The 56,972-nt window shown below is 51.8% G+C and carries 58 protein-coding genes and 2 pseudogenes (2 of these 60 cut by a window edge); 13 read left to right on the top strand and 47 right to left on the bottom strand.

The features are described 5' to 3' along the window. Positions 1-212, bottom strand: partial view of a hypothetical protein gene (locus GTH25_RS18735; RefSeq protein WP_000547566.1) — the 5' portion only. 109 nt of this gene lie to the left of the window's left edge; 212 of the gene's 321 nt are visible here — the first part of the coding sequence; the start codon lies at positions 210-212; its stop codon lies beyond the left edge, outside the window. Positions 213-505: 293 nt separating this feature from the next. On the opposite strand from GTH25_RS18735, the gene GTH25_RS18730 reads away from it, so the two are divergent. Together GTH25_RS18730 and GTH25_RS18725 are read left to right on the top strand one after the other, a co-directional pair. Continuing rightward, a complete protein-coding gene (locus GTH25_RS18730; RefSeq protein ID WP_000796664.1) occupies positions 506-1,147 on the top strand; it encodes a hypothetical protein in 642 nt (213 codons plus the stop codon). 122 nt (positions 1,148-1,269) lie between these two features. Further along, complete coding sequence (locus GTH25_RS18725) at positions 1,270-2,130, top strand: hypothetical protein (protein WP_000709517.1); 861 nt, start codon at positions 1,270-1,272, stop codon at positions 2,128-2,130. A gap of 38 nt (positions 2,131-2,168) precedes the next feature. Here the strand turns inward: GTH25_RS18725 and traN are convergent, their stop codons facing one another. The 24 genes from traN to mobH form a co-directional block, all read right to left on the bottom strand. Next, positions 2,169-4,967 (bottom strand): conjugal transfer mating pair stabilization protein TraN, encoded by a 2,799-nt coding sequence (gene traN, locus GTH25_RS18720; RefSeq protein WP_001256487.1) that lies wholly within the window; start codon positions 4,965-4,967, stop codon positions 2,169-2,171. Between the two features lie 115 nt (positions 4,968-5,082). Continuing rightward, positions 5,083-6,090 (bottom strand): TraU family protein, encoded by a 1,008-nt coding sequence (locus GTH25_RS18715; RefSeq protein WP_000983283.1) that lies wholly within the window; start codon positions 6,088-6,090, stop codon positions 5,083-5,085. Then, positions 6,087-6,758 (bottom strand): EAL domain-containing protein, encoded by a 672-nt coding sequence (locus GTH25_RS18710; RefSeq protein ID WP_001337754.1) that lies wholly within the window; start codon positions 6,756-6,758, stop codon positions 6,087-6,089. Before GTH25_RS18710 ends, GTH25_RS18715 begins: the two co-directional genes overlap by 4 nt. Next, positions 6,755-8,020 (bottom strand): TrbC family F-type conjugative pilus assembly protein, encoded by a 1,266-nt coding sequence (locus GTH25_RS18705; protein ID WP_000621288.1) that lies wholly within the window; start codon positions 8,018-8,020, stop codon positions 6,755-6,757. The genes GTH25_RS18710 and GTH25_RS18705 overlap by 4 nt, the downstream gene beginning before the upstream one ends. Next, positions 7,983-8,513: a S26 family signal peptidase gene (locus tag GTH25_RS18700; protein ID WP_001010738.1), complete on the bottom strand. Its 531-nt coding sequence runs from the start codon at positions 8,511-8,513 to the stop codon at positions 7,983-7,985. The genes GTH25_RS18705 and GTH25_RS18700 overlap by 38 nt, the downstream gene beginning before the upstream one ends. After that, the gene (locus GTH25_RS18695; protein ID WP_000351984.1) at positions 8,510-8,827 is read right to left on the bottom strand and encodes a hypothetical protein; all 318 of its coding nucleotides are present in this window, start codon (positions 8,825-8,827) and stop codon (positions 8,510-8,512) included. Before GTH25_RS18695 ends, GTH25_RS18700 begins: the two co-directional genes overlap by 4 nt. Positions 8,828-8,841: 14 nt before the next feature. Then, on the bottom strand, positions 8,842-11,289 hold the full coding sequence (gene traC, locus GTH25_RS18690; protein ID WP_000637386.1) for a type IV secretion system protein TraC: 2,448 nt from the start codon (positions 11,287-11,289) through the stop codon (positions 8,842-8,844). Then, a complete protein-coding gene (locus GTH25_RS18685; protein ID WP_001259347.1) occupies positions 11,286-11,993 on the bottom strand; it encodes a DsbC family protein in 708 nt (235 codons plus the stop codon). The genes traC and GTH25_RS18685 overlap by 4 nt, the downstream gene beginning before the upstream one ends. Positions 11,994-12,141: 148 nt before the next feature. Beyond that, the gene (locus tag GTH25_RS18680; protein ID WP_000606833.1) at positions 12,142-17,673 is read right to left on the bottom strand and encodes an Ig-like domain-containing protein; all 5,532 of its coding nucleotides are present in this window, start codon (positions 17,671-17,673) and stop codon (positions 12,142-12,144) included. A 200-nt stretch (positions 17,674-17,873) separates the two neighbouring features. Next, positions 17,874-18,191 (bottom strand): TraA family conjugative transfer protein, encoded by a 318-nt coding sequence (gene traA, locus GTH25_RS18675; RefSeq protein ID WP_064754699.1) that lies wholly within the window; start codon positions 18,189-18,191, stop codon positions 17,874-17,876. A gap of 78 nt (positions 18,192-18,269) precedes the next feature. Beyond that, positions 18,270-18,848 (bottom strand): type IV conjugative transfer system lipoprotein TraV, encoded by a 579-nt coding sequence (traV, locus tag GTH25_RS18670; RefSeq protein WP_000793435.1) that lies wholly within the window; start codon positions 18,846-18,848, stop codon positions 18,270-18,272. Continuing rightward, positions 18,845-20,158 (bottom strand): TraB/VirB10 family protein, encoded by a 1,314-nt coding sequence (locus tag GTH25_RS18665; RefSeq protein ID WP_024131605.1) that lies wholly within the window; start codon positions 20,156-20,158, stop codon positions 18,845-18,847. The genes traV and GTH25_RS18665 overlap by 4 nt, the downstream gene beginning before the upstream one ends. Continuing rightward, positions 20,158-21,075, bottom strand: coding sequence for a TraK domain-containing protein (locus tag GTH25_RS18660; RefSeq protein WP_000794249.1), 918 nt, complete (start codon positions 21,073-21,075; stop codon positions 20,158-20,160). The genes GTH25_RS18665 and GTH25_RS18660 overlap by 1 nt, the downstream gene beginning before the upstream one ends. Next, positions 21,059-21,685, bottom strand: a complete 627-nt coding sequence (locus GTH25_RS18655) for a TraE/TraK family type IV conjugative transfer system protein (RefSeq protein ID WP_001049716.1) — start codon at positions 21,683-21,685, stop codon at positions 21,059-21,061. Before GTH25_RS18655 ends, GTH25_RS18660 begins: the two co-directional genes overlap by 17 nt. Then, the gene (gene traL / locus GTH25_RS18650; protein ID WP_000805625.1) at positions 21,682-21,963 is read right to left on the bottom strand and encodes a type IV conjugative transfer system protein TraL; all 282 of its coding nucleotides are present in this window, start codon (positions 21,961-21,963) and stop codon (positions 21,682-21,684) included. Before traL ends, GTH25_RS18655 begins: the two co-directional genes overlap by 4 nt. 144 nt (positions 21,964-22,107) lie before the next feature. Beyond that, positions 22,108-22,473: a hypothetical protein gene (locus GTH25_RS18645; RefSeq protein ID WP_001052531.1), complete on the bottom strand. Its 366-nt coding sequence runs from the start codon at positions 22,471-22,473 to the stop codon at positions 22,108-22,110. Positions 22,474-22,484: 11 nt separating this feature from the next. Further along, positions 22,485-22,628: a hypothetical protein gene (locus GTH25_RS18640; protein WP_001275801.1), complete on the bottom strand. Its 144-nt coding sequence runs from the start codon at positions 22,626-22,628 to the stop codon at positions 22,485-22,487. 180 nt (positions 22,629-22,808) lie between these two features. Beyond that, positions 22,809-23,471, bottom strand: a complete 663-nt coding sequence (locus GTH25_RS18635) for a hypothetical protein (RefSeq protein WP_001231463.1) — start codon at positions 23,469-23,471, stop codon at positions 22,809-22,811. Then, positions 23,471-23,848 (bottom strand): hypothetical protein, encoded by a 378-nt coding sequence (locus GTH25_RS18630; RefSeq protein ID WP_000869261.1) that lies wholly within the window; start codon positions 23,846-23,848, stop codon positions 23,471-23,473. The genes GTH25_RS18635 and GTH25_RS18630 overlap by 1 nt, the downstream gene beginning before the upstream one ends. Before the next feature lie 241 nt (positions 23,849-24,089). Next, positions 24,090-24,266, bottom strand: a complete 177-nt coding sequence (locus GTH25_RS19145) for a hypothetical protein (protein ID WP_169342285.1) — start codon at positions 24,264-24,266, stop codon at positions 24,090-24,092. Positions 24,267-24,313: 47 nt separating this feature from the next. Beyond that, positions 24,314-24,943, bottom strand: a complete 630-nt coding sequence (locus GTH25_RS18620) for an IncC plasmid conjugative DNA transfer DtrJ family protein (protein WP_000743450.1) — start codon at positions 24,941-24,943, stop codon at positions 24,314-24,316. Continuing rightward, entirely contained in the window at positions 24,900-25,445 is a 546-nt protein-coding gene (locus tag GTH25_RS18615) for a hypothetical protein (RefSeq protein WP_000228720.1), read from the bottom strand. The genes GTH25_RS18620 and GTH25_RS18615 overlap by 44 nt, the downstream gene beginning before the upstream one ends. A 49-nt stretch (positions 25,446-25,494) precedes the next feature. After that, positions 25,495-27,360, bottom strand: a complete 1,866-nt coding sequence (gene traD / locus GTH25_RS18610) for a conjugative transfer system coupling protein TraD (RefSeq protein ID WP_000178856.1) — start codon at positions 27,358-27,360, stop codon at positions 25,495-25,497. After that, on the bottom strand, positions 27,357-30,335 hold the full coding sequence (mobH, locus tag GTH25_RS18605; RefSeq protein ID WP_001337757.1) for a MobH family relaxase: 2,979 nt from the start codon (positions 30,333-30,335) through the stop codon (positions 27,357-27,359). Before mobH ends, traD begins: the two co-directional genes overlap by 4 nt. A gap of 167 nt (positions 30,336-30,502) precedes the next feature. Here mobH and GTH25_RS18600 point away from each other — a divergent pair, with 167 nt between their 5' ends. The 4 genes from GTH25_RS18600 to GTH25_RS18585 are packed head-to-tail and all read left to right on the top strand — an operon-like array spanning position 30,503 to position 34,030. Further along, entirely contained in the window at positions 30,503-31,120 is a 618-nt protein-coding gene (locus GTH25_RS18600; protein WP_001249396.1) for a hypothetical protein, read from the top strand. Beyond that, positions 31,102-31,335, top strand: a complete 234-nt coding sequence (locus GTH25_RS18595) for a hypothetical protein (RefSeq protein ID WP_001191892.1) — start codon at positions 31,102-31,104, stop codon at positions 31,333-31,335. Before GTH25_RS18600 ends, GTH25_RS18595 begins: the two co-directional genes overlap by 19 nt. After that, positions 31,335-33,527 (top strand): DNA topoisomerase III, encoded by a 2,193-nt coding sequence (locus GTH25_RS18590; protein ID WP_000366822.1) that lies wholly within the window; start codon positions 31,335-31,337, stop codon positions 33,525-33,527. The genes GTH25_RS18595 and GTH25_RS18590 overlap by 1 nt, the downstream gene beginning before the upstream one ends. A 14-nt stretch (positions 33,528-33,541) precedes the next feature. After that, positions 33,542-34,030: a hypothetical protein gene (locus tag GTH25_RS18585; protein ID WP_000468105.1), complete on the top strand. Its 489-nt coding sequence runs from the start codon at positions 33,542-33,544 to the stop codon at positions 34,028-34,030. A gap of 91 nt (positions 34,031-34,121) precedes the next feature. Here GTH25_RS18585 and GTH25_RS18580 read toward each other — a convergent pair whose 3' ends face one another. From GTH25_RS18580 to GTH25_RS18525, 11 genes are all read right to left on the bottom strand, one after another. Continuing rightward, complete coding sequence (locus GTH25_RS18580) at positions 34,122-34,400, bottom strand: hypothetical protein (protein WP_014386427.1); 279 nt, start codon at positions 34,398-34,400, stop codon at positions 34,122-34,124. A gap of 232 nt (positions 34,401-34,632) precedes the next feature. Further along, positions 34,633-35,250 carry a hypothetical protein gene (locus tag GTH25_RS18575; RefSeq protein WP_000464631.1) on the bottom strand — a complete coding sequence of 206 codons (618 nt, stop codon included), beginning with the start codon at positions 35,248-35,250 and terminating at the stop codon, positions 34,633-34,635. Between the two features lie 93 nt (positions 35,251-35,343). Further along, positions 35,344-35,562 carry a hypothetical protein gene (locus GTH25_RS18570; RefSeq protein WP_000362482.1) on the bottom strand — a complete coding sequence of 73 codons (219 nt, stop codon included), beginning with the start codon at positions 35,560-35,562 and terminating at the stop codon, positions 35,344-35,346. Between the two features lie 205 nt (positions 35,563-35,767). Continuing rightward, positions 35,768-36,424 carry a hypothetical protein gene (locus GTH25_RS18565; protein ID WP_000268551.1) on the bottom strand — a complete coding sequence of 219 codons (657 nt, stop codon included), beginning with the start codon at positions 36,422-36,424 and terminating at the stop codon, positions 35,768-35,770. Further along, a complete protein-coding gene (locus GTH25_RS18560) occupies positions 36,424-37,851 on the bottom strand; it encodes a DNA cytosine methyltransferase (protein WP_000936896.1) in 1,428 nt (475 codons plus the stop codon). Before GTH25_RS18560 ends, GTH25_RS18565 begins: the two co-directional genes overlap by 1 nt. Before the next feature lie 3 nt (positions 37,852-37,854). Next, entirely contained in the window at positions 37,855-38,355 is a 501-nt protein-coding gene (locus GTH25_RS18555; protein WP_000647189.1) for a hypothetical protein, read from the bottom strand. Positions 38,356-38,363: 8 nt separating this feature from the next. Then, on the bottom strand, positions 38,364-38,675 hold the full coding sequence (locus tag GTH25_RS18550) for a hypothetical protein (protein ID WP_002210541.1): 312 nt from the start codon (positions 38,673-38,675) through the stop codon (positions 38,364-38,366). A 5-nt stretch (positions 38,676-38,680) separates the two neighbouring features. Further along, the gene (locus GTH25_RS18545) at positions 38,681-39,187 is read right to left on the bottom strand and encodes a hypothetical protein (RefSeq protein ID WP_000566600.1); all 507 of its coding nucleotides are present in this window, start codon (positions 39,185-39,187) and stop codon (positions 38,681-38,683) included. After that, positions 39,180-39,854 (bottom strand): thymidylate kinase, encoded by a 675-nt coding sequence (locus tag GTH25_RS18540; RefSeq protein WP_000344151.1) that lies wholly within the window; start codon positions 39,852-39,854, stop codon positions 39,180-39,182. Before GTH25_RS18540 ends, GTH25_RS18545 begins: the two co-directional genes overlap by 8 nt. Further along, positions 39,829-40,110, bottom strand: a complete 282-nt coding sequence (locus GTH25_RS19140; RefSeq protein WP_000044824.1) for a hypothetical protein — start codon at positions 40,108-40,110, stop codon at positions 39,829-39,831. The genes GTH25_RS18540 and GTH25_RS19140 overlap by 26 nt, the downstream gene beginning before the upstream one ends. Next, entirely contained in the window at positions 40,103-40,480 is a 378-nt protein-coding gene (locus tag GTH25_RS18525) for a hypothetical protein (RefSeq protein ID WP_001125905.1), read from the bottom strand. The genes GTH25_RS19140 and GTH25_RS18525 overlap by 8 nt, the downstream gene beginning before the upstream one ends. Before the next feature lie 318 nt (positions 40,481-40,798). On the opposite strand from GTH25_RS18525, the gene GTH25_RS18520 reads away from it, so the two are divergent. After that, positions 40,799-40,942, top strand: coding sequence for a hypothetical protein (locus GTH25_RS18520; RefSeq protein WP_000939033.1), 144 nt, complete (start codon positions 40,799-40,801; stop codon positions 40,940-40,942). Between the two features lie 91 nt (positions 40,943-41,033). After that, positions 41,034-41,669: an N-6 DNA methylase gene (locus GTH25_RS18515; RefSeq protein ID WP_000074431.1), complete on the top strand. Its 636-nt coding sequence runs from the start codon at positions 41,034-41,036 to the stop codon at positions 41,667-41,669. Positions 41,670-41,721: 52 nt separating this feature from the next. On the opposite strand, the gene GTH25_RS18510 is transcribed toward GTH25_RS18515, so the two are convergent. From GTH25_RS18510 to GTH25_RS18490, 4 genes are all read right to left on the bottom strand, one after another. Further along, entirely contained in the window at positions 41,722-41,994 is a 273-nt protein-coding gene (locus tag GTH25_RS18510; protein WP_000703827.1) for a helix-turn-helix domain-containing protein, read from the bottom strand. A 48-nt stretch (positions 41,995-42,042) separates the two neighbouring features. After that, positions 42,043-43,224 carry a ParB/RepB/Spo0J family partition protein gene (locus GTH25_RS18505; RefSeq protein ID WP_001207227.1) on the bottom strand — a complete coding sequence of 394 codons (1,182 nt, stop codon included), beginning with the start codon at positions 43,222-43,224 and terminating at the stop codon, positions 42,043-42,045. A gap of 3 nt (positions 43,225-43,227) precedes the next feature. Beyond that, complete coding sequence (locus tag GTH25_RS18500; protein WP_001151304.1) at positions 43,228-44,013, bottom strand: ParA family protein; 786 nt, start codon at positions 44,011-44,013, stop codon at positions 43,228-43,230. Between the two features lie 173 nt (positions 44,014-44,186). Beyond that, complete coding sequence (locus GTH25_RS18490; RefSeq protein ID WP_000338945.1) at positions 44,187-44,498, bottom strand: hypothetical protein; 312 nt, start codon at positions 44,496-44,498, stop codon at positions 44,187-44,189. 306 nt (positions 44,499-44,804) lie between these two features. On the opposite strand from GTH25_RS18490, the gene sul2 reads away from it, so the two are divergent. The 3 genes from sul2 to GTH25_RS18470 are packed head-to-tail and all read left to right on the top strand — an operon-like array spanning position 44,805 to position 47,320. Next, the gene (gene sul2 / locus GTH25_RS18480) at positions 44,805-45,620 is read left to right on the top strand and encodes a sulfonamide-resistant dihydropteroate synthase Sul2 (protein WP_001043260.1); all 816 of its coding nucleotides are present in this window, start codon (positions 44,805-44,807) and stop codon (positions 45,618-45,620) included. 60 nt (positions 45,621-45,680) lie between these two features. Continuing rightward, positions 45,681-46,484 (top strand): aminoglycoside O-phosphotransferase APH(3'')-Ib, encoded by an 804-nt coding sequence (gene aph(3'')-Ib, locus GTH25_RS18475; RefSeq protein ID WP_001082319.1) that lies wholly within the window; start codon positions 45,681-45,683, stop codon positions 46,482-46,484. After that, positions 46,484-47,320: an aminoglycoside O-phosphotransferase APH(6)-Id gene (locus tag GTH25_RS18470; protein ID WP_000480968.1), complete on the top strand. Its 837-nt coding sequence runs from the start codon at positions 46,484-46,486 to the stop codon at positions 47,318-47,320. Before aph(3'')-Ib ends, GTH25_RS18470 begins: the two co-directional genes overlap by 1 nt. A gap of 106 nt (positions 47,321-47,426) precedes the next feature. Here GTH25_RS18470 and GTH25_RS18465 read toward each other — a convergent pair. The 6 genes and pseudogenes from GTH25_RS18465 to GTH25_RS18440 all read right to left on the bottom strand — a co-directional run. Continuing rightward, a pseudogene (locus GTH25_RS18465) lies at positions 47,427-47,831 on the bottom strand (IS91 family transposase); the annotation flags it as partial. 111 nt (positions 47,832-47,942) lie between these two features. After that, the gene (locus tag GTH25_RS18460; RefSeq protein ID WP_001255015.1) at positions 47,943-48,248 is read right to left on the bottom strand and encodes a LysR family transcriptional regulator; all 306 of its coding nucleotides are present in this window, start codon (positions 48,246-48,248) and stop codon (positions 47,943-47,945) included. A 27-nt stretch (positions 48,249-48,275) separates the two neighbouring features. Next, positions 48,276-49,490, bottom strand: coding sequence for a chloramphenicol/florfenicol efflux MFS transporter FloR (gene floR / locus GTH25_RS18455; RefSeq protein ID WP_000214122.1), 1,215 nt, complete (start codon positions 49,488-49,490; stop codon positions 48,276-48,278). A 222-nt stretch (positions 49,491-49,712) separates the two neighbouring features. Beyond that, the gene (locus GTH25_RS18450; RefSeq protein WP_164526956.1) at positions 49,713-50,456 is read right to left on the bottom strand and encodes a DUF3363 domain-containing protein; all 744 of its coding nucleotides are present in this window, start codon (positions 50,454-50,456) and stop codon (positions 49,713-49,715) included. A gap of 30 nt (positions 50,457-50,486) precedes the next feature. Then, on the bottom strand, positions 50,487-51,986 hold the full coding sequence (locus GTH25_RS18445; protein WP_164526953.1) for a transposase: 1,500 nt from the start codon (positions 51,984-51,986) through the stop codon (positions 50,487-50,489). 267 nt (positions 51,987-52,253) lie between these two features. Beyond that, positions 52,254-52,490: pseudogene (locus GTH25_RS18440) on the bottom strand (GrpB family protein); the annotation flags it as partial. Positions 52,491-52,515: 25 nt separating this feature from the next. Between GTH25_RS18440 and GTH25_RS18435 the strand changes: the two are divergent. Both GTH25_RS18435 and GTH25_RS18430 read left to right on the top strand, forming a co-directional pair. Next, the gene (locus GTH25_RS18435; RefSeq protein ID WP_164526955.1) at positions 52,516-53,244 is read left to right on the top strand and encodes a BCCT family transporter; all 729 of its coding nucleotides are present in this window, start codon (positions 52,516-52,518) and stop codon (positions 53,242-53,244) included. Between the two features lie 585 nt (positions 53,245-53,829). Then, on the top strand, positions 53,830-55,452 hold the full coding sequence (locus GTH25_RS18430; protein ID WP_094315248.1) for an ABC-F family ATP-binding cassette domain-containing protein: 1,623 nt from the start codon (positions 53,830-53,832) through the stop codon (positions 55,450-55,452). 597 nt (positions 55,453-56,049) lie between these two features. Here GTH25_RS18430 and GTH25_RS18420 read toward each other — a convergent pair. Continuing rightward, positions 56,050-56,972, bottom strand: the 3' portion of a protein-coding gene (locus tag GTH25_RS18420; protein ID WP_001120888.1) for an IS91-like element ISCR2 family transposase. The gene runs 571 nt beyond the window's last position; only the last 923 of its 1,494 coding nucleotides appear in the window; the start codon falls outside the window, past its right edge; its stop codon occupies positions 56,050-56,052.

Below are 56,972 nucleotides of genomic sequence, written 5' to 3'. Positions count from 1 at the left end.
ACTGCTTTGGCTTGTTCAGCCTTGGCAGCACGTTCTTTGATGACGGCCTGTACAGACCGCATTGCAGGAACTGCGAATTTGTTCCAAAGGAACAAACCGATACGCTGGAACACTTTAGCGAGAACGATGAAGGAAAAAGCAAATGCCTTCGCGCCTACGTACAGTGCGCCCAGAGATGCAAGCAGAACTACAATGAAAGTGATGATGTGCATGGTGTTGCTCCTATGTAAAAAAACAGGGGCAACACCCGAAAACCGGGAGAAGCCCCCGGCTTGGGGTTAAGTAATGCCATACGGCATAAGACTAGATGCTGTTTGTTTTCGGAGACCAGCTATCTCACCTATAGCCGCAGAGCGACTAAGATGATTCAAATATAGCTCACCTTTGCTAAACAGAAAACGCTGTAACTGTCCATTTTGGGCACTTCGAGAGGTCAGGTTACAGATTGACCGCATTTATCCTTTCCAGTGCGTTTATCTGTACCTCAAATTTAGGAGTATCTCTAATGGCAGAAGCACAAGTAGCACTGGACACAAACAACGACCGCAGCAACCACTACTCTCGCCCTGTTTTCAAGCAAGTTCTGAAAGTAAACAGCCTCCAAGCTCAGCGCGTCATGGAACGCAGCTTTGAGCGAGTTTCCAACTCCCTGTTCTCCATCGACGTGATCCTTCGCATCATCGGTGAGCAGGACGAAATCGACCAGGTTGAAACCGTCATCCTGGAACACATTTCCAAGGTCTCCGAAGACCTGGACAAAGCTACCGCCCAGCTCAACAAGCTGATGGAAGACAACGGCATCGACATGATGCCCGGCTACACCAACCCGAATGAATACACCATCGAGATCAACTCTCCTCAGGTTGCTCAGTTTGCACACCTGATCCGCAAACTGGATACCCTGATGGGGATCGTTGACACTCTCTGGCTGAACACCGTACTGACCAGCAAGCAGCGCACCGACGCCACTTACCAATGGCAGCAACGCCTCATCAAGCTGGCCGGTCGAATCATCGGCATCGAGAAACGGGCTCGCATTTCCGCCCACAGCAAAGGCAAAGAAGGTGAAGTGGCCGAAGCCGCTCCGGAATCTGCAACCGGCGACAAGGAAATCGCAGACGAAGCCGAGAAAACAAAAGCAGCATAACCCAGCCCAAACCTTTGCCCCTCGCCCGAGGGGCTTTTTTTTGTCTTTTATGGTTGCATTTTTTGATGCTGTGATATTATCGAAGTAAATCAGATTCAACTCAGGTAAGAACGGAGAACAACATGAAAAAGGCTTTAATCACCACCGTGGCTCTGGCTGTAGCAGCTCTATCTGGCTGTGCATCCACCAGCAGTTACGAACCCACAGCGTACAAAACCAATCACAGTCGCGCTTACAACATCGCGGAGGCCGGTGGCCTGGTAACAGGCATCCAAGACGCTTCTGTTCCGCGTGACAAGCTGGAGCGTCTGACCGACACCAAAACGTTTGGGGCAGCCTACGTGCTGTCTGGCTACATGTCCCCTCAGCTCGGAATGACCGACTGGCAAGGTGGCTTGGTCAACCTTGCGAACTGGGCTATCGGCCCCAAACAGCATGGCGCTCGCAATAGCTTGATCGCTTGGATGCCTGCTAACGAAGCAGTTTCACCGGCAGACGCTCAGGCCAAATTTCTTTCACATGTGAAAGTTTCCATTGAGTCAGCGCTGACTGATTTGGGTGCCAATTTCACGCTTCTGTATGACAAAGATGGTCGCCTAACCTATCAGTTCTACAAGAATGAATGGGGTTGCCCGACGTGGGTGAACGGACAAAGTAAGGTAGCTGACATGTGTTCCGTTAAGGTGAAAATCGTGGAGCCTCGCCTAGGGTCAGCTCCTAATTTTGTCTCTGGCGTTCAAGGTACAGCGTATGCCTTCACATCAGGCCATGAGACCGCATACAACTTTGTGAATGTCGGTAATGGGGCAGCAAGCCATGCTCCTCAGCAAGCGATCTACGCAGCTATTAGCAAACAGCTACCAGCTTGGGCCTACCTCTACCTTGCTCCAAAATCGGTTGAGCTGGATAATGGCGAAAAAGTTGCTTTCCCTTACCTTCTTGATCAGGGAAAAGCAGAGTTATTTGTTTACCCAGAAGCGTAATCAATCTACATGAGAAAGGGGCCGAAAGGCCCCTTTTTTTATCCACCACCACCAGTTGGCGCGCCTGTTTGAGGGTCTATGCTGTTTGTCGCCTCTTTTCGCTTCGCGTCAATATCAATCCCTTCCAACCGCTCCAACGCCCTTTCCTGAGCATTCTTCCGCGTCCCGTCAATATTGAAGTCATTCCCTGCTCCAGTCAGCGAGTCGAGATTTATTGAGGCCGGATCAGGGAATTTACCGTTCTGCTGTAATATCCCAAGCCACTCATCCAAATTAATTTTGCTCCAATCAATTTCGGCAATTTTATCTAGTGGAATCCCTTCACACTGAGGATTTTTGGGGTCTCCAAAGTTCTGCCCCAATTGAGGGCGAACCTGTTCTTGTATAATACGAGAGAGCGGAGAATTGAAGCAGCAATACGCTTCTCTTTTTTCAATACAAGCGCCCAACACCTTAGATTTACAATAAGAGCCTACATAGGTGCAATTCTTGAGCGCTCTTTTGGCGTTCATAGTGAACTCTTCTTCCTCGCACTTATAAATCATCTGGATCATCACCATCGCAACGACATAGACGGTATATATCGTCATGGCAGTGCTAAGCCATGTTGTCGCAGTCTCCATCATTGCTTCGGCAGCTTGTTCAGATGCTGCGGCAGCCGCCTGCTCTGTTGCTGCATCTTGGCCTGCTGATTTCATGACATCCATCATCACTTCTTTGACTTGCTCTTTGAGCTGGTCAATGAGTTGATCAACAAACTGCTCTACAGGCTGGAAGAACGAATCAACAGCACCTGAAACGTTCTCTATATAACTTGTGAACGGTTTTGTGACTTCTGTCCACCCTTGAAGGGCAGGTTCCCTAAGTACCTGATAAGCACCTTTAAGCGCATTACCATCAGTCAGCCCCATCACTGCGCCATCGAGCTTTGGAACGGCCATTATTAGGTTCAGATAATCGGCAAGAGATATATTGGTTGGCTTTTCACAGCAATCAGAAACTCCCCCAACAGCTATCTTGCATTCGCCAGCTTCCCCTGCAAAAGCAGAGCAAATAACGTTTTCATCCCCGGTAGGATTGTCATCCCCATCTTGGCCTGTGCAGCTCATATCCTGCGTCATGAATTGGGCTGCATTGAGCAACGCAGTAGCGCGAGCAAAATCAGTGCTTTGTGTTTTGGTCAAATCAAGGCAGTCATCTCCCATGCAGCGTATAGGCCCACCGCACTGGTACTCAGTTTCCTTTTCCAAGGTCGGAACAGAAACATCTGTACCACAGTCATAAGTATCCTCGTGGACGTAGCACGTACCAGAACTTCCCTGAGCACCATCAACACATTTGGAACTGATGAAGCCGCACTGAGGGTTTTCTTCATATTTCTGACAGCTATCGAGATTCCCGCCCGTGTTTACCGGACAGTGCGTTTCACCTTGAGGGTCTGTCCAGCAGTCCATTTGCCCCTTATAAAAGTCATAGTCAGCTTTAACTCGAACCTTTTTGCATAGTTTTGGAATACCAGGCAAAGGTGACGGCTTGAGTTGAGATTCGCAAACTTTGATCCCATTGATGACTGTGCAGCCCGTAGCATCAGTCGGGTCATCTATACATGTGATCTCGCCTTCCGCAAAACCATCTACAACCCCTTTGGCTGAATCCATGCAGCTCTGTGGAGCCCACTCATCCTTGGTAATGGCTTTTGATGGGTCATAGCGTAGCTTTATGCGGCCAAAACCCTCACCTGCGCCAGTTACTGAAACGCGGATCTTAAACGTAACAACATCACCATCTTTCACATTCTTGAAATAGGGAGTGACATCAATATTAGGGTTTCGCTCCCAACTTGTTGACAATTCACATCGGCCAGCCGTTTCTGGAGGGAAATTGCCGTCAGGGCCGGACCATACTTTAGTTTCCTGACCTGATTTACCAACCCAAACTTGCATGTAGTCATCCCACTTGGCGTACTCAAGAGTTGCAGACACTATGGCGTCTGGATTACTGACTTGGACCCGCGTGTATTCCTCATAAATCGAACAGTTGCCACTCCAGTAGTCGTTACCAACTCGGCCAATCCACAACTCAGTACAGCCTTCTCCACAAGATTTGAGGTTATATGGACCATCATAGTGCTTCACCACAGAGGCATCGTAGTCATGGACAACCTCACAGTCCGCGCTTTGATCTACAACACGCTGACACCGTTCATACTCTGGAATGTGGGCGTTGATAGTATTCTGATTGATGGTTGTTTCGGCAGAACAATCCCCAAAGCCACCTGCGATGAGGTCCATATCCTCATAGGTCTTTTTGCTTAGATTTAGTACAGGGTCATTACTGAAATCAGGGCGTGATCGATTAGAGGCATCGAGAAGAACCTTGTATGCCGCACCAGAGATTGATGGATTAGCACTATTGGCATCACTCCACAGCGACCCTTTTGCATTATTCCCCACGCTGTCCATGTCATCGCCAGAGTCGTAAATGCCTTGCAGACCGCCCACATCAGGTTTATTGGCATCAGGGAAGTAATAACTATCAGGTTTATTGTTGGTCCCGCTCGTTCCGGGGAATAGATCATTGACATTAATCTGACTCCCCCCGTTCATTTGGAATTGACCGTCTTTCAACGTCGGCATAGAGATTGTGCCATCTTGCACAGTCCCCGAGCTCGACTTGAATGAGTTTGAGAGGTTTTGTCCGAAAGCCTGGGCCTCTTTACCCACCGCTGTGATGTCCTGGTCTTGGCTACCGTTAGCGTAGGAATGTATCGGCAGCGCAGACATGGTTACTGTCAACAGCGAGGCCACAGCTTTCATAAAGTAATTATGACTTCGCATTGTGTTCTCCATTTCAACCTTCCCATGCTATCTGAGAAGACAAGGGCCACCTGTACGTGTAGTGGCCCTTTTGGGGCATAATCTAAAATGCCCGTGCAAATTCGTTAGGGTCTGCTCAATTGTTACAGCAATCATTCCATCGCCAGATGGTGTAAATAGGGTCTTGCCCAATTGCCGGTATAGTTCGCGCCAGACCCCACGTAAGAGTGGATTCGCCAATTACGTGAGATGAGTTTGTCTCTGGAACCGGATGCAATAGCGTGAATTTGTACTGCGTTTTGGGTAGTGTTGGGCTAATAACACCTCTACACATAGCCTCAGAACCCATTGTCTTCCACGCTAACCCCCGGCGATGCAAAGCAGCCAGAACCCTTGTGCTAAGAAGACTGCTATCGCGGATAACACCTTTTCCACCATTCTGGTTGCCACTAAATGGATACAGGGTGCCCCATGAACCAGCACACCAGAAAAGCTGTTTTAAAGGTTTTCCAGCGGTTGATGAGACAGCATCAGCAGTACACGCAGCCGCCGCAATTGGGTTTGCTACTGCCGCCGCCTCTGGATTGGTAAAAAAAGCGAGCTCATCATTGTTCCAGGTCGGGTCGAGCTCCGACATGTACATGATGTCGAGATCCATATACCCATCAGCATTACAGGTCTGCTTAATAAATAAATCGAGCATCACCAACAGAGGAAACGCATAGTAGTGATAGTGCATAAAAGAACCATCACCACCATCCATGTCTCCCATGCCATGATGCCCTTGGTTAGTCCTATCAAACGGGAACCTGACACCATTCAAGACAGATGAGCAGCCAGGCACTCTCTGAAATTCAACAAGCCGTGCTGGCTCCCACATAGAAGTGGTGACTCCAGGCCGAGGGACCCCTAGATTATCCTCGCACATACACAGAGGGTTGCTTACGGCTTCACTCGGGAATGATCCGCCTCCACCACTTATAGGAACCCCTGCTACTTTGATGGGAAAAATACAGCTCCAGCAGATGTCAGTAATCAGTTTTCCGCCGATTACTTCCGCATTCTGGCACCCAGGGTCAGCCGATACCGAACGAACCCAAAAGACCGCGCTAACGGCAATGACCCGTAGAATTTTTTGCATCATGGTAAGGCCTTTACGTAATTCAAGTGTTTCTCCATGACAGCAGGCTTCCCGTGATAGAAACCTTGTTGCCATGACAGTCCAAGTAATTTGGCGCTCTCCCCCAATGGGAAGCTCTCCACCTGCTCAGCAATGAGCTGTATGCCTTTTCGGCGGCAGTGGAGGATGGCCGAGTAGTCTTCAAGCGACCGCAGTCTTCTCGCGTCAAACTTGCAATAGTGCCAGTCATAACGACTCAGGCGCTCCAGCGAAGAGTTTTTGTCTCCATAGTCATCCAGCGCCAGCTCAACCCCTATTTCGGTAAGAGCCTCCCATCTCAATGCGAGAGAGGCATCCTGAATGCCCTCGGTAATCTCGATGACAAGCCGTGATGAGTGATTCTTAGCAATGTCGCGGACAACCCTCCACCACGCTTTGAAAATGACGTCTGATTGCAAAGTATGTTCAGAGACATTCAGAAAAAGAGCTGGGTACAGATCCAAGCAATAATGAAGGTTGTCCTGAATGAACCGTGCCATCTCCATATCCACCAGCCCCCAATAAGGAGGTGATGACAGAGAGGATGGTGTAAGAACCCGGCCTTCGTCGTACCAACGAGCCAGTACCTCAGCAGCGACAAACGAACCTGTGCCGACGTCTTTAATTGGTTGGAAAGCCGGGGCAAAAATCATTCACCGCCCTCCTCAGCAAGTTCGCGGACAACAAACTTCTTGCCTCTGGCAGTAATGACGCTCGGTGTGTGCTCCAGCTCGAACCGGGTAATCAGATCTGGCGTCAGCAGATATACCGGCGCGTCAAAGTTGTCGGTGACACTCTTGTAGGAATCCCAGCCTTTGTCTTTGTCGAACTCTGTGGCGATATAGGTAATCCGTTGTACGCCAGGTTCCTGCTTAATTTCAGGCAGCTTCTTGGCGAGCAGCTCCATTTGCTTTTTGTCCAGCGGGTCGAAAACTACGACCGCTTGGGTAAATGGCCGCGTTCCAGGCTTGCAAACTTCCTTCGGATCGCACAATGGGTTGATCACGTCACCCGCGTGAGCGAACACAGTGCCATCCGGAGTGCTGATGTCACTGGTGATCATGACGCTAGGGTCAATTTCTCGTGTTCGAGATTTTGGCGCTCTGGGCAGCTCATTGAAATTCTGCTTGGTCCAGAAGCGCTCTATAGCCTGTTTCTTCTTCTCTTCCCAGTCGATATTGGCAAGGCGTTTCTTGGCAACATCAATAAGGTCTGGCTCACTGATTTTCTCCACCGGCCCCTTAACGCCGAGATCGCCTTTTTCTCCGTTATCCACTTCCCGAGCCAACCATACCGGGTCGGACAACCCGGAGACCTGGGCGACGACGTTTGGTTGTTCGCCAGGCAGCGGCTCATCCTCCAGCATCACAATCGTGGGAACGGCTGTGATGTTGTACGTTTTGAACAACGTAGGGTTGATGATGATGTTCGGCACTGGGTCTTTTTTGGCCGCGAGCGCCTGAATAGCTTTAACTCCCTGCCCCAAGTTCATTCCTTCCGGGATGCCACGGAACACAATTACAGAATCAGGCTGGCCTGACACCGCCGTTAGGACGTCATCTAACCCCTGTTCGCCAAGAGACAACGAGGCGAAAACCAGTATCCGATGGTCAGAGTAGATACCCTTTTCAGCCTGTTTCCGGTGCATCTCCTTGAGCGTTGGGTTAGTAGTTTGGAGCTGCTTGAAAAATGCCTTGGCTTCGGCCTGAGCCTCGTCCATGTGTTGGTTTTGCAACAGAGATGGCATTTCCATCTTCTGGGCCTTTTGGGCAATTTGCTTTCCTTTCTCAATAAGCGCCTTATCCTGCTCTGTGAGCGGAGACTCTTGAGCGTATGCCCCGCCAGCCACAGAGAATATCAACGCCACCAGAACGCTCTTAGAACAGGGGATATGCGCGGCCAATGATCTGATCATTTTTCACAGTCCCCCAGTAACGTGAGTCGAAGCTGAATGGGCTTTTGCCCATAAACCAGTAGTTATTCTCTTTCAGCGTGGTCTTGCCGTAAAAGTGGCTCTCTGGCAGATGTAGTTTCCCTGCGAGCTGGAGCCCCTCTCCGACGACATCACCATTGACGGTGATCTTCCACTTATCGTTGATCTCGACTTTATCCCCCGGCATACCGGTGAGGATTTTGACCATGCGAGTCCCGTCCTTGTAGAAAGGCTGCATGTTCTTGGCTTGGAAGGCGTAAACAGCTCCCCTCTCCAGAGTTTGGTCGTTCAGATCAATGAGGAAGAAGGTGTAACCCGGCAGGCACTTCTCCTGTTGTGGATCAATGCCAATACGGTAGCGGCTGGCAAAGGCCGCACCAGCAGCCCAAAGAACCAGTAGTGTCACACCGGCCTTAACCCCGAAGCGCTTCCAGGATTCCTTTTTGACGAAATACTTCTTGAGTGGAAAATTCATTTCAGCACCTCATCAGGGAGGTACACGTCACTTGGAGCACCGACGACAGCACTTGCGTCAAGGACCAAATAACCTGCGTCTTTCAACTTCAAAATTGCGTCATTGGTCTTGACCATCAGTCTTTCAACTTCCTCCTGAGAGGCACCAGCGGGATACGCCGACGCCACTTTAGCGAAGTCAACCACGACCACTGGCGGGGTTTGATTCAAACGCTGATGGATGCTTGCCGTTTGTTCGCTCATCACGTAGTAGCTACCGCCGAAGCCACCAGCGGCACCGAGAATGGCGGCGATTGCGATTGATTTAATGTCCATTACTGTCTCCCTGGTTATGCAGCCTGCTGACGGCTTCGCATCACGGCCTTGATTGCCTCAGGAATGCTCATGCCTTGTTTCACAAACTGGTCGATGGCGTTAACGTCCACCGGATCGGTCGAATAAAGCAGCTTCTGGAAGTCGCCCACTATCAAGCGTCCGACGCCCATGCCGCTCTTCGATTTGATAAAGATTTCTGAGTACACGCCCTGGATGGTGTGTACCGTCTTGAGGGTGTGGAACCCGCCCTCTGAAAGGGTCAGACGACCGCTACGTTTAACAGATTCCACGGTTTCTTCGGTTTGGCCGAGCAAGTACATGCTGGCCGAGTTCTCCGCGATGGCGCGGCCCACTGCGTTCTCATAGAGGTCGTTGATGGACTGCGTTGCAATGACAACGGAGCCACCGTACTTACGGAATTTGCGGTAGGCATGTTCCATGAAGACCGAGACCTCGCCCTCTTTGAGCAGGTCCCAGGCCTCATCCACGATGACGACTTTCTTGCGGTTACGTTCACCCAGGAATACTTCTTGCTGGATCTGGTAAATAAGCTGGAGCAGTACAACCTGACGCAAGTGCTTACGCCCTTGCAGTTCATCGAGCTCCAGTACAGTGAACTGGTTCTGGAAGCTGACGTTGTTCTTGCGAGAGAAGTATTTCCCGTAGCTACCTTTCGACGTAAAGGCGTAGAGCTGCTGACCAATATCCTTGAGGCGCTGGTCGTTTTCTTCTTCCAGACAGCGCTCAGCGATGTCGTCAACCTTCATCTCTTTACCTTTCTCTTCCCACAGGCGAGAAAGGACCTGTTTCAGCGCAGAGATTTGCCATTCATCCAGCAAGCCTTTGGCCGACGCCATTGCACAAACGAGGCTGACAATCGCGTCTTCTTCGTCCTCGTAGTTCTGTATGAGCTCGAACGGGTTGAGGCAGACGTGCGTTCCTTCTTCAAAGTGAACGAAGTCGCCATTGAGCATTTCCGACAGCTTCTGGTAGGACTTACCGGCATCAATAACCCAGACCTGAGCACCCTCGGACAAGTAGGAAAAAATCAGTTCGTTGGTAAGGAACGATTTACCCGAGCCGGATTCGGCTGCGATCACCAGGTTTTTGTTGGTATTACTGTCGTGAAGAGACAGACTCATGAGCTGGCCGTTGCGGGAAATCAGCGCTGCATGATAGGTCCCGGTCCCCTTCCATTCCCCAAACACCGGCAGGACCACAGCCGCCTGCTCGGTTGTCATGGTCTTGTAGCGGAATAGGTCTCGCACTGCATCCCGGTCTGTACAGAATGGCAGGCAGTTGAGGAACATCGGCAGAGCAACGAACTTATCCTCCATCAGCTCGAACCGAGATTCACGCCAGATGTTTCGTGCGGCCATCGCCGCCGCTTCAACACGTTCTTTGGTTGGAGCAAATAAAACCACCGAGTAGGTGATCTTGACTGGCTTAGCCCCCTCTTTCATGGACTCATAGAGAGTGTCGAAGCTCTCCTTTTTGTCCGCCAGCACCGGCACGAATTTGAGCATCGGCCCGTAGGCTTGGTTTACAGTGAACTGGCGTTTGCGCTCCAGAGTGTTTTTCGTGCTTTCTGCCTCAGGGAAAAACACATTGGTCACAACCATGTAGTTTTCTTTGATGCTGGAGTTGCCGCCGCTGAGATCCCCGGCATAGGTCAACGCATCACCAAAGTAGAAAACGTCAGGCAGCTTTTTCGCTGACATGACTTTCGCGTGGTAGTCCCCCAGCCTGATGCCGTTCTTGCTGACTTCCACATCAGTGCCGTAATCGAAGATTTGCTCGCAGATGGGCTTATCCATCTCCCAATCCACAGAGTCATGTCGCCATGAAGCATCCGGCCCCCAATTCAGGATGGTGCTCATGATCCGGATGTAGTTCACCGCCGTCATTGTGCGGGGACGCAGACCAACGGTTTGAAGCGATGATTCGACCTTCGTGCGAAGCTGTGCGAGCTGCTGGAGTTCGCTTTCAGTCGGGTTATTGTTCTTGATGGGGACTTTGCACGTAACGAACAGCTTGAGGTCTTGGATCAAGCCATTGTCGTAGATACCTTTGTTGGTCTTGGCAAATATGCGTTCTGTCGTGTGGTGCTGGAGGAAGTTAATCCGTTCCTTGATGACAGATGTCAGCAGCTCGTGACGGAAGCCATCACGCAACCCCATCATCCGGTACATCTCCTGATTGATGTCCGGGGAGCGGAACAGAACAAACTGGAGCGTAGTCTTCGACGGGAACTCCTGATTCAGGAAACCGTTCATTCGCTCCTGAACTTTTTCATCGGCACCACACAGGGGCTCACACATGAAACCAAAGCCTGCACTGTGGTCATCCATAAGGAAGACATGATCGTCTTCGTCATAGGCCAGGACAGGAATAATCCCGGCAGCTCGCAAGTGCTCCGGGATCAACGTTTCTTCGAGTTTCTTTTTGATGGTTACGATCATTCAACACTCTCCAACCATGATTTCAGGTTCTTCGGACGTCCTTTGCTGACACGACCATCCGGAGCAACCACGAACGGAACGCCCTCAATCCCAATGAAATGAGCTGTCAGCAGCGTTTGATCGTATTGGCCGGGGTCGCAGGTTTCTTTTGAAGGAAGGGAACCCAAGGTGTTGTTCATCAGCGCATCGAGCGCGTGGGTTTTGTCTTTCGCGCAGTACAAGTTCTTTGCCAAGCGGTTGGACTCAGCACCCAGAGCAGGAATCACGATAAATTTAAAGGTGTAATCATCCACCAGCGATTTGGCATCACCCATGAGCTGATGGCAAACCGCGCATCTAGGATCGACAAAGACCACCACCTCTTTGTCACCACGCCCCATCGAAACGGTGTTCAGCGTGTCCACATCCATGCCCATGCTCTTGAAGTGGATACGCTCCGCTACATCCCTCATTTGGGACATCGTGTTGAGGGGCTTCTTGCTCCACAGGTCGTAGATTTGTCCTGAAATAACAAATCGCCCGTTTTCAGAGAGGAACATGATCTGCCCATCACTTTGGACGGCTCGAACCCCTTTGATGGGTAGCTCTACGATGTCCTCTATCTTCGCCGCTCTGGGATCGGTGATTTCCAATTTCGATGACGCATGAGCCGTGCCGGTAATAATCCCGAACACCATCAGCGCCCCGAGTAATTTTGTCCGCATGTCTATCCCCTAAGATTGGATTACTGGATGCTGGGCAGTGTATCCGGGGGAGGGAAATAGACTCGCCTCTGTAATAGCCCAATTTGGACAATTCCAGCGCGATACAAAAAAAAGCCCGGTCTGAACCGGGCTTTGAGAGGAATGAACCTTAGTTCATGGTAACAGCTTCGGATTTGCCACCAGAGTCATCGACCCCAACCAGAGAGATGGTCGGCATCGTTTCATAGGTGCCCTTGCTGATAGTCACTCGATCAGAGCTGATGCTCTGCAACTCACCGGCAATGGTCCATTCGTAGGACTTCATGCGGCCATCGGTATCTTCGCAGTTCGCATAAACGATCCACGACCCAACGGTCTCTCGTGAGCTCAGGCTACATGCAGGCAACTTGTTCTCTGCCACATTGATGTTCACCTCGCCCTCAGCTTCATGCCCCATTTCTGAGGTTATTTTCAGCTTGATGCTGTGCTCACCAGCGCCCAGAGTTGCTCTGCCGTAGTAACCGCTGCTTTCCAACGGCGTACCATCTACCGAGTAGACGCGAGTCGAAATACGGTCGCGTGGGTGGCCGCCAGAAATGTACGGTCGCAACAGCACATCCAGAGGCTCACGCTCGTATTTGTTCGAGCCAGAGTATTGCAGGTCGATAGCATAGGGCTCTGCCTGGCCGATCTTGAGCGGTTGCTCGATCACGGTTTCATGGCCGCGAGCATCACGGACAGTCACCTTGATGTTGTAATCGCCCGGCTCATTGATCACAAAGGACCGGACAATATCCTGCCGCTGATCCTGAATCACTGCGCCTTCCGGCAACTCCCACTCGTAGGTCGGTTCTTCCAGCTTGCCGTTGAAGGCAATTGGCCGCACTGACGCGGTGATCGTCGCAGGAGCCACGTCAGCGTTCTTCCTGACCTGCATTCCGAAGCTCGGCCATACATACTGCCACACGCGGGAGCGTAGGCTATGCGAGGCTTCTGCACCCTGATCTCGGTATCCTTCGATCCAGGTGGTGTACTTCGTTTCTACAGTAGCCTGGTTGAGGTCAGTGTCCGAAGGCACGTACTCAGCAGTATCACCCTGCACAATTGAGCCATCAGGCAGCGTGAAGAACCCGTTCAGCTTCACGTCCATCCCACGGTAAGGCAGGCTGGTTTCGGCTTTGAACACATACTTCTTACCGGTCTCAATGACTCGCGGCCCTGTCACGTAAGGACGGGGGGCCTTCACTGCTCGGAAGTCAACTGCCGTTTTCGCAACTTCATAGGCATAGCCGTCATCAGCCGGTGCAGTGGCAGAGCGCACACGAGCCCACAGGCGGTATCGGGTTTCTTCATCGCTCGAAAGCGTGATGCTATCCCCTGTCTGCGCGTAGGTTTTGCCACCGTCAGTAGACCACTCAACAATGGCATTGCCACCGGAGATTGGCTCATCGTTCAACGTCAGGTTCGCTGTGTACTTGCCTTCACTTCCGACAAACAACGTGGTCGGGCCGATAACAGCAATATCAGGTTTGTCGTAAGCGACAACACTGACCGCTTCGGTGTACTTTTCCGCACCTGAGTTGACGTTCACCACCTTGGCCCGAACCTGGTACTCCCCCTTGTCGAAGGTCTTCACAAGCTGATACTTGTATCGATCTTCTGGGATGAACTGCTCCCAGGTTTTACCGTCGTCCTTACTGGTTTCCCACACAACCTGGCCGGTAGCCCGGAGATCCTGACGGTCGTCCAAAGATAGCTTGAACACAGCAGTGAACGGAGCTTCACCAGACAACTTGCGAGCCTCCACGCCAGCACCGATGGCACCACCACGAAGCACTGTCAAGAAGGCAGGTCTGATAGACAACTCTGTGCGGTTGTAACCCTCAACAGGGCTTTCCAGAACAGCCTCAGCAGCGATACGGACGGAGGAAGTATCCACACCAGACAGGTCTACTGAGAACTGAGCTTCACCGTTCGATGCTTCCGCATAATCAGTGAGCGCAACCGTCTCGTTGTAGGCCTTTTGCTGGATCAGGCGTACTTTCCACACCCCCATCGTGTTAGCGTCATAGTCACCATCAGGTTTGTACTGATCACGGATGAGAACCCTAACCGGCAATGCCTGGGTGTCAATCGCGGTATCACCTTTAACTTCAACGATAGGACGGATACTGTCAGAAGGTGCAGAGATAGCCCGGTAGACAACCTCAGTCTTCACATCAGGCACCTTGTTGTAGGCCGCGTTCACCTTGTAGGTGGTCTCCTCCCACAACGCTCGCTCATCGGTATTGATGCGGCGATACACCTTATTGGTGGCACCCCATCCCGGAGTGAAGGTCTCAGACTCAAGAACATCAGAGTTGCGCGATATGGCAATATCCAGATCAGCTCGTTCAGAGTTGATAATGGCATCACCCAGGTAGTTACCTGTCATCGGCACCAAGTAGATGTTGTCTTTGAAGTTGTAGTCGGAGGCTAGTTCAACGGTCGGAGCTGGTGGGTCAACCGCTTCGACATTGAAAGTCTCGTCGTTCAACGTCACCCGAGTGCCGTTACGGGTGAAAATACTTACCCGCCACCCCAGAGGGTGATCACCGTTCTCGGCCAGGGAACCTGACAACGAAGGAGATTCCGATAACGGGTCTTGGACCAGTCCATCGGGGATCTGCTGCCACTCGAACAGACAGGTGCGGCTTGCACTGCCAACAGCTTTGTTCGCGGCCTCGTTTTTCGCACGGTCAGCACTGAGAGTGATTGAACAATCAGGACCTTTGCTCTGCTTGAAGTTCACATCAAAGTCTTCAATGACGCGATTCACCTGAGCAATGTCATCAATCGGGGTGTAACCAACAGAGCCATAGGCAGTAGTTACCGTCAGGTTCTGAGAGCCAGACCCAACTTTTACCTTGGAACCGTCACCACTGAACAGGTACAGGCTGTATTCGACAGGTTGTTCACCAATGCTCACAGCCTGCCCCACCAGCCCGGCAACTTTCATCCCGTTGTTGTCCTGCGTAGTTTGTTCAGCCTCATCCGGAGTTCTGTCCCATTGGAGCAAACACACCGGGTCACGAATTGGGTCTGCGGCCATAGCCACATCCTCTTTCGTGGTGAACCGGCAAGGCACACCCGACTCTGGCAGGGCATAGATTTTCACCGGGTCAATAACCTGGCGAATTGTCCATGATTCAGCCGAGAGCTTGGCCGTCCCTTTCCAGGTATTGATGTCCACAACCAAGATGGGTGAGTTCGGCGCGGAGGTCATGACAAGAAGACTGGAAGAGCCGACCACATCAGGAACAGCCGGTTTAACCGGAATGCTCAAACGACCACCTGACGCACCGAAATCATGTTGGCTCATGATCCCCATTGTCTGGCCCGGCTCGATACGCACCCCATTCACCACCAGCGGCACTTTCGCATCAGAACGGAGGGTCGCAAACACGTCGTATGAACCTGTCACGACAGCACCATCACTGAGCGTCAGCGGCTTGGTCTCGATGATCCGCTTGCCATCTGCATGAACAAATTCATGAGTGACAGCGGGGACCATAACCTTGCCATCCATCCCATCCGCCAGCATCACCTGACGCGGTTTGTACTCGAAGCCAACCGCCTTTTGAACCGCGTTGCCTTGTGCGTCCTCACCGGAAACAGTCAGCGTGTAAGATTCCCCTTCCTTCAAAGACGGGAACATTACCGGGTACTCAAGGCGGAATCGACCTTTCGACTCCTCACGCCAAGACAACTGCACCTTGTCATCGGCTGGGCCTCCGACGAGGGCAATAGAGGTCAGCTTAGGACTCGGGTCGGCAGTATCAGTCAAGGTGATTACAACATCATCCAAAGACTGGATTGGTGCTCCATCACTGATCGATACGGTTAGTGTCGGCGCTGAATTATCTATGCTCATAGCATATTGGGAGCCAGTGAATACCTGCTTAACCTCATTACCGAAAGCATCTTTAGCTACGAGAGATATGCCGGTATATGTGCCCTCTGACAGATTCTCAGCAGAAAATGTGAAAAACCAATCATTTGTGCTACTACGAAGAACTTCAGTACGAGACAACGGACGTTCTTCGCCAGTCGAGGTTATCGCAGACGCACTTGAGTTGTTAGAAATAACCCACTGGTTAACACCCCAACCGTCAAATGAATCAGGCTCACGGAAATGAGCTTTAAAAATCCGCCCATTTCGTTCTAACCCAGCAATTTCAGGAGGGTTAAGGTCATAGCAGAACGTTGCCCCAATCCGATCAGACGGAAGTTCAGGCTTCCCTTCCGGTCGAGACCAATATCCAGGCCATGAACATGAGCGCCCACTGAACGATATATCCGTATCCACTTCTGCATAAGAAGCATTTGCCGGAATTTTAGTAGTAGGCAACCAAGATCCCCATAACTCCTGAGCGTAAGGTCTCGGCTCAACATGAAATCTCAGTTTTTTATAATGGTTAACTGAGCTCATATTAATGGTTTCACCGCGGACCCACTGACCATCATCCCTAAGATATTCAACATACTTACCGATGGGAGCCAAGCTAACCGATGGATCAGCTTTCACACTGACGGATGTATTACCAAGAGAGTTCATAACCCAGTCGTAAATAATAAACGACTTAGTTTTTGTCCCATGTTGCTGGAATACATCAGCTTGCGTCTGCCGATAATCATATGTACCGTCTTCGGCAATGATATTGCCTTCAATACAGTTTTTATAATCACACCAGTTACCGCTTTGAGCACCGTAAGGTGAAGAAGGATAGGAGTTTGTTTTGGGTATCCGGTAGAGCACCCTGTAGGTATCGGAATAAATGGTCATTCCGTTCTGATAAGGCGCAAAACCTGATAGGGCCTGACCATTAACCTTAAAAGTTGAGGCCTGCGGGTTCTTAGGGTCATACACTGCTACTGGCTCAGGATTCTCTCCAGACTTTGCACCTACTGAATCCCAAGCAATAGGATAGGCTATTGACCCTTTGTTCCCTGCTTTATCCAGGGCCTCGAAATGAAGCGTATATAGATCCTCCCCATTAGGGAACACAGTGCTCCAGTTCAACAACTGGCCTTGGCCGTTGGCGTAATTAACCGAGACAACAGGACTCCTCTTGCCTTTGCTATCTACAGCATACGCCTGTATAGAGGAAACCGAAGAACCGGCATCAGATGCAGACACATCTATACCTGAAAATCGGTTAGGACCTCGCAGTAGCGTTCCATCAGAAAGCGCCCGGTTCCATTCCCCTTTTACTGTCACGTTTGCCAAACTTGGCGCTGTCGTATCGACTTGAAGCGGGTATTCATCAGTCTGAACGGAACTTCCGTCTGACGCCAGTATTTCGGCCCTTAGTTTGTAGACTCCCTCGGAAGGAGCCGGTAGTTGAAGTTCCGCACCATAGTAGGATTTTCCACCCACTGTGATGCGATCAGTAGCCCCAAGAAGGTGGCTGGTCGCTGTCGAAACCACTGTTCCATCCGACCGAATCACCGAAATCTTTACCTTTCGGTCGATACCGGCACTCAAGGCAAACGAGATATTGCCCGTTGGGTTGGCATAGTTGGCATTCGGAGTCAGAGACCGTTGCGTACCATCTGGAGCCTTAAAGGTGTATTCCAGCAGCTCTGCATGAGCAGCACCAGCGGTAAGAACCGCCAGAGCCCCAAGCATCGCCGGAATTTTAGGCTTGAAATTGATCATCGCATTCTCCATTCGTTTTGAGTTACAAGAACCCAATGCTGGAGGTTACGGGAGGGAGTGCATAAACATGGGCTGTGGAAGTGCCCTTTTTGAGCAAATAAGGAAATAGTTGGAATTTGTTATGACTGGACTTTTTGCCAAAAAATAAGGGCAGCTTTTAGGCTGCCCCTATCACCCGTTGATTAACGGCAAGGTGTCTTTTACACCCCCAGGCCATTGCTGAGTTGCACAACAGCCGGGATGACCTTCTCTGCATGTTCCAGAGTAGCAGACATGATGGATTCCACTACGGTCGGGGAGTTGTACAGGCCCATACCGCCACCGATACCCATAGCGAAAGCCATGAGGCTCTGGCGAGCGATACCACCAACAACACCGACCAGGATCATCGCACCCGCAACGATTCGACCCAAAGTACCTTGGGTCCAATCCTTGAGAGTTACCCATACGTCGTCAAACGCTGTACCACCAGTACCAGCGTGGGCCTGATCCGGCACGAGCAGGAAGGCTACCACCATCAACCCCAGGAAGAGGAAGAGTGCGTTGTTTTTACTTGAGGCATTCGCCAACTGATTTGCGTTCATCAAGAACATCTCCTATTTGGTTGTTTCAGACTTCGGTTCGTGTTGTACCGTTTGCAGCGGTCTCAAAACTGGCTCACTTTGCGGTGTGCCATCCCCAATCACCCACCTGCGCGGTTCGATTTCGGTATAGACATACCCTGTCACGATGAGATCACCATTGGTGTCCTCCCAGGGAGCTACCCAAATCCGCATAACCTGTGCTGGTGTACGAATTGGAATCGGGCGATCCGGAAGACGCGGTGCGACATAGTTGTCAATCACCGGGTCTCCGGAGCTAGATGAGTTCGCTGAAACGTTTGAGGAACCTTCGCCATCCGCTTCCGCTTTGGCCTCGACTTCCTCTGGTTTCATTGGGCGCGGGACATTTCCGTCATTGGTTGCGGCGTAAACGTCTCGCGCTGACATACACTGAACACCATTCGGCATTCCCGGACAGCTATACTCATCCTTGCCGATGTTGAACGTCGAACAGCCCGACAAAATAAGTAGCGCTGCACCCACCCCCAACATCTTTGCGGATCTTACTGCCTGTTCCTTTTGAGCCTCGCCTCTGGAACTGCCCTTTCTGGTCAAAATGTTCAAATTTTTCATTTCTTGGTTCCCCCGGTGGAACGAATTTGTAGCTTGGTTCCTTTGGTCACGATGATGTCTACCTGACGGCCAGCATCGACCTCGATAACGGGGAAGATGCCTTCGGCCATGTCGATATAGAACTGAGCGATGCGATCTAGCGCCTTACTGGCCCCCTTCACTGCTGCTCCCTGCAACATCTGGTCGGAGAACACAGACTGGTACTGGGTATTTGAGCCAGGGTTAGTGCTGACGACCGGCACAGGATTGACGTCAAAGGCTTCGGAAACGCCACCAAGGAAGCCTGCCATCAAGCTCTTGGCGATGATTTGCCCCTGCTTCGATACGACGCGACCACGGACACCGGCCTTACCGTCTTCACCCACTGCATAGGAATCCAGCTTCGCTTCTATGACCCCCCCATCATCCCGAACGCACGAGAAGGTCTCGCCACGCAGGTACGCTCGCTCTGAACTGAGATCTCCATAGCCTGAAACAATCAGGAAGCACTCACGAACATCCGCACGGAAGCGGTTAGGCAAAATAGCCTCTTTCTGAATCCTGAGGGTCGAAGGGAACGGATCTCGACGAGCACCTTGAGATGTTGGTGCGTCCATACCGTTGATGAGCACCCCTGTCAGGATGGAGCCAGAAGGTAGGTAGATAGACTCATCATCCTTGTTGTCCTTCTCTTCAACTTCTGGCGCTTTCTGCGAGTAGCTCACTATTTGGATGCCTGGTTTAGTTGCATCACGACCGTCTCCCTTGCCAGTTGCAGGAGCCCCACCCTTCGAGTCAGGAAGCGGTGCGTCCCGAAAAAAGGATGCTGGATCTTTGTAGTCGAGCTTTTTCTCCATGAACTGACCATCACCACCAGATGCACCATTAACATCGGCTCTGGCATCCTCTGATGAAGAGGATGTTTTTCCACCAGCAGCGCCGGTTTCGACTTTCTTAGCCAATTCCATGTTCTTCTGGGTCAGGCGGTCCAAATCTTGACGAAGGCGGGTCATCTCACGGCCAACATCACTGGATTTCCCGGCAGTGGTTTTGGTTTCCTCCAGCTCTTTCTTGACTCGTTCCAGCTCCTTTTTCAGGTCGGAGTTTTCACGAGACACCATCTTCACATCGGCAGACAACGAATCTATCCCGATCTCACGGGTGTTTTTGTCTGTGAGAACGTGCTTGATGGTTTCTTGGCGACCGCGCTTCTCTTCTTTCTTGGGTTCACCAGAGAACATTGTCACGACCGCAAAAAGAACGAAGACGCCGCCAGCGATAGACACCCAACGCTTCTTGTTGGGGTCTAACTGTGTCCAAAATCGCTTAATCATTGGGCACCTCCCAGCAGCGATGGACGCTTAGACGTTGGTGCGAGACCACGCTTCTGCTTCTTCGCCACATAGATCTCCGTCTTCTGGCCGGGCTCAAGCACGTTAAGCGGCCACGTAGTCACCGCAGCCACATCCCAGCTCCCACACAACGCCTCTTTGAACTCAATAGGCTGATCAGAGACGTTCAGGGCGACACCGATGAACACGTTAAGGTGGTGGCCCATCATGTATTGCCCCTTGCTAAAATCCACCTTTACCCCAGGATGAGCGCAGCTCGGCACCGCAGCACCAGCAGGGATGCGGTTCAACGTGTAACCTTGAGGGACTTCACCAAGAGCAATCTTTCGGAATACTGACCGGATGGTTTCGACATAAGGCTGGCTCTGTTCCCAGGTCTCAGCCTTGGTATTGGCAAAAGCACCAGTGATACCTACACCACCATCGAGCTTGAGAAAGACTTCTCTGGGCGGAATACGACGGGGAACCATCGTCAGGCTGAGAGCTTGGGCTTCCGAGCCTTTTTCAGTAATGAACATAGTCACCGGATACTGCTTATCCGTGGCGACATAGACCACATTCTCTTTGATGCAGACCTCACCACACTGGCCGTTATCCGTCGCCCCGGTCAGAGATGTTGAAACGATCTCAGGATTGCTGAAAGGCGTGACGATTCGGTTCGGATGACCAACGGCTATCGGGATGATCTGGTTAACCCCCGGCTTCATCGTCAGTAAGGGGTTTTCATTCATGCTGCCCACAACCTCATGGGAGCTTTGTCCTGACGTCACAGGGGCAGGAACATCCTTTTTCATAACACTGGCCGGGACAACAGGAATGTCATCCGAGGCATAGGCCATTGAAGTTCCAAGCGCCAAGGACAGCGCCAGGAGCGAAAGTTTAGCGTTGTTCTTCATGCTTTCTCCGGTTTTCTTCTTTGCGCTGGAGTTGCTCCAAAACAGTTTTGGTGCGTGGCTTTCCTACATAGGTGTCGATGTAGTCCAGCACGGGCGCGTAGTTTGAAATCTTGATGGCGAACTCGTAGGAGCGTTCGCTACGCTCTTCGTTAGAAGAAGCCCCTTTGACGTAGGAATATCCGTAGACAAACACCTTGTCGCTCTTGGGCTCGTACTCAACAAAACGCGGCTCAAACCGCATGGTTACGCGGTCGTTCTTGATCTGTTGAGCTTGAATTTCGATGGCATCAATCACGTCCTGATAGATGCTCGGGGAGAGAAGCGGGGTGATCCGTTCTTTCACAAAGTCAACGGTTCCTGGCGTCACATTGCCAAGGAGCTGAGCAAAAGCGAAACCCCAAGCCTCTTTATAGGACTGAGAGGCGTTATTTTTCGTCACCCAGGCTTCTTCCGTGAGCGTGAAAGGCTGGATAGTGACGATGGTTTCCTTGCTGAATACTTGGACCACCAGCAGGAAAACGATAGCAATAAGACCACCCTGGAAGATTCGTCCCCACTTATTTTCTGTTTGGGTCCCTTCCCAGGTCTTGAGATACTTTTTCAGGTTCAAGGCAAATACCTCCGGACAAACGGATTCTTGAGAGATTTGGCCTTGGTCATGATGAACCCGGCCCAGTAGATCATGTGGAGCAGGTATCCATCCGGATGGTTATCCCTGAATCGGCGATAAAGGTTGGTTACAAGTAACCCCCCCAGAAAGCAGATCAGGGCCTTACCGATGATGACCCCTATCGTTAGCCCCAAAAGCATCGGGGCCAACTCATCTGCGCTCCACAACAGCAGATGCGGGGGCTCATCGACCCGGCGCGGTATCTTTACAGGCTTCATAGCAACCCTCTTCTTTTCCTAGTGGCCTGTATTCTCATTCAGGGTCACTGATTTTCTGCCACGGCTTCGCGCCCTTTTCGGGCACTTCCAGCGACAAATAAAAAAAGGCGGCCTAAGCCGCCTTTTTTGCGTTTACTGGATCGGTTATTGATTTTGAGGAACCGCTTCCGAATGTTTTTCCGAAGCCGCAACGCTAACTTCATTGGCTGGTCGGGCCACCCCCAGAGTTTTCACTTCCTTGTTAGCATTGGCTTTAAACTTGAACATCAGACTGTACGCCGCCAGCAGGAAGAAGCTGAGAATGCCCCAGTAGGTCTGAACCGTGCCCAGAGCCTTGGCCGGGTCACTTGCAGCTCTGTTGGCCGTATCAGCAGCCAACTTAACCCACTGACTCCAGTCAAAACCTGCCGCAAAAGCAGACAGCCAAAACGCGACGGCCACTGGAACGATGAAGATGCACATCAGCACCGCGTTCATCAAAAACCAGAAAAATTGTTTATTAAGGTTCACACTTCCTCCCATTAACCTAGAAAATTGAATGCGTGTTCCAGGTTCATCCCTGCAACAACACCTATAACGAACATCACCTGCCAGACAAGGAACTGCCAGGAGATGAATGAACCAGATGAGCTTTCGCTTTCTCTGACGTGAGCTTGTGCGGACATAGACCCTCCAAATAACTTGTCGTCATCACGGAGTAATCGTCTCTTAATTGATCAATCTAGGAACAGTGCTGTTACGGCCCATTTTGGGCACTTTATGGAGGTTTATTCGAGGAGATGATAAGAGCGGGAGGCGAAAAACTTTCACATGTGAAAGTTCAAAGCGGCCAATGGCCGCTTGTTTCACACTGTTCTATTGTAACGGAGTTCTCGATAAGCATCCCATGCTTGCTCTGATGAGACACCTCGACAACCAACATCTGTGGCGCACTCAAGGTCCATCTTGTACTGCTTAACCTTCTGGTCTGCTGTATCGCCCCAGCTCATGGCTGATGGGTACTTGGAAACACTAAACACATTTTCAAGTTCAGCCTGATAGTCGTCGTTTTGTAACAGAGGTTCGGTTTCACCATCATCCCAGCGAATGTAAGCCTTACCCTGGAGAGCCTTCAAATGCAAAGGCACCAGTAAGGTGGAAATCACTTCGTCAGCCCTGATGTCTTTGTAAGCACACCAGTGAGGTTTAACGGTGATCACACCATTTACCAAAACGATGTCACACGCCAGTGTCGCTTCAACATTATCGTTAACATCCTGCCGAGCGTAGATCTCCACGAAACCAACCTGCTCTGGAACAACCTTGTCGATGAAGCTCCAAAAGCTGGGGTACGACGTTCCATCGCTGAGCGTCAACTGACCGTCATGCTCTTTCAGCATACGGTTCAGTTGTGCAGTGAAGAACTCTGCCGACACTTTTCTTGCCAATGGTTCCATATCACTCAGTCGTAGAGTGGCTCCTGCACCCCCCTCATACACCTCTCCAAAAAAGAAATCTCTCTTACGCATTAGACTTTGCCTCCTTTAATCGCTTGCTGGGTCAGCTTGATCCAGTTCAACGGGTTTTCACAGTCAACATGGTTGCCAGCGGCACCAACTACCGTTTTGTATGCCTCCGAGCCTGCCGCTGTGTGTACTGCCAGCATAAACGAAAACATAGGGTCATTTTGCATGGTGCCAATCATCATTGCACTGGAAGTGTCTTTGAGCTGGCAGTTTTCAACCCGCAGATTGAGTACATCTTTTGCCACCATCTTACAGTCGGGACACACCTTCTCAAGGTTCTTGAGCTTTGCGTCGTCATTGAGCACATCAGGAGCCGCGATGGCAGTACCGGCCATACACAGCCCCAGTGCCAGCAGTTTGAGTTTATTGGTTACTTTCATGGTTCCTCTCTATATCGTTCCAATTTCGTTTCGGTAAAAGAACAGTGGCCCAGTGACTGTTCTGAGTTCCGGCGTTACTTGCTTTACTCTTGAGCAAATATGCTGCTTGAAAAAGTTGTGGTATCCGTACAAAGCTGGGCGTGTAAAAACGGAATAGATAATGAGGGTGATGGCCGCACCAGCGGCCCACCCGATCACGTCCGGAGAGATAAGTCCTGGCACGTCTGAGATACGTTCTGGTTCAACCAAGCGGCACACCACCAGCACCCAGAACCACATTACCGGCATCACAAAGATCATCTTTCCGACGCAAGCAATGAGCACCTTCACCAAATTCAAGCTCTGCGCCCAGTAAAGCCACAACGCAGACAAGGATTGGCGACGTATCACCTGGTAGACGTTCAATGGGATGTCGCACAGATGCACCCCATCTTGATTTATAACGGAGTAGCTCATCCTCCCTCCCTATACCCGTTTCTGGAGGTTGCCGAACGTCAGGCCAACCAGGACACAGCACGTCATCATTGTCATCGGGATGACAACCGGATCGAGCGCTATGGGGATGAAGAACGCGATGAACAATCCGGCCATCAGGTACATCGTTCCGCGAACGCTATAACGATGGAGAACCGGACTCGCATAATCGAAGTTGGTCCGCTTAATTCGCCATGTCATCATCCCGTCATATACCGCAGGTACGAACAGGATCAGCATATAGGGAGCCCACGCGGCTAACAGCGCCAACCGTGTGTAGAACTGGTAAATGACGTTGACAAAGGCTTCCATGCGGCCTTTGACCCACACAAACCAGCCCTTGCCCATATCCTGCATCCCCTTGGACTTCTGGCGCTCCTCTTCTGATGGGATCAGCGTTTGGTACATCCCCTCATAGAAGCCTGAATCAATAACGCTCGACCTGAACCAGGTAGATGCTTTGTTCTGTATCCAGTCTCTTGCTTCGACACCAAGACTCTGTTCCACCAGCACGGATTCCCTTTTGATGGCTCTGTCTGTCCAGTCGCCAGGGATCAGCAGCAATATTGCCAGCAACTCAATAACCAGCAGCCATGCGACCAGCAACCACGGCTTCTTCATAGTCGGTTCTCCTTAAAACAGTTTTCACGCTCTCACAGGTGATGAGCTCATACAGCAAGCCACGCAAAGAGGTCTCATCCTCATGGGGCTGCGGGTTAATGGATAGTTCTCCTGGATGGGAAGAAAGCCACAGTGAGAACGACTCTCCTGAATCGACAGACCATGAATCACCGCCACTATCGACAATTTGCACTTCCAACGCCCGGCAGGTTTCGGTGATCAGGGTTTCCAGAAATGCCCCAATTCTGGCCGGGTCTTCATATTTCTCTCTCTGCTCATGAAACACGAGCTGGCTGTAGCGATGCAGAGCTTCTTCAATGATCGGGTAAATCACAGGCTCCTGATTAGCCTTAATCCCGTCTGTGATGTAGCAGCTCAGCTTCTCGATGATGGCCTCCGATGCAGGCCAGTCGAATTGGAGGATGCTCAGGATGTGAGCGTTCTTGCGGCCACGACTTTTCAATTCATTCATAACCCTGTCGAAAGGGTTCACATCGACCATGATGGCTACCTCGTAATCTCTATACTTCTTGTCACACATAGCTCTGCTCTTACTGGGTCAATATGGGCAGACGGCCTTTTACGATTGTTCCGCCTGAAATTTTGGCTATGTATTCCAGGTTCGGAAGCATTCCCAATAACTGGGCTGGGAACAGATCAGCTTCCTCCTCCATCAAACGCTCGCCTTGGTTGCCTCCGTGCATAATGGGCTCCTTGCCATCCGAGTTCTGGCCTTGAGTCCGCATGACGTACTTGAGCCGGGTCTTCGGCAGGTTATCCGCGATATACTCCTGGGTTTCACCATCGACGATACGCAGAGCAAACGTGTTGTTGATGTTCCCCAACACCTGGAGCGCTTTGTCTTTGCTACCCAGTCGAGCTGCGAAGTCAGCAAAAGTCTGAGTTGCAACGAAAAGACGAAGTTTCGCACCGCGACCTTTGTTCAGGAGCTGGATGAACGGGTCGTTGATCACCTCGGCAGCCTCATCAACAAAGATATTTACGGGTCTGTTGTTGACGCCGTAGTTGTATCTGTCACCGGCAACCGCTGTCAGGTCTGACAGGAAGATGGACCCCATAGCACTACCAACCATGTTGTCGGTCAGGGAGTCGAGCCCCAGATAAGCAACTTGAGCGTTGTTGATGATTTTTGCGGAATCGGTGATCTGGCGTTCGTCGCTCAGATCAGATGAGTCTGGAGACAGCAGAGGGCCTAGCTCCCCGGACGTCAGCATATTCATGATCGGCAGGAGGTTCGCCACCATCTTGGAGAAGTGGGTTTGGTCGTGCTGGAACATCGACAGCAAGCCTTCCAGGTCAGAGTTCGGGTGCTCAGGTTGGATGATGTCGTAGTAGAACTTCATCAACGCGAAAGCGATCTTCTCACGCGAACCGTTTTTGGCTTTTTCCAAGTAAGCCGCTGCTTCTGCCTCCCAGTCGGGCATAACTCGCTCTGAGTAAGCCTGAACGGCCTTGATGACCAAGCCAGCAGCGCCACCTTCAAGGAATCGGCGGAGCTTTGTCAGGTTGGGACGATCATGAGTGATGACCAAGCCCTGAGCGATGTTGTTCAGTGCCTGCCATCCAAATGATTTGAACGGGTCGGCCCCTGCTTCGGACGGGATCAACGCTGCCAAACGACTTGCGATTTCAGTCACGCGGGTGAAGTTACGCAGAGGGTCGATACGCACCGACTCTTCCGGGAATGCTGGATGAAATGAGACGAATCTTTCCGGCTGCCCCATAGCTTCACAGGCACGTCGGGCATTGTCCCGCATCTCCTTATCCCCTTTCGGGTCTATGATGATCACGGCTTCCCCACGCAGAATGGCCTGTGAAATCAGGATGTCGAACATACGGGTCTTGCCCGAGCCGGTGGTCCCAACGATCAGCGAATGCCCCTCAGTGTGCTTGAGTGGCTGCATCAGCTTCTCTTCTTTGGGCTCTACCCCGTGAATCCAGGGCTGGCCGATTGGCAGCTCCTTTTTCTTACCCTGTATCTTCCGGACAACCTTTTTGACCGTGGACTCTCTCCCTACGATGGAAGTCCAGTCGCGTTTCAGGATCTCAAACACGCGCTGGGCATGGCGGTTTTCCCACAGGAACCCACTACCAAGCCACATATCGTCCGGCGTGTCCTTGATGTACTTTTGGAGCTCCGCAATGGAAATAAACTCCAGATCACGCCCCTTCAAATGCTTTTGGAGCAGGTGAAGTTTGATAGCCTTGGGCAAACGAGCCATCGCCATCACGCCACAGATCCCCGTCATCCAATAGAATGGCTCCGGCGGCATCGTGCTGACTTGCTCTACGGCCAAAGCCGCGCCGGAGGCGGCAAGCCAGCCTGCTACAGCATTTTTTTCATAGTTGGGCCGCCACGGCATCTCGTAGGCGAGCGGGTCATAACTCATTGTCATGTTTCATTTACCTCTAAATACAATTTTCCCTGACGTTTCTTGAGCAAAGGGCGTCTCTGTGCCCGGCTCAGCATCCCGCAGAGGATGTGTTTGCTGATGCCGATGTTTTCACCGGCAATCATGTCGAAGGCTTTGTCACTGGTTACTAAGCAGCCATCCTCTTCCAGGACAGGTGTCACGAGCCATCGGCCCGAGCGTTTTTGGATCATGTCCTTGAGCATCTGGAGTGCTTTCTGAGGCGTAACACCAGACGGCAAGAAATCTTCCGCGTTGATGTCTTTCGGGTTTGTTTTCGCCTTAGGCGGCTCAAACTCCCTAACCTCTGGATCTTCCCTTTCTCGCACCTCGACGTGTCCCAATTCCTTCTCACGCTCAACTTTGGGCTCAGGAGCCACCGGTTGAGCCTCCCGCTTAGGAAGGCGAGCCACGTTCTGTTTTTCTTGGACCGGCTTGCGCTGTTGCTCTTCAACCGGAGAAGTAACATCGACCTTCTTCTCCTTCGGCTGTGGCTGGGAGTCCTTACCTTTCGCCTTTTGTTCAGGCGAGGCTTTACCGGCATTAACCTCAGGCTTCTGCTGCTGCGCCTTTTTTCGGCTTTGTTGTTTCGGTGCAGACTTATTTTTGCTTGCATCCAAGCCAGGGGGAGAGACGAGCTCAAAGGCATCCTGGTATCCACCCATTGACGCCTCGGCATCCTTAATGGCCGCCACGACTGCATCTGAAAGCTGCTCCGCCAGTACAATTGCCTTCACTCCGCTGAAATCACGAACTTTGCGACCTGGCATAATCGGGTCCGGAACAATCGCGTTGGCGTGGGACAGCTTCGAGAGAACCTCTGACGGCGCACCCAGCGACCGAGCGCCATCCGGGTACAAAATGACGGCTTGCCCCTTCATCAGGCATAGGACTTCGCCCAGCGTCGTTTTACCTTCCAAAACAGGCATGATCGCTTGTTCAAGCAACGCCGATGCTTCCCCGTATCCAGACAACATCTCAACGAGCAAGGTCTTTGCGTCCTTCTCATGCTGATTAACGTTGTCCGTATGCGGCATTTCTGGCGTGTGCGTTGGTTGTTCTGGTGCGTCAGTCAGCATAGGGAGCGGCTCAATCGCCCATGATGGCGGTTCATCAGAACCACCGAACATTGGAAAGTCATCGCCCTGCAGGGAGTTTTGTTCTTGTGGAACGAAGTCCTGTTTTGGCTGCTCCTCTTGCTTTCCGGGCATTGCCACATCTGGGATTTCTGAGTTTGTTGCGTCAGTGCTGGTTGTCTCTGCCGATGCGTTGAATGCGTCAAACGGGAAGTCGATGTCCCCCAGTCCACCCCCAACATCCTTGAGTGCTTGTAACGGATTGTCGTTTGCCAAAGGTGGTGCGTTTTTGGCAATGTCCTGAGGGGACAGATCCTCTTTTGCCTCTGGTTTATGGGGTTGTTTCTCCGTATCACTCTTCGGTTTTGCTTTGCCCGGTTTGCTCTGCGGCTTACCCTTCTTGCCAGCGTCAGGCTTAGATGATTCCGTTGGTCCCGCATCTTTTTGCTCTGGCTTCTCCTCGACAGCATCGGAGGTGCTTTTCAGCATCTCCATCGCATCACCAAAGCCAAGGCCAGCTAGAGCTTTCTCTGCTTCCTGCTCTGCGGCCAACATGTCATCGTTCAGAGCTGCTTCACCTTCCTCTTGGTCGTCACCGTCATCGGCTTCCTCAGGATCAACGAACTCAATCTCAGCGTCCTCAACATCACCAACAACTTCCGCAGCAACAGCCGCAGGAGGCTCAGTCGTAAACACCAGGTCGTTTGATTCGAGTCGGAGCATCAAGATCTTCACCGAACCCGCCGCCTCCTGGAGCATCTCAGGCAAAACTTCCCAGTAGCGGTAGTACGCACGTTCACCCTTCTCCTGCACCGTGTTTGGTACAGCAAAACCACGTTCGATGAGAATGTCGGCCAGTGTGTCAGGGTCTCGTGGGATACCGGGGATCTTGTCGTGGCTGATCAAGTCATAAAGGTCCCCAAGCTGTTTCCAGGCAATGAATACACCTTGGTTGAGGTGCCAGACTTTCGCGCCTGGCTCATTGACCTTCCATTTTCCGGTTTTAACCAGGCGGCGGATGGCATCGAACACGTAACGCTCGACGGGCACACCATAGGAGAACTCGTCCACATCGAGACGACTCTGGCGAAGGTCCCGTGAGACGCTCTCTTGGTCAGCGCGAAGCATCAGCTTGGTCACAGGCTGATTGACGCTGGTTCCTGAGATAGCTTCCAGCATCGCTTCCATGATGGACGGGCCAGACTTGGACAGAAACTCCCGAGTCTCAGCCGGAATAATTCGATCCACCGCCAGCAGCGAGAATTGCTCATGTCTTTTGTGTCGCTTGTCGCGCCACCGGATAAAGTAACGGTCGATTTCGTGACGGTGTGCCCAGTCATGAAGTGACTCCGAATACGGGTTCCATGTGATTGACCCGTCTTTGTCCGTAATGGACACATCCGAGAGCGGTTTACCCACATCATGCAGCAGCCCAGAGAAACAGCTCGCCAGTCTCCAACGCGGCTCATTGTCACGGCGTTCCCGAGGCGTCCCCTCGATGGAAAAGATAACTGACTCAGATGCCTGAGCTGCCCAGAAGGCCACTTCAAGCCCATGTCGGAACAGACCACCAGCGCCACGGTGGTGGTGTGATTCGGAAGCTGGCAACAGGTGAACAAACGCGGCATACCGCTGGATCACCGGCAAAACAAGCCGGTTGAAGTCGTCCACAGTGAAACCGAGAGAGTTCCGCACTTTCTCAATCAGTTCAGCTTGGGTTGCCAGTATCTTGTCTAGTGGGGCCACTGGCAGGCCCTTGGCAAAAGGTGGGTATCGAGGGATTTCTTCATCTTCCACGTCTTTAAGCGGCAACACTCTGGCGCTCGGCGCGGTCTCGATCACTCCACTTCGCCCACCAAATAACTTGTTAAGGGCTTTCAGCATGTAGGTTGACCATATTCCTATCGTATTTCTCGTCGCTACATGCTCTCAAAACACCTTTAGATCGCACACACGCCTATCTGTCCAATTTGGGCAGTTTGAGAAACCAGCTTTCCATCCCCCCCCTTTTAGAATGGGCTCATCGACAATTTTTGATGAGGAACGACACGATGAGACAACTGATAGCAATTCTGGGAGTGGCAATTCTGGCCGGGTGTGCCTCTAACGCCCCCGAGCAAAAGCCTCAGCCCCAGACTGCCCCTGCCGAAAATGACAAACCTGCCCGAGTTAGCCGGGAACTGTCGATGGCATGGGACAACATGGGGCGCGGTGGTGCTGCATTACGTCAACCTGGTTATATCCATGTGCTGGGCGACGGTAATGTCAGCGCAACGATGAACAAGGTCAAAGATGACTCCGCTGGTTCAGATAAAACTCCAGCAGGGATCAAGCAGCACGGGGATGTGAACGAAGCCATCAATACCTTCAAGTCCATGAATAAAGGCAAAGGCTACTCGCTGTACGAGTTGTCACGCTGGGAACGCTATTGCGATGGCGGCAAAGGTATGGACGAGCACGATTGGCGCTTTGTGGAAGCCGAGGGGACTACAAACATCCCCAAGGATGTTGTAACCGGCTGCATACCACCTACCCACACCTATCAAGATTATCTGAATGCCTGGACGCACTTTTGCACCAGCCAGGCTGTAACTGACGCAGATCGCCGCATTGTGCGCGAGTCCGTGCGTCCCTATTCAGTGGTGAACCCATGCAAAGCTCTGAAATAAGAAACCAGACAGAGCCAAGCCGTAAGGCTGAGCTCTTCGACGCTTTATCAATCATGCTCCAGGAGGCCGGTTCGAGGGGTAATTCCCGCGAAGCGGCCTATGTCATTTCTGGAGTCCTCGAAAACCTCTCCAGAGACTACCCCGAAGTCAAAGGTCTGGCCCAAAGCTGGGCTGAGCTGGCGAATCTGGAATCAAAGATGAGAGGAGCTGCTTAATGGACCTTTATATCTGCGAGAAGCCTTCTCAGGCCAAAGATTTGGCTGGCGTAATGAAGGCCTCCCAACGAGGTGATGGATTTCTCCATGATGGAGGAAACCGCGTTATTACGTGGGCGTTCGGCCACCTGCTGGAATTGTATATGCCAGACGATTATGACGAACGCTACAAGTCATGGTCACTGGAGACCCTCCCTATTGCACCAGAGTCATGGCGGTACAACGTTCGCAAGAGTGCGTTCAAACAGTACAAAATTGTTGAGGGACTGGTCAAAAAGGCGAGCACCATCTACATCTCAACGGACTACGACCGAGAAGGTGAGGCTATCGCCCGTTCGCTTCTGGATCGATTCCGCTACTCTGGCCCTATTCGCCGGGTTTGTTTGACGGCTCTCGATGAGTCAAGCATCAAGAAAGCGCTGAACAACGTAAAGGATGGCAAGGATACGGTCTCACTCTACTACGCCGCATTGGCACGGCAACGCGCTGACTGGTTGGTAGGCATGAACGTGAGCCGCCTCTACACAGTGCTGGCCCGAGATGTCGGCTTCAACCACACTCTTCACGTTGGCAGGGTTATCACCCCAACCGTCGCTCTTGTTTGTCAACGGGACCGAGAGATCGCCGGTTTCACCCCCTCACCATACTGGACTCTGGGTGTGAACGTGTCCGTACAGAATGGACAGTTTGCCGCCCAATGGATACCACCAGAAGAGTGCAGTGACGAGCAAGGCCGGTGCGTCAATAAGGCCTATGCCGAGCAGGTAGCCTCCCAGGTCAATGGTGCCAATGCTGTTATCAGCAAAGCAGAAACCAAACCAGGTAAAGAGTCAGCCCCCCTCCCCTTCGATCTAACGTCGCTGCAACAATACGCAAGCAAACGATGGGGATACACCGCTCAGCAGGTACTGGATGCAGCTCAAGCTCTGTACGAGACGCACAAAGCGACCACCTACCCTCGTACTGATAGTCGTTATCTACCCGAGAGCCAAAAGGAAGACATTCCGGACATTCTCCAGGCGCTCATTTTGTCCGATCAGAACGTCTCTGGGCTGGTGGCTGGCGCAGATCCTCATCGCAAGGCCAGGGTATTCAATGACGCCAAAGTGACCGCGCACCACGCGATCATTCCAACACCGGCCAGAACAGACATCAGTGCCATGTCTGAGATCGAGTTCAATCTTTACGACGCCATCCGTCGTTTCTACATCGCGCAGTTCTACAGCGAGTTCGAGTTCACCAAAACCTCCATCGAGGTGCAGTGTGGGCGTCACCTCTTTGCGGCCTCTGGTAAGACACCTGCCAAACAAGGCTGGAAGGTTTTGTTTGCTTCTGATAGTGAAAGCAGTCCCAAGGACGAGGGGGAAGACACCGACGCGCCGGTTGAACAAGAGAAGCTCCCCAGGGTTAGCCAGGGCGAACCCGCTTTGCTTAATGGTGCCGAGCTGGCAAACAAAATGACGCGGCCAGCACCGCACTTCACCGAAGCCACATTGCTTGCCGCGATGGAGAACATTGCCCGGTTCGTGACTGAGGAGAAGTTCAAGCAAATTCTCAAAGACACAGCCGGTTTAGGCACTCCAGCAACACGCGCAAGCATCATCCAGGGCGCTGTTGATAAAGGCTACTTCAAACGTCAGAAAAAGGTACTGCTTGCAACTGATAAGGCTCATGCGCTTATCGCAGTGCTTCCACCAGCCATCAAATCACCCGGCATGACTGCGGCTTGGGAGCAGGAGCTTGAGAAAGTCGCCTCCGGCTCCGGGAATATGTCTGTCTTCATGAAGCAGATTTCCACCTGGATCTGCCAAATGGTTGAGCAGCTCAAAGTGCCCGCACCGGTTCTGACCAAAGAAGGTGGCGCGATGGCTAAAGCCTTCGAGGGCGCTAAGCCGCCTTCACACGAATGCTTCAACTGCGGTGGAGAGATGCACCGGATCAAAGGGAAGAACGGATTTTTCTGGGGCTGCCAGAACGAGGCTTGCAAGAAGACGTTCCCAGACAACCGAGGGAAACCCGAGAAGCGTATCGCGGCTGAGGATTGTCCAGACTGCCCAGATTGCGGTAGCCCGATGCGTCTCAGGAAAGGAAAAGCGCCCGGCAAGAAGCGAGCTTCTAAGTTCTGGGGCTGCACCGCCTATCCCGATTGCAAAGGCACTATGCCCTTCAAAAAGTCGGACTTTATGGATTGATAGAGGAATTAAGTATGTTTGGAACAATCATTTTAACTGCGATGCTCACCACCAGCTCAGCCACTGCCGAAGATGCAGGGAAGAACATCGCCTCAGGCTTGGCGGCGGCATCCGCCAGCCAAATGGGGCAGGCCGTAATGCCAACTTTAGCTACCAGCTCGGCCATTGCAAAAAGCGCAGGTAAAGGCATGGTGTCAGGTTTGGCTGCGGCGACTGCCAGCTACATTCCCCAAGACGAGCTGAGCTTTACTCGAAGCTATAAGAACTCTGAGGCTGTGGATATGGCAAAGGGCCTGGGGACATTGAAAGAAGCGCCTGAGTTTCTCTACGTTGTTACAGACGTAAATGCCAACATGGCGGTCAAATGCAAGCGCGTCTGGGAGCCTCAATCTCTGGCTTTAAGTCCAGTGATTGTTGAGCTGGTGGAACTACGTAAGACGAACAACAAAGACAGCTACGAACAAGCACTATCCCACCTCGATTGTTCAATGTTCACAGACTAAAACAATTAAGGGGCCGATGGCCCCTAATTTTTAATAACCCAATTTCTTTTGATACCTGATTTTCCTACCAAGCACAGTTGTCATACACCATTCAATTCACATGGATAGCGAATACTTCAACCGGACAATCTCCAAAGTGCGGGTGCGTTATAACACTCCTTGAGAAGCCACGCCAAGGGCGAATCTCTATCCTGGACATATCTCCAGCCTTTGGGTAGCCACACTTAACATGGACTTCATCATACTCGCGCCCCTCTAGTCTTTTTATCCAGTAGTCTGTAACGAGGCGATATTCATCTGGTTTTTCTCCAGATTTGATCTGATCGAAGTAAATCTTTTTTACGGGCAGATGAAGTATTCTCTTTTTCATAATCACCACCTGATAGCCCATCAGACTATCTAACTATTCGACAAAACATCCCTTTTTCAATTTCTGTCTCTCTCGCCTCATGGGCCAATACAATATCCGCGATAACACGAATATTCCCTTCATAGTTGCGAATGGCCGCATCCCTCATCGTGTCTAAAGTGTCCTGACACTTCGCTCGCCTGAATTTAACGAGCCAACTTTGCCGATCTATCTTGTCCACACCAAATCCCATTTAGCGAACCATGTATCCAGCTTTTTTGGCCGCAGCATCAAGCTCGGAGGAGAAGTTAACGTCGGACTTTTCTGCCGCGTTATAGAGGGCTCCACACTTGGGCCATGAGCGTCCTACCAGTTTCATCGCCAACGCATCCGCCAGCATTTCTCGGATCTGTGTTTCAGCCTCACCAAAATCGGCCAGAGTTTCGTCTATGCCCGACTCTTCCATCAGCTCGATGAGCTGTGGTTGTTTGAGCCAGACGCCTGTTTGCATTTCCAACTGATCTCTTGCATCGGCCACCAATTGGCGTTCAAGGGTTACGCCATTCACGGTCTTAACAAATTGCTTTGGCTGACGCTTTACCTTTTTTGGCCTGGACACATCAGAGATAACCGTCACCGGCTTCCCACGCAGTTCACGCGGCAACGGTCCACTTAGCCCCAGAACTAAGCGACGAGCGTACTCATGCTCGTATGGTTTCAACCCTCGACCTTCACGGTACATTTCAGTATCCACCAGCAGATCACCGCGCAGCCTCGCATTTTTCCGCACTTGTTCGGACAAGACCGATTTACCCTTCCCGCTGGCTCCCATTACGAGCGAGTGAGATTCTACTTTGTTATCAAAAAACATAATTCCGCCCCCAAGGAGGTGTTGCTATAAAACATGGTTTGAACATCCGTATTTTCACGGCAATAACCGCCGGATAATGCAAGACTCCCAAACCTAAATAGGTCTCCAGGTGATGACATCGAAGTCATAGCTGACTTCCGAGTTGTCGTCCGCCGTTCGCCACGAACAATCATCTTCCTGAACATGGATCAAGTCGTACTCAACAATTTTGCCCGACCAACATCCTTTAAGCTGGCAATGAACAGGCACACCGACGACCGGCATCTTGTCGTTGACGCTGATCCACGGTTCTTGCTTTTGATCCAGATCCACCGGTTAGTCCTCTATGAACGATTTAATGGATCGCCCATCAAAAAACAGTTTCCCAGTTCCTGATACCGAATGTACTTCTGGAGCTGCCTTCCCTTTCAGGAGTTTCTGATAGCGCACCGCGTCTTTGAGCTCAGAGATCCTGACGCCAATGAGTGTGGCCGTCTCCTCAACTGTTAAAATACGGTCCCAAAAGCTGGTGGCGCTGTTATTGCGCCCACCGATACTCTGGGCAACGCACTCTGTTCTGGCCGCTTTTCCCTTTGCCATTGGCAATGTCCTCTTCATTCTTCTCAGCCCCCAGCTTACTCAGTATTTCAGCTTTTGTAGCGCGATGGCCGCGCATTAAAAGAGCATTCAGCAGGTATCCAGTGAACACCTCTGTACTCGGCATACGGTCAAGCAACTCAACATACTGCTCATCCGTCAAATCATGGATCTCACAATATTTTTCCACCGCCTTTTCGTAGGCTTCTGCGTAGCCATGAGTGGAAATCCTGAAAGCAATATCCCCATTGCCGTAGCCTGGCTTTGTGACGAGAAAACAAGGCGCGAAGTAGGTTCTCTTCACCCCCATCCGGCTCCGGTTCTCAATGCTGATATAAGCCCTCAGCCCCTCAGCAATGATGTTTGGCCCGGAGTTGCGTCGCCGCTTACAAGTCTTATTCTGACGCTTCACCTCTTCTGCCTCAGCTTCCCACTTTCGGTCCAAGCTGTAGGCCAGCCGGTGAGCTGTTGCGTAGGAATACTCTCTCAAGGAGAAGTATTCCTGCCGGTAATCATCCGCCACCCCAACTGTTCGTGCGACACGGAACCCGACGAAACCGGCGTCATGGGTTCCCTCGCCGTAGTAAATGACTGCCATTATCTACCTTCCTTACTTCTGATACCGTGCTGCACCACGGTATGGCGACCGCAATTCACATTCAGGTGATCCCGAACTGCGGCCATGACCGCTGAATGCAATCTGTAATCCACACTCTGCCCAAGCGTTTCTGTCGCTTGTTCTTTTGCCATCCACGAAACATCAAAGCTATCAGGTATCGACATCAACTCCTGAACCAGATCGACCGATGGCTTGTAAATGCGGCCACCGTCTTGGATGTACACTGCATCCTTTACCCCACGATCCTGAGACTTGAGGATGGTCGGGCAACTGGTGCTTTCTCTCGTCAAGAACGCAGGCATCCTGCGAGAAGTTGACTCTCTGGCCTGAATTGACTTCAACACTGTGACGTCAGCACAATCCCCGAGGTGCTTCTCGATCACCGGCCACAATCGTCCACCAGCTCTCTGCTCAGGTTTCGGTGGAACGAACCCAGGGAAGACCGACGCCACCATGTAATAGCGTTCTCGCCCCTGGTAAGCGCCGAAATCCAGACCGTTCAAGACCATCTCAGTGAGGAAGTACCCCATCCGCCGCAGTGTCGTTCCCATCATCGCCCCGGCTCCGGATGCTTTGAAGTTCGGGACGTTTTCCACCAGCACGACGGCAGGGTTCACGACCTCGATCTGTTTTAGTGCCGGGTAAACCATGTCGAGCATGGTGGAGAGATCCTCAAGAGAACGCTCTTTGTCCCTTGGACTTTTGGCGTTTGAGTGGTCATCACACCCCAACGAGTAATGGGCCAAACCAATTGGTGGGCACTCCGCCAGCAAGGCTCCAAGGCGATCCAGCTCCAGGTGATGAATGTCTTCATTCAGCAGGATACGCGGGGAGCTGTTCACCAGCGTATTGAGCGCATGTACTTCACTCAGGTTCCGCCCGGATGCTCTGTCTCTGGCTTCAACTGGACGATGCTCCAAAACAATCTCAGCCTTCCAGCCAAGCGCTTCCATAACATGAATGTCTACCCCGCCAGTCAATGCCACAAAGGCACGGAAAGGGCTGGTTTTTCTGAACCGATCCGCAATGGCAAAGGCTCTGTTTGCGACAGGAGTGAAGACTACTCGGCCTTTTCGCATTTCGACGTGGAAACGCTCTGTATAGCGAGGGAAGCACTTATCTATGAGCCCTTGTCCAGAAAACTCAATAACGGTTTCCAGCGGGTTGTTGGAGCGACTCTTTGGTTGATACCGGCGCTGATAAACCTGGTGTGTCTGTAGTTCATCGGTCGCTGGGATCACCGAAAAACCGCCCATCCCCTCCCCTGGCTCAACGGCGATGCCCATACCTGGCTTGAACCCCATAACATCCAAAAAGTTGGACGAAACCCTAACCTTGCGTTTATCGCCTACTCGATTGAACGCAAGTTGTTTGGTTACTACGGAGGGGGAGACGATCGGTAACATTGGTCAACCTCTTTTCTTCTTGTTTTGCTCGCGCTTCACCATTGCTCCAGCAGCTTTCAGAAGTCTCTGGTTCTCCGCCAGCTCCTCTTGGAGTTCCTGAGTATCCTCTTCTGTCTGAGGCTTTTTCAGCTCGGCCTCGCAATATTGGACCTCTTCCTGCAAGCTGACTTTCGCAAACTTGAGAGCGGCCAGTCGCGTCGTATAAACGCCAAAAGGCAATTCGCCACCTTCCCGGAACTGCTTCAAACACCAGCTCGGTATAGATGGCAACCAACCAAAGTCCCCATTCTTCCGTGACCTTTTCCCCCACGTAATCCCATCTAACTTTTGGGCAAGATTGACATAGCGTTGATCGCTGGTTGAGTTGCGTCGTTTCTGAATAGAGCGAACTATCCACTCTGTAACCTCGACCTTTGCTTTATCATCATCAGAGATGTAATAAAGGGCTGCGTACAACACAGCGCCTTTACGAATGACTGATGGTGGGTATGCCTGGGCTTTCATCTATCCCCCTATCGCTTTTTCTGTCCGACAAGACGGAGATGATCGGCGGCCAAGTCATACTGCTCGTTTTTGTCGCGGCGGCGGAATCTGTCAAAAAACTTCCCTCGTGGCAGGGTTTCTTCCATAGCGATCAGGCGGTTCAGCCACACTTCTTGAGGTAGCATCCCTGCTGGAGTCGGCCCGAGCTTACGTCCTTCCTTGACGTGCTCCATTGTTTGCGTGGCAGTAAAAATCGCACCACCAAACTTTCTCCACTTGAATTGCAGGGGCATATCTGGAGACTCATCCAGCATCAATTTCTTATTGGTTTGTTCTGTCACGACAATTACTCCACCATCCATTCTTCACTAAGCAGGAACGCCCAGCGCTCTTCTGCTTTTTCTGGGTTGTCTTTGGCCTGTTTGATCATGATCTCGGCGGCGTTAAAGCCTACCTCTCCACTGAACCGGCCCCATGAATGGCTATGCCACTCGCGCATCACACTTCGGCCAAGCGATGCAAGTTCTGGACTTACACCCTCATGGAGGGCATAGAGCTCCCAAGCATCCCACCCGTATCGTAATAGGTTGTGCCCTGGGGCGTTAAAGGCCTGAGCAGCCTTGAACCGCTCTCCAGGCTCCTTCCCTCTAACATCCACACCCTGGAGCACCAACCCCATTACCACTTCAATGACCGGCTCGCGTTGCTTCTTTGCCAGCTCGATGGCAGCCACCAGCATTGCTTTGGCGTCAGCAAATTTCCCATGCCCTTGGCACATACCGCAGGTTTCTTTGGAAGGGGAAAAGTCATAAACACCGGAACCAGCACAGAGGCGGCATGTCATGTCAATCATGGGCTCTTCTCTCCTCATACTCTTCGATGCGCTCTTTCAGACGCTGAACCACTGGTGCGAGCTCAGGGATAGCTTCCGCTTCCTCAAGCGTGTATCGCTTGTCTTCCTGGTAATCGACTATTTGAGGAGGCCTTGGCTGTTTAGGGAACTCAGCAAAGTCATTCAGCGACATCGAGGTAGGAAGTCCTCCTTCAATCTCACCTTTTTCGTTGAGTGACTGGGTGACGATAAGCTGTGTTCCGCCCACCTCGGTATCAAAGCGGTCATCAAAGCGCTCACCGATAGTCCAGCCGCCACGGCCAAGAACACAGGTCGTACTCATACGTAGGCGATTGAATGCTTTAGCGTCATCCCAGTTCAAAGGATTTTCATCCATGAGGAAAAAAGGCGCTTCGTCCCGAACGAACACCTTGGACTTGGCGTTATCGAAGATCGGCCCAAACACCCCCTGCTGGAGGTATGGTTCGACCTTCTCTGCAAGATCCTGGTGCCCTTGAGAACGCAGCGCCTCATAGAGCTGGGTGATTGTTTGTTTGCCGGTGCCCGGAAGGCAGGACAATACTGTCTGCTTTTCCTCGTCACTCAGGCTTACCATTCTGGACAAAAAGCTGACTACCAGCTCGTTGTGCCCATCGACCGTTTCAATGTTGAGCTTGTTCTCGTCCATCTTCTTCCTCAGTAATCGGTTCGATAAATTCAATGGAGTCCATGCTTACATGACTGATAATGGCTTTCAGGCCGCAGCAGTCGCATGGTTCAAAGGTCAGTTCTGATCCCTTGGGAGACTGATGCGTGACCGTTGCCACAGCCCCTAGAGGGATCACCCCCCAGCCGTTTTTTAGTACCCGAGTAGTTCTGACCAGCCGACCTTTGTACTCTCGTTTCAGTTTCGGATGCGGCACTACCGCATATCGCTTACTCATTTCGGTCCCCTTGTACCAAAGGCTCGACAACCAGCTCTTGAGCTTCGTCCCAGTCGGACACCTTTGCATCACCAAACGCAAAGGCAATTCGCATAGCCACTGTCGGCCTGCCTATTTTCATCAAGTAAGCCGCAGCACCGGCACACATCGACTCTTGTCCCGAAGGTGCATAGTTACCCTCTTCATCCCATTCACCACCTGACTTTGAATGCACGGTCTTGTGGCAATGAAACGTCGTCATGTCGTTTTCAACGATGTCGTTGATGATGCCTTCTAATCGCCCAGGGACCAGCTCGATAGCGCCCTCCTTCCGGAATGGACAGTTGGCGCAAGGTTTCTTCAAACGGAGATGATTTGCTTGCTTTGGCATACATATCACTTTTACAGTATCATTTTATGATTCTATGATATAGCCATATTCCGTGTAGTCAATATCTCACTAACAATTACTTTCTATCGGACGCTTACGCGCCCATTTTGGGCAGATAGACAAGTTATTTGGGCGTTTGGAGTGTGCGAGGTGGACAGCGGGGAGACTTTCACATGTGAAAGTTTTGTTTCTTGGTATCGTTTTATTGTCCCTTGATATTATTTTATGATGCTGTAATAATCATAAATAAGGGCCGCATCGCTCTTCGACCTTCGTTGCAGCCCTTACAACACAATCAAGCAATTAAGGAGCTTTGTTATGCTGCAAGGCAATACTAACACGAATAAGCGCATCCCGCTCGCGGCGTTCATGAAATGGCCGCTGGCGAAACGTCAGGACTTCATCGACCGGGAAATGTCCGGTTGCCCCGACTTTATCAAGACGTCTTTGCTTCGGCATTAAGGCGATCAGGCAGGAAAGCAAAGAACCTCGCTTCGGCGGGGTTCTTCGTTTCTACCTCTTGAATGTTTCGTCAGAACAAACTGGAGCGCTTATGTCACCAGAAACACAGCAACTTACATCCAAGGCTTTATCTCTCATCGAGCAGTCCCGATACAGAATGGGCACATCTCGGTTTGTTGAGGCCTTTATTGACCAGTGGGCATACTTGCAGACTGGCCTATACCCAGCCAAGGAGGAGATCCCGGAAGAACTTCAGCCGGTCGCCTTCGAGCTCTCTCACGTCCTGTCTGCCGCCATTAAGCGCGACCCCACCAGCGATGTTTTGGGTTACGTCCTAAGCATGTCTGGCTTCCACAAGAAGGGCACCAATTACTTCCCCACTCCTCCAGAGATTGGCCGCTTGATGTCACTCATTGTTGGCTCACAGTCTTCGGCAGACTTTTATGAGCCCTGCTGTGGTTCTGGCATCAACGCCATTCACTGGATGGAAAACCTGATCGAGAACCACGGTCCCGAAGCATTGAGAGAAGCCTCAATCTACCTGGAAGACATCGATCCGTTGATGGTGAAGTGCTGCATGATCCAGCTATTCCATTATTTCGAGTCCCGCAATACCACTCCCAAAACGCTGAGTATCGTCGGCATAGACACCCTTAGCAGACGAACCAAGAACATCGCCTACTACGCCGAAAAACCTCCAGCAACCGCCGCTACCGTGGCAGCATAAAAAAACCCGCCGATTGGCGGGTTTTGCATTCAATGCGCTGCTCTATGGCACCTTACAGTTTTCCGTACCGGTTCAAGAACGAAGACCTGTCTAAGATCCCCCAGTCTGTCAGCATGTAGTAGCCGGTGGCACCTCGTTCGCCGGTAGACTCCCTGACGAACAAGATATTCATTCCGAACTCATCACGCAGGGCAGACAACTGTCTCTTGATCGTTGATTCAGGAATATTTGTTGCCTTGTGAAGGTCTTGGAGACTTGGCTTCTCCGTTTTAGACAGGGCATTCACCAAAGCAAATTTTCTTTTCATGTCCTGTGAGATCTTCATATTCACCTGTTCTTGACAGGCCCAACCTCTCTGGCTGGGCCTCCTTTATTAGCCTTCGACACTCAGGAGTTCAATGTCTGACACAGGCACATGAACATGCTTTTCCTTGCCTTCGCCATCGAGCGTTTTAACCCAGACAGTAGACGGAACCAGAGCAACACGGTCGGTCATGATGACTCCACGTTTGGTCTCGCCATCCAGGTTAACGTTGACAGCAAAAATCAAACTGTCAGCCCGGACGTTCTTCCATTCCTTGTCCTTCGGCAGAGGAGGAAGAGCATCACCGCCTTCTTCATCTTTGTCCTTGCCGCTGTTATCTGGCTGCTTGACAGGATCTTTGTGCTCACCCTCTTCATCACGCAAAGGGTCTTCGTCATCATCGTCCTGACCATTGGAATTTTTACCCCCTTCCAGTTCCTCCTGGGCAAGGTTCAGGTCGTCATTCCCGGTTTGTTCCGACGTACCATCCCCACCCGAGTTGAGGGATTGCTCGTCGGTGTTGCCAGCGCCAAGCTCATCATTCTGGTGGGAGCCAGTCAGTGGGCCTTTTTCCATTTCGTCTTTGATACGTTTGGCATCATTCAGCAGCTCACGGCTTTGTTTACGAGTAATCCCGTCAGACATAGCCACCGCGCAGACGGCGCGACATCTTTCTTCATTCAGATCGAACAAGAGACGAAGGTTATTCAAGGTCTCTGTATCAGAACATACTTCATTATCGTATAACTCACGCACACAGTCAGGTAGCTTGAGCAACGACAGATGCGTAGATACGAAAGTGATATTCTTACCGAGCCGATCAGCAATATCCTTTTGCTTCCAACCTTCTTCAATAAACAGGTTTAACGCCTCGGCAATCTCTACCGGAGTCAAGTCATCCCGCTGGATGTTTTCGATCAGCTCACCAGCAGTCTCGTCCAAGTTGTTCTGGACCTTATCATTCACCACCAAGTCAATGGTCTCGATACCAGCGTGTTTACACGCTCTCCAACGCCGCTCCCCTTTTTGGATGACGAACTTGCCTTCTTCGTTCTTCGGGAACACGATGATCGGAGACTGCTGCCCTTCGGTCAGCAAGGTTGCCGCCAGCTCTTCAATGTTACGGAAGCGCTTACGAACCTGGACCTTGGATACAACGTCGTCAACAGGTACGGTAAGAACCTCTTTGCCTTTCTTGCCTTTGGCGGCTTTAGCAAGTTCGGACAGGCCTTTTAAATTGTTCAATGCCATCGCTTAGCCCACCTTCTCTAATAGTTCTTCCAACACCGCCTCAACTTCTTTGGCCGCGACATGTCCATAGCGAAGCTCCCAGACAGGGATGCCATCAGTCGTCGCCGTATCGAGCGGAGGCCGGTGCATAATTTTGTTCTCAAACAACAGATCCGGAACTGTGTTCTCCAGCGACTTGAGGGCTTTGTCGTGATTGACAGAGCGGTCCATGTCGTTGATCACGATGCCCAGGATCTCCAAATCTTGGTTGTACGCCTCGCGCACACCAATAATCGTGTTCAGGAGACCTTCTACGCCGTCCACAGCGAAGCCAGAGAGCTTTACTGGACATGCCACATGGGTAGACATCACCAACGCTGCCACCAGCTTTCTGCCGAGGCTAGGCGGACAATCAATCAGCACGTAGTCGTAGTTCTCAAACAGCTCAGCCAAATGGCGAGCCGGATTCATGGCCTGGTCAAGAGGCACAGCCTCCATCTCAAACAGATCCGGGTCGTTTTTCGGCGTATGAATGAGGTCTGCACCGCAAGGGCAGTGCATGACCTCAATGCCGTCCAGCTCGTAAGCGAACAGCTCTGCGGTTTTGGTTCCTGTGAGGATGGGCTCGTAGTCACCATCCTCAAGCTCTCGTCTGGGGGCCAGTCGAGAGGACGTGTTCCCCTGACCATCCATATCCAAGACCAGCACTTTCTTTTTCTTCTGTAACGCCAGATAAAAGGCCTGCTGGATACAGAGGGTACTCTTACCCACTCCGCCTTTCTGGTTGGCGAAGCTGATTACTTTTGCCATACCCACCTCTATTTTGGTTTCTCGCAGGTGATCAAGACCACCCCCAAACTTTCACATGTGAAAGATTGTAGCGATCATAAAATGATACTGCAATATCTAATTATGGTTCTGTTAAAACAAACTTTAAACAAAAAAACGGCCATGAAGGCCGCTTATTGACAAGGTTTGTGCTGTCAGCGCAATTGATTTGCTGCTCCAAGCCCATTCGCCAATAACTGCATCGCATCGTTGAACAGCGCGGAGCCCCGTTCCGGTGTGAGCAATTCCGGCATATCTTCTCGCGGCCAAGTACCGGCTACTTGAATGAGCAAACTGGCAGCCCAGTGGATCTGCTTTTCTTCACTTTCATCGGCCAGAGTGCATACGACGGGGAAACCGTACTTACGCCCCCAGCGACTCACCTCTTTGAACGATACCAGCTCAGGCTTTTGCAAATCCCGGCTGTAGGCCTCAGCTATCATGTGGTTCAGTTCTTTAGCGTCCATTTATCCCACTCTATTGTAAACAAGGCATTTTTATCTTTTATATTCAATGGCTTATTTTCCTGCTAATTGGTAATACCATGAAAAATACCATGCTCAGAAAAGGCTTAACAATATTTTGAAAAATTGCCTACTGAGCGCTGCCGCACAGCTCCATAGGCCGCTTTCCTGGCTTTGCTTCCAGATGTATGCTATTCTGCTCCTGCAGCTAATGGATCACCGCAAACAGGTTACTCGCCTGGGGATTCCCTTTCGACCCGAGCATCCGTATGAGACTCATGCTCGATTATTATTATTATAGAAGCCCCCATGAATAAATCGCTCATCATTTTCGGCATCGTCAACATAACCTCGGACAGTTTCTCCGATGGAGGCCGGTATCTGGCGCCAGACGCAGCCATTGCGCAGGCGCGTAAGCTGATGGCCGAGGGGGCAGATGTGATCGACCTCGGTCCGGCATCCAGCAATCCCGACGCCGCGCCTGTTTCGTCCGACACAGAAATCGCGCGTATCGCGCCGGTGCTGGACGCGCTCAAGGCAGATGGCATTCCCGTCTCGCTCGACAGTTATCAACCCGCGACGCAAGCCTATGCCTTGTCGCGTGGTGTGGCCTATCTCAATGATATTCGCGGTTTTCCAGACGCTGCGTTCTATCCGCAATTGGCGAAATCATCTGCCAAACTCGTCGTTATGCATTCGGTGCAAGACGGGCAGGCAGATCGGCGCGAGGCACCCGCTGGCGACATCATGGATCACATTGCGGCGTTCTTTGACGCGCGCATCGCGGCGCTGACGGGTGCCGGTATCAAACGCAACCGCCTTGTCCTTGATCCCGGCATGGGGTTTTTTCTGGGGGCTGCTCCCGAAACCTCGCTCTCGGTGCTGGCGCGGTTCGATGAATTGCGGCTGCGCTTCGATTTGCCGGTGCTTCTGTCTGTTTCGCGCAAATCCTTTCTGCGCGCGCTCACAGGCCGTGGTCCGGGGGATGTCGGGGCCGCGACACTCGCTGCAGAGCTTGCCGCCGCCGCAGGTGGAGCTGACTTCATCCGCACACACGAGCCGCGCCCCTTGCGCGACGGGCTGGCGGTATTGGCGGCGCTGAAAGAAACCGCAAGAATTCGTTAACTGCACATTCGGGATATTTCTCTATATTCGCGCTTCATCAGAAAACTGAAGGAACCTCCATTGAATCGAACTAATATTTTTTTTGGTGAATCGCATTCTGACTGGTTGCCTGTCAGAGGCGGAGAATCTGGTGATTTTGTTTTTCGACGTGGTGACGGGCATGCCTTCGCGAAAATCGCACCTGCTTCCCGCCGCGGTGAGCTCGCTGGAGAGCGTGACCGCCTCATTTGGCTCAAAGGTCGAGGTGTGGCTTGCCCCGAGGTCATCAACTGGCAGGAGGAACAGGAGGGTGCATGCTTGGTGATAACGGCAATTCCGGGAGTACCGGCGGCTGATCTGTCTGGAGCGGATTTGCTCAAAGCGTGGCCGTCAATGGGGCAGCAACTTGGCGCTGTTCACAGCCTATCGGTTGATCAATGTCCGTTTGAGCGCAGGCTGTCGCGAATGTTCGGACGCGCCGTTGATGTGGTGTCCCGCAATGCCGTCAATCCCGACTTCTTACCGGACGAGGACAAGAGTACGCCGCAGCTCGATCTTTTGGCTCGTGTCGAACGAGAGCTACCGGTGCGGCTCGACCAAGAGCGCACCGATATGGTTGTTTGCCATGGTGATCCCTGCATGCCGAACTTCATGGTGGACCCTAAAACTCTTCAATGCACGGGTCTGATCGACCTTGGGCGGCTCGGAACAGCAGATCGCTATGCCGATTTGGCACTCATGATTGCTAACGCCGAAGAGAACTGGGCAGCGCCAGATGAAGCAGAGCGCGCCTTCGCTGTCCTATTCAATGTATTGGGGATCGAAGCCCCCGACCGCGAACGCCTTGCCTTCTATCTGCGATTGGACCCTCTGACTTGGGGTTGATGTTCATGCCGCCTGTTTTTCCTGCTCATTGGCACGTTTCGCAACCTGTTCTCATTGCGGACACCTTTTCCAGCCTCGTTTGGAAAGTTTCATTGCCAGACGGGACTCCTGCAATCGTCAAGGGATTGAAACCTATAGAAGACATTGCTGATGAACTGCGCGGGGCCGACTATCTGGTATGGCGCAATGGGAGGGGAGCAGTCCGGTTGCTCGGTCGTGAGAACAATCTGATGTTGCTCGAATATGCCGGGGAGCGAATGCTCTCTCACATCGTTGCCGAGCACGGCGACTACCAGGCGACCGAAATTGCAGCGGAACTAATGGCGAAGCTGTATGCCGCATCTGAGGAACCCCTGCCTTCTGCCCTTCTCCCGATCCGGGATCGCTTTGCAGCTTTGTTTCAGCGGGCGCGCGATGATCAAAACGCAGGTTGTCAAACTGACTACGTCCACGCGGCGATTATAGCCGATCAAATGATGAGCAATGCCTCGGAACTGCGTGGGCTACATGGCGATCTGCATCATGAAAACATCATGTTCTCCAGTCGCGGCTGGCTGGTGATAGATCCCGTCGGTCTGGTCGGTGAAGTGGGCTTTGGCGCCGCCAATATGTTCTACGATCCGGCTGACAGAGACGACCTTTGTCTCGATCCTAGACGCATTGCACAGATGGCGGACGCATTCTCTCGTGCGCTGGACGTCGATCCGCGTCGCCTGCTCGACCAGGCGTACGCTTATGGGTGCCTTTCCGCAGCTTGGAACGCGGATGGAGAAGAGGAGCAACGCGATCTAGCTATCGCGGCCGCGATCAAGCAGGTGCGACAGACGTCATACTAGATATCAAGCGACTTCTCCTATCCCCTGGGAACACATCAATCTCACCGGAGAATATCGCTGGCCAAAGCCTTAGCGTAGGATTCCGCCCCTTCCCGCAAACGACCCCAAACAGGAAACGCAGCTGAAACGGGAAGCTCAACACCCACTGACGCATGGGTTGTTCAGGCAGTACTTCATCAACCAGCAAGGCGGCACTTTCGGCCATCCGCCGCGCCCCACAGCTCGGGCAGAAACCGCGACGCTTACAGCTGAAAGCGACCAGGTGCTCGGCGTGGCAAGACTCGCAGCGAACCCGTAGAAAGCCATGCTCCAGCCGCCCGCATTGGAGAAATTCTTCAAATTCCCGTTGCACATAGCCCGGCAATTCCTTTCCCTGCTCTGCCATAAGCGCAGCGAATGCCGGGTAATACTCGTCAACGATCTGATAGAGAAGGGTTTGCTCGGGTCGGTGGCTCTGGTAACGACCAGTATCCCGATCCCGGCTGGCCGTCCTGGCCGCCACATGAGGCATGTTCCGCGTCCTTGCAATACTGTGTTTACATACAGTCTATCGCTTAGCGGAAAGTTCTTTTACCCTCAGCCGAAATGCCTGCCGTTGCTAGACATTGCCAGCCAGTGCCCGTCACTCCGCGGTCTTCACTGCGTGATCGAGTTGATCGACACCCGCCGTGACACGCTCCATGAAGTGCCTGCCTGCGTCTGTTAGCCGAACGCCCCGCGCATGGCGCTCAAATAGCAGGACACCAAGGTTATCCTCCAGCGCTTTCACACGCGCGCTGACGCTCGACTGGCTGATACCAAGTGCCTTGGCCGCATGCCGAAAATTCAGATGCTCGGCGACGGCGATGAACTGAACAAGGGAAATGAGCGGTATCCTGCCAGACAGGATACCGACATTCACGAGGTTTCGATGGTTAGTGCGCCGCATCGGAGCGGGCCTGCTACCAGTCGTCGGTTAGACGACTGGCGACTTCTCGGTGGCAGCCCCACGGAGCCGAAGGAGCACCAGCCCCAACGAAACCAGTACCGCCATCGCCGTGGCGTAACAGATCACGGGCCACGCTGTGTCACCGTTTAAAAGTGCCACCGCCAATGTCCCGACAATGCTGACTATCAGGCTTTGAACGCAGAAGTAGAACGCGACCGCTGATCCCGCGATGTCGTCGAACTCTGCCAAAGCGCCGTTCGCGGTAACGGACACCGTGAAGACAATACCGACCGCGACAACCCACATCGGTAGGATGAAGGTGAGGAATGACGGCGAGCCGTAAAGTTCGCCGATCCCCAACAGGACCGCTCCGCAAACAAGCAACGCCATCCCACGCGCCACGCATCCTGCGATGCCCCATCTGGCGACAAAGGACTTCGCGAAACGGGTTGTCACGATCATTACAAGCGCGACAGTGGCGAAGGCAAAGCTGAATCCGATCTCGGAATATTCCGCTTGGCCTATGAGCACACGGGGAGCCGTCGAGAAGAAGACGAAGTAGGTGCCCATACCGGCGCTAAAGCCGACAGTGTAAACCCAAAAAGCCGGACTCGCGAAGATCGGCAAGACAGATCGGCGCGTCTTGACTTGATCCAGAGGGCGGGTTTCGTGCCACCTGAAACCCGCATTTAGGAGTGCGAGCATCGCCAGTATAGCCAAAGTAATGAATATCGCCTGCCATCCCAAGAACTCGCCGATCAATACTCCGGCGATAGGGCCGAGCGCAGGCACGAACGCCAGCATCGAACTGAAAAGGCCGTAGATGACGACACCCTCAGGACGGTTGGCATAAACGTCGCGAACCGTCGCGAACGTCGCCACCAGCATGGCCGACGCGCCCACTGCTTGAAGTAGACGGAAAGCGACAAAGGCCGGTGCAGTTGAAGACCAAGCTGCTCCCAGAGACGCAATGACGAAAGCCGTTGCGCCCGCAAGTAGAATTGGCCGTCGCCCGATTCTGTCTGAGAGCGGACCAAAAATCACCTGGCCCACGCCGAGCATCACCATATAGAGGCTCAACGTGAGTTGGATCATAGCGGGCGTCGTGTTCAGGATGCCGGGCATCGCTGGAACGACAGGGAGATAAATATCCATCGCCAGTGAAGCGAGGATGTCGAAAGGAGCCATCAGCAGCAGTGCTGCCGGCAGCGTATAGGCCCACGCGGGGCGTGTGGTGGTCATGACGAATCAACCCTCGATTAAGATTAAGGAATACCGGGCGACGTCTGCTCGTCAGCAATCAGATGAGACTAGCCTTACAGAGCGCCGCAACAACAATACTGGTTGTTGCGGCTTACTTGTCTGCTGACTTGGAATTTCCCATCTGATTACTCCACGCTTACGAATATGAATTGCTACATTTTATCAGATTATCTTTTGCTTCGCAATGCGGCATGGGCGCACTCAGCGTTCCAGCCCCCTCTGCCGCCCTAACTGCCACGACACCGACCCGCCCTGCACGATGCCCATAACCTCGCGGCCGAGTTGGCGGTCGATGATCGGCCGCCACGGGACAAGGGTGAACTCATGGGATTTCTCGACCACGGCGAACTTGCCGCTCGATAGATGCACGGTTCCGGTAAACTTGCCGCTGACGCTCTCGCCGTCCGTGGCGGCGCGGAACGGCAGGCCCTTACTCAAAGCCATATCCGATCCGACGCCGGCTACCTCGCGCTCCCGCAGGATGGCGAGAAGGTTGCGCCGGTCCAGCCAGGTCGCGCCGTCCGATCCGATCTGTTTGTTCAGATCGACCGGGGAAAGGACGCGAACGCTGGCCTGACTGTCTCGGCCGGCGTCATGGGCGGCGGCACGGCTGACCAGATCATCGGGGATGCGCCATTGGTCGGCGTCGATCCGCTCGACGATACCGGCCCGGCGTAGCGCCTCCAGCCGGCGCACATGGGCATCGACATAGCCCTCATAGTCGCCGCCTGGAACGCGGCACGTATAGGAAGAATAAACGCCCTTTTCACCCAAGTCCAACAGCTTTGGACCGCAGTTGACTCTTTCGACACCCCTGCGATGCAACCCAATCCGGCTGACGGGGAGCCAGCAACGCTGAAAATTTACCCTCCTCTTTCCCACTAGCGGCTCCTTTTCCGACAACCAGCACGGCGGATCCCTGCCGCGGCGCTGTGAACGCAGCATTTTGATTGGTATCGTTGGCCTTCAGGCTCGTCAGTCAAACAGACCCAGGAGCAGCTCAGCCGGTGGCGCCCGGCTTTCGGGTAACGCCCTGGTCCCGCTGGTTTCGGCTTTGTGCTTCAGGTGATCAAGGATCTGCTTGATCACTATAGGGTCTTCAATGCAGGCGATGACTTTCATGGCGCCGCCGCAGCCGCTGCAGGTCTCGATGTCGATATTGAAAACACGCTTGAGCCGTTGCGCCCATGTCATCGACGCTCGCCGTTGTGCTGGTGTTGCCGGTTCATCAGCCACCCTGACCTTGTTGCCCCTGCCCCGTTTTGCCGGCGTGACCAACGCCCGGTGCCGACTGTTGGGTGCGAACACCCCGTGGAAGCGGGTTAGGTTGACTCTGGGCTTCGGTACCAGGGCGGCCAGCCTTGCAATGAAATCCAATGGTTCGAAAATGACGTGCGTGGTGCCGTCCCGGTACGGCGTCTTGAGCTGGTAGCGCACGTTGCCGCCTCGTGTTAACGACAGCCGCTTCTCGGATACCGCCGGGCGGCTGATGTAGTGGCACAGCCGTTCGAGTTTGCTGCGCTCATGGGCCTTGGCCGCTACGCCGGCATGTAGCGAGAAACCGGCAACCTTACCGGGCATGTCACCAAACTGATCTTCCGGGTCGCAGGCGGGCAGTGTCTGCAGGGTGAACACCTTGCGCCCTGCCTGTGGCCCCACGGCGATGCGATACGTGATGGAATGCCCCAGCAGTGGAGTCATCGCATCTTCATCCACCGCATCCAAGGCCAGGTAACTGTTTTCAGCATCCCGCTCCAGTAGGCCTTGCCGCTCCAAATAGCGGCCGACCCGATGGGCGATGGTGTGCGCCAGTTGGGTGAGTTCGGCGCTGGTCGGCGCCCTGACCCAGAGGAACCGGGCTGTTCCATTGGGACGCTCAACGTACACGCCATCGAGGAACAGCATGTGAAAGTGAATGTTGAGGTTCAGTGCACTGCCGAAGCGCTGGATCAGGGTGACGGCACCGGTCTTGGCCGCTTGGTGGGTATAGCCCGCTTTCTTGACCAGATGCGTGGCGATGACGCGGTAAACGATGCCCAACACCCGGCCCATGACCTCCGGCCGGCTGGCGAACAGAAAGCGCAATTGAAAGGGAAAGCTGAGTACCCATTGGCGCATGGGCTGTACGGGCAGAACCTCATCGACCAGTAGCGCGGCGCTTTCGGCCATACGCCGTGCGCCACAACTAGGACAGAAGCCCCGACGTTTGCAGCTGAACGCAACCAGGTGCTCAGCGTGACACGACTCACAACGCACCCGCAGAAAGCCGTGTTCGAGACGGCCGCATTTGAGGTAGGCGTCAAACTCGCGTTGCACATAACCGGGCAGTTCCCTGCCCTGCGCCGCCAAATGGGCAGCGAACGTCGGGTAGTATTCTTCGACGATCCGATAGAGCAGGGTTTGCTCGGGCCGGTGACGCTGGTAACGACCAGTGTTCTCGTCCCGGCTGGCCATCCTGGCCGCCACTTGGGGCATGATCCGCATCCTTGCGATACTGTGTTTTTATACAGTTTATCGCTCAGCTGCGAGATATTGAAGTCTCAGCTGTGATGCCAGCCAGTGCCAGACATTGCCTGTGAGTGCCAGTCACTCCCACTCGATTGTAAATGAGTGCATATTTCTATTTATTTTCAAACAGTTACAAAGAAGCATATTCACAATACCATCAAAAATACCATGCTCAGAAATTTCTTGTAAAAAAATTTATTTTGAGCGGATAAATGCGCCATTTTACGGCGTATGCAAGTGGCGATAATATTCAGGACAATCCTTACCAAATACATGCAAATTCACCATAGGATGGTGCAATTTCAGCATACGATGCTGATACCACGATGGTTCACGAATCGTCAGCTCATAACCCAATGCTTCCAAAGCTAGAAGATAAGATGCTTCATCTTCAGGATTTTCTACAATCAAATCAATATCAATGATTGGTTTAGCGGCTAAGCCTTCAACTGCTGTTGATCCAACATGATCATAAGCGGACTCAGGTGCGCTTGTGATGGATATGCTCTCAAGTAAGAAAGATGTAGAAGTCACGCCATTGTGGCAGCGCATATTCTGGGGTTCAATTACAGGTGTGATTGCGATCGTTTTACTCTTAAATGGGGGCCTTGGCACCTTACAAGCAGTATCAACAACAACAGCATTCCCATTTAGTATTGTGATATTGATCTCTATTTATGGATTATTTAAAGCTTTGAGAATGGATATCGGGAAGATTGATATTCGCAGTAAAGCGAATATGTATGTTCAGCCAAGTACTCGCGATTCAGGTGGTTGGCAGAAACGTCTTCGTAACGTAACGGTCTATCAACGTCGTGATAACGTCATTAAGTTTATGAATCTTGTGGTATTGCCGGCATTTGAAGATGTCAAAGCCGAGTTTGTGAAGCAAGGTTTAGCTGTGACCATTGATACGGAGAAAGATGATGATATTCGTATCGTGATTGATCATGGTGATAATGCGAACTTTATCTATCGCGTTAAAGCGAAGCATTATCTCAAGCCAAGCTTTACACTATTAGATGAAGAATCCGCGCAGGAAGATCAGAAATATTTCCGTGCAGAAGTTTATCTTGATGATGGTAGTAAAGGTTATGACATCATGGGTTATACCAAAGAGAACATCATGAATGACATTGTTGACCAATATACAAGTCACCATTACTTCATTCAAAACTATGAGATGCGCTCTGACTATGATGTCGGTTCTAATCCGAATGATTAATCAGCCGTCAATCTCTGAACATTTTCTGAGTGTTCTCTGAGAATAGCGTTTAAAGTGGGTATATATCTATACCCACTTTTTTTATTGTCTCAATGTTTTAATATTCAGATTTATTGTCAAAGCGGTTTAAAAAATCTGACAACATAATATCTGCTGAATCATGGCTGGGTCGAATGCTTGCATTCTTTTCACGATCACGCGCCAGCAGTACAAGTCTTCATAACTCTTCATAAGCCCAAATGACTGTAATGACTGTAGTAAGAGTCTTGGTCCATTTTAAGATTGAAGCAGTTATGTGGTGAAATCTGTTTTAAGGACACTTAGTTGGATATTATCAAGAGTTGATTAAAAGCTGGATCGAATACTTGCACGATTTTGAAAATCTCGTGCCAGCAATATAGAGTCTTCAGGAGTTCTTCAGGAGTTTCTTAAGCTGAAATGATGACGAAATTGAATTTATAAGATGATTGTCGTACCATAGATGGCACACAACTCCGGTGTTTTGATGAGGCTTTTGCATGAATAAGTAACTTTTTTAATATATGAATATAACTATGAATAATCATCTATCTCAAGGAGTGCTTTATGGCAAATTTCTTACAGCTTCAATCCGTCTCTTTTAAACAGAATAATGGCGAGACACTTTTTTCTGATTTATCAGGTACTTTTACTGCAAAAATCACAGCGTTGATTGGGCGTAATGGTGTCGGTAAAACAGTATTGGCGCAATTATGTGCGGGTATTTTATTACCCACATCAGGCACTATTCTCAATAGTGACCATGTTTTTTATCTCTCGCAACATTATGTGATTTCAGAAGAGACTACGGTTGCTGAACTATTGGGTATTGATCATGTGATGGCGGCATTACGCAGAATTGAGCAAGGCTCAGTTCTTGAGGAAGATTTTGCAATTGTTGGAGACCAGTGGGCGATTGAAACTGAAGCGCTATCATTATTAGCAAAACTCGGTCTTCCAAATTTATTACTTGATTCCCCGGCGATGATATTAAGTGGTGGGGAGCAGATGCGTATTCGTATTGCAGTTGCATTTCTTTCGCAAAAAGAGATTTTGATTTTAGATGAGCCAAGCAATCATCTTGATCATTCTCAAAAAGAGAAGTTGTGGGATTTAATGCAGTTGTGGACGGGGACAATTATTTTGATCTCTCATGATCGCTTTTTCCTTAACCAATTAACTAATATTGTGGAATTAACGCCGAGTGGGCTTGAATGGTTTACCGGTAGTTATGAAGAATATCGCATCTATAAAGCAGAAGCTGCCGAGAGAGCCGTTGAAATTTTAAATTCTGTTAAATCCCAAGAGAAGCAACGTCAAGCTGTGATTCAGCAGCAAATTGAGAGACAGCAAAAACGCACGAGTGCTGCTAATAAAGCTCGCGGCAATCAGAATCAGGCCAAAATTTTGATGGATGCTCAGAAAAATAGAAGTGATCTAACGAGTGGTAAAACGCAACAAAAACTCGATCGGATTCAAAAAGAGGGGCAATCTCGCATTGATTCTGCAAGGGCAAATCTGGATACTGCCACAAGCATTCATCTGCATCAGATTCCGGCATTAACTAATCAACCTGATATTGCGGTTAAGCTTGAGAATATTCAGCTTCCCTTTATGCCCTCAGATTTGGAAGCCTTGAATCAAGTGATTCGCTCGGGCGAGCGAATTGCCATTGTCGGTGATAATGGAATCGGTAAAACATTATTATTAAAGGTGATCGCCGGTAGTTTATCCCCCGAAAGTGGTCAGGCGACTCATTATGTAAAAACAGCCTATTTAGATCAACATTTAACGATCTTAAATCCGCAACAATCCGTTCTTGAGCAAATATCACAAGGAAGAACAAAAGATGAGATTTCACAGTTGCGTATGCAATTGGCGCAATTGGGATTAACAGCATCTCATATTGAAAGAGAGAGCCAATATTTAAGTGGGGGAGAGAAGTTAAAAGCGGCATTAGCGATGATATTGTATGATCAGACGCCGTCAGGGCTATTACTGCTTGATGAGCCTAGTAACCATTTGGATCTTGAATCACTCTCTGCACTAGAAGCAATGCTGAATCACTATCAAGGCACATTAATCATCATTTCACATGATGCGACTTTTCTATCTAATATCGGCATAGAGTCACAGTTACATAGGGCAGAAAATGGCTGGATAAAGTATCCTTTTCAACCCAAATTTTAATCAGCGTTGAATAACATCACTCACGTATATATTATTCAATCGCAGGGATATTGATGCGCTTTATATGCTTGCGATTGAAATAATAGTTCGGCTATTGTGAGCCTTGAATAACAAGGACAATACGATGAGTGTTATTCATCATCACTTTCGTCATTATTTTGGGCAATAGCGCCTCGTTCCCAAAAGTTTTCAATGCTGTTGATGATATTTCTTTGGATGTTATCAGAATAGGAAGCGACTGCGTAATCTTCATAAAGTTTTGTGACGTATAGGAAGAATAAACGCCCTTTTCACCCAAGTCCAACAGCTTTGGACCGCAGTTGACTCTTTCGACACCCCTGCGATGCAACCCAATCCGGCTGACGTATAGGAAGAATAAACGCCCTTTTCACCCAAGTCCAACAGCTTTGGACCGCAGTTGACTCTTTCGACACCCCTGCGATGCAACCCAATCCGGCTGACGGGGAGCCAGCAACGCTGAAAATTTACCCTCCTCTTTCCCACTAGCGGCTCCTTTTCCGACAACCAGCACGGCGGATCCCTGCCGCGGCGCTGTGAACGCAGCATTTTGATTGGTATCGTTGGCCTTCAGGCTCGTCAGTCAAACAGACCCAGGAGCAGCTCAGCCGGTGGCGCCCGGCTTTCGGGTAACGCCCTGGTCCCGCTGGTTTCGGCTTTGTGCTTCAGGTGATCAAGGATCTGCTTGATCACTATAGGGTCTTCAATGCAGGCGATGACTTTCATGGCGCCGCCGCAGCCGCTGCAGGTCTCGATGTCGATATTGAAAACACGCTTGAGCCGTTGCGCCCATGTCATCGACGCTCGCCGTTGTGCTGGTGTTGCCGGTTCATCAGCCACCCTGACCTTGTTGCCCCTGCCCCGTTTTGCCGGCGTGACCAACGCCCGGTGCCGACTGTTGGGTGCGAACACCCCGTGGAAGCGGGTTAGGTTGACTCTGGGCTTCGGTACCAGGGCGGCCAGCCTTGCAATGAAATCCAATGGTTCGAAAATGACGTGCGTGGTGCCGTCCCGGTACGGCGTCTTGAGCTGGTAGCGCACGTTGCCGCCTCGTGTTAACGACAGCCGCTTCTCGGATACCGCCGGGCGGCTGATGTACCGGCACAGCCGTTCGAGCTTCTTGCGTTCATCGGCCCTGGCCGCCACGCCGGCGTGCAGGCTGGACCCGGCTACCTTGCCAATCCCGTCACCGAACGGATCACCACTGGTCGGCAGAGTTTGCAAAGTGAACACCTTTCGCCCCGCCTGTGAACCGACAGCGATACGGTAAGTGATCGAGTGCCCCAGCAGGGGTGTCATCGGGTCGTCATCCACCGCATCCGAGGCCAGATAGCTGTTTTCGACATCCCGTTCCAGCAGGCCTTGCCGTTCCAGATAGCGACCCACCCGGTGGGCGATGGTGTGCGTCAGCTGGGTGAGCTCTGGGCTGGTCGGCGCCTTGACCCAGCGGAAACGCGCTGAGCCGTGGGATTGCTCGACATACACACCGTCGAGAAACAGCA

Source organism: Proteus terrae subsp. cibarius (genome assembly GCF_011045835.1).
Taxonomy (GTDB): Bacteria; Pseudomonadota; Gammaproteobacteria; order Enterobacterales; family Enterobacteriaceae; genus Proteus; species Proteus cibarius.
This window is presented reverse-complemented; position numbering and strand designations above follow the sequence as displayed.

Excerpts from the sequence above, each read along its gene's own strand:
- GTH25_RS18730 (WP_000796664.1), top strand. The coding sequence starts at position 506 with ATGGCAGAAGCACAAGTAGCACTGGACACAAACAACGACCGCAGCAAC.
- GTH25_RS18725 (WP_000709517.1), top strand. The coding sequence starts at position 1,270 with ATGAAAAAGGCTTTAATCACCACCGTGGCTCTGGCTGTAGCAGCTCTA.
- traN (WP_001256487.1), bottom strand. The coding sequence starts at position 4,967 with ATGCGAAGTCATAATTACTTTATGAAAGCTGTGGCCTCGCTGTTGACA.
- GTH25_RS18715 (WP_000983283.1), bottom strand. The coding sequence starts at position 6,090 with ATGATGCAAAAAATTCTACGGGTCATTGCCGTTAGCGCGGTCTTTTGG.
- GTH25_RS18710 (WP_001337754.1), bottom strand. The coding sequence starts at position 6,758 with ATGATTTTTGCCCCGGCTTTCCAACCAATTAAAGACGTCGGCACAGGT.
- GTH25_RS18705 (WP_000621288.1), bottom strand. The coding sequence starts at position 8,020 with ATGATCAGATCATTGGCCGCGCATATCCCCTGTTCTAAGAGCGTTCTG.
- GTH25_RS18700 (WP_001010738.1), bottom strand. The coding sequence starts at position 8,513 with ATGAATTTTCCACTCAAGAAGTATTTCGTCAAAAAGGAATCCTGGAAG.
- GTH25_RS18695 (WP_000351984.1), bottom strand. The coding sequence starts at position 8,827 with ATGGACATTAAATCAATCGCAATCGCCGCCATTCTCGGTGCCGCTGGT.
- traC (WP_000637386.1), bottom strand. The coding sequence starts at position 11,289 with ATGATCGTAACCATCAAAAAGAAACTCGAAGAAACGTTGATCCCGGAG.
- GTH25_RS18685 (WP_001259347.1), bottom strand. The coding sequence starts at position 11,993 with ATGCGGACAAAATTACTCGGGGCGCTGATGGTGTTCGGGATTATTACC.
- GTH25_RS18680 (WP_000606833.1), bottom strand. The coding sequence starts at position 17,673 with ATGATCAATTTCAAGCCTAAAATTCCGGCGATGCTTGGGGCTCTGGCG.
- traA (WP_064754699.1), bottom strand. The coding sequence starts at position 18,191 with ATGGTGGTAGCCTTCCTGCTCGTGCCGGATCAGGCCCACGCTGGTACT.
- traV (WP_000793435.1), bottom strand. The coding sequence starts at position 18,848 with ATGAAAAATTTGAACATTTTGACCAGAAAGGGCAGTTCCAGAGGCGAG.
- GTH25_RS18660 (WP_000794249.1), bottom strand. The coding sequence starts at position 21,075 with ATGAAGAACAACGCTAAACTTTCGCTCCTGGCGCTGTCCTTGGCGCTT.
- traL (WP_000805625.1), bottom strand. The coding sequence starts at position 21,963 with ATGAAGCCTGTAAAGATACCGCGCCGGGTCGATGAGCCCCCGCATCTG.
- GTH25_RS18640 (WP_001275801.1), bottom strand. The coding sequence starts at position 22,628 with ATGTCCGCACAAGCTCACGTCAGAGAAAGCGAAAGCTCATCTGGTTCA.
- GTH25_RS18635 (WP_001231463.1), bottom strand. The coding sequence starts at position 23,471 with ATGCGTAAGAGAGATTTCTTTTTTGGAGAGGTGTATGAGGGGGGTGCA.
- GTH25_RS18630 (WP_000869261.1), bottom strand. The coding sequence starts at position 23,848 with ATGAAAGTAACCAATAAACTCAAACTGCTGGCACTGGGGCTGTGTATG.
- GTH25_RS18620 (WP_000743450.1), bottom strand. The coding sequence starts at position 24,943 with ATGAAGAAGCCGTGGTTGCTGGTCGCATGGCTGCTGGTTATTGAGTTG.
- GTH25_RS18615 (WP_000228720.1), bottom strand. The coding sequence starts at position 25,445 with ATGGTCGATGTGAACCCTTTCGACAGGGTTATGAATGAATTGAAAAGT.
- traD (WP_000178856.1), bottom strand. The coding sequence starts at position 27,360 with ATGACAATGAGTTATGACCCGCTCGCCTACGAGATGCCGTGGCGGCCC.
- mobH (WP_001337757.1), bottom strand. The coding sequence starts at position 30,335 with ATGCTGAAAGCCCTTAACAAGTTATTTGGTGGGCGAAGTGGAGTGATC.
- GTH25_RS18600 (WP_001249396.1), top strand. The coding sequence starts at position 30,503 with ATGAGACAACTGATAGCAATTCTGGGAGTGGCAATTCTGGCCGGGTGT.
- GTH25_RS18595 (WP_001191892.1), top strand. The coding sequence starts at position 31,102 with ATGCAAAGCTCTGAAATAAGAAACCAGACAGAGCCAAGCCGTAAGGCT.
- GTH25_RS18590 (WP_000366822.1), top strand. The coding sequence starts at position 31,335 with ATGGACCTTTATATCTGCGAGAAGCCTTCTCAGGCCAAAGATTTGGCT.
- GTH25_RS18585 (WP_000468105.1), top strand. The coding sequence starts at position 33,542 with ATGTTTGGAACAATCATTTTAACTGCGATGCTCACCACCAGCTCAGCC.
- GTH25_RS18580 (WP_014386427.1), bottom strand. The coding sequence starts at position 34,400 with ATGAAAAAGAGAATACTTCATCTGCCCGTAAAAAAGATTTACTTCGAT.
- GTH25_RS18575 (WP_000464631.1), bottom strand. The coding sequence starts at position 35,250 with ATGTTTTTTGATAACAAAGTAGAATCTCACTCGCTCGTAATGGGAGCC.
- GTH25_RS18565 (WP_000268551.1), bottom strand. The coding sequence starts at position 36,424 with ATGGCAGTCATTTACTACGGCGAGGGAACCCATGACGCCGGTTTCGTC.
- GTH25_RS18560 (WP_000936896.1), bottom strand. The coding sequence starts at position 37,851 with ATGTTACCGATCGTCTCCCCCTCCGTAGTAACCAAACAACTTGCGTTC.
- GTH25_RS18555 (WP_000647189.1), bottom strand. The coding sequence starts at position 38,355 with ATGAAAGCCCAGGCATACCCACCATCAGTCATTCGTAAAGGCGCTGTG.
- GTH25_RS18545 (WP_000566600.1), bottom strand. The coding sequence starts at position 39,187 with ATGATTGACATGACATGCCGCCTCTGTGCTGGTTCCGGTGTTTATGAC.
- GTH25_RS18540 (WP_000344151.1), bottom strand. The coding sequence starts at position 39,854 with ATGGACGAGAACAAGCTCAACATTGAAACGGTCGATGGGCACAACGAG.
- GTH25_RS19140 (WP_000044824.1), bottom strand. The coding sequence starts at position 40,110 with ATGAGTAAGCGATATGCGGTAGTGCCGCATCCGAAACTGAAACGAGAG.
- GTH25_RS18525 (WP_001125905.1), bottom strand. The coding sequence starts at position 40,480 with ATGCCAAAGCAAGCAAATCATCTCCGTTTGAAGAAACCTTGCGCCAAC.
- GTH25_RS18520 (WP_000939033.1), top strand. The coding sequence starts at position 40,799 with ATGCTGCAAGGCAATACTAACACGAATAAGCGCATCCCGCTCGCGGCG.
- GTH25_RS18515 (WP_000074431.1), top strand. The coding sequence starts at position 41,034 with ATGTCACCAGAAACACAGCAACTTACATCCAAGGCTTTATCTCTCATC.
- GTH25_RS18510 (WP_000703827.1), bottom strand. The coding sequence starts at position 41,994 with ATGAAGATCTCACAGGACATGAAAAGAAAATTTGCTTTGGTGAATGCC.
- GTH25_RS18505 (WP_001207227.1), bottom strand. The coding sequence starts at position 43,224 with ATGGCATTGAACAATTTAAAAGGCCTGTCCGAACTTGCTAAAGCCGCC.
- GTH25_RS18500 (WP_001151304.1), bottom strand. The coding sequence starts at position 44,013 with ATGGCAAAAGTAATCAGCTTCGCCAACCAGAAAGGCGGAGTGGGTAAG.
- GTH25_RS18490 (WP_000338945.1), bottom strand. The coding sequence starts at position 44,498 with ATGGACGCTAAAGAACTGAACCACATGATAGCTGAGGCCTACAGCCGG.
- sul2 (WP_001043260.1), top strand. The coding sequence starts at position 44,805 with ATGAATAAATCGCTCATCATTTTCGGCATCGTCAACATAACCTCGGAC.
- GTH25_RS18470 (WP_000480968.1), top strand. The coding sequence starts at position 46,484 with ATGTTCATGCCGCCTGTTTTTCCTGCTCATTGGCACGTTTCGCAACCT.
- GTH25_RS18460 (WP_001255015.1), bottom strand. The coding sequence starts at position 48,248 with ATGCGGCGCACTAACCATCGAAACCTCGTGAATGTCGGTATCCTGTCT.
- floR (WP_000214122.1), bottom strand. The coding sequence starts at position 49,490 with ATGACCACCACACGCCCCGCGTGGGCCTATACGCTGCCGGCAGCACTG.
- GTH25_RS18450 (WP_164526956.1), bottom strand. The coding sequence starts at position 50,456 with ATGCTGCGTTCACAGCGCCGCGGCAGGGATCCGCCGTGCTGGTTGTCG.
- GTH25_RS18445 (WP_164526953.1), bottom strand. The coding sequence starts at position 51,986 with ATGCCCCAAGTGGCGGCCAGGATGGCCAGCCGGGACGAGAACACTGGT.
- GTH25_RS18435 (WP_164526955.1), top strand. The coding sequence starts at position 52,516 with ATGGATATGCTCTCAAGTAAGAAAGATGTAGAAGTCACGCCATTGTGG.
- GTH25_RS18430 (WP_094315248.1), top strand. The coding sequence starts at position 53,830 with ATGGCAAATTTCTTACAGCTTCAATCCGTCTCTTTTAAACAGAATAAT.